At 68.7% G+C, this 57,671-nt stretch carries 45 protein-coding genes and 1 pseudogene (1 of these 46 running past the window's edge); 26 read left to right on the top strand and 20 right to left on the bottom strand.

Annotation, left to right across the window (positions count from 1 at the left end; genetic code table 11):
• A protein-coding gene (gene hemL, locus V6B97_RS11855; RefSeq protein WP_333506722.1) for a glutamate-1-semialdehyde 2,1-aminomutase crosses the window boundary here: on the bottom strand, positions 1–341 show its 5' portion. 937 nt of this gene lie to the left of the window's left edge; the window shows 341 of its 1,278 coding nt (coding positions 1–341); the start codon lies at positions 339–341; its stop codon lies off the left edge, out of view.
• Positions 342–540: 199 nt separating this feature from the next.
• Positions 541–1,053, bottom strand: a complete 513-nt coding sequence (ahbB, locus tag V6B97_RS11850; protein ID WP_333506721.1) for a siroheme decarboxylase subunit beta — start codon at positions 1,051–1,053, stop codon at positions 541–543.
• A 252-nt stretch (positions 1,054–1,305) separates the two neighbouring features.
• Here ahbB and V6B97_RS11845 point away from each other — a divergent pair, with 252 nt between their 5' ends.
• Positions 1,306–2,298 (top strand): NAD(P)H-dependent glycerol-3-phosphate dehydrogenase, encoded by a 993-nt coding sequence (locus tag V6B97_RS11845; RefSeq protein ID WP_333506733.1) that lies wholly within the window; start codon positions 1,306–1,308, stop codon positions 2,296–2,298.
• An 18-nt stretch (positions 2,299–2,316) separates the two neighbouring features.
• On the opposite strand, the gene V6B97_RS11840 is transcribed toward V6B97_RS11845, so the two are convergent.
• Positions 2,317–2,721: a secondary thiamine-phosphate synthase enzyme YjbQ gene (locus V6B97_RS11840; RefSeq protein ID WP_333506720.1), complete on the bottom strand. Its 405-nt coding sequence runs from the start codon at positions 2,719–2,721 to the stop codon at positions 2,317–2,319.
• A 357-nt stretch (positions 2,722–3,078) separates the two neighbouring features.
• Between V6B97_RS11840 and selB the strand changes: the two genes are divergently transcribed.
• Positions 3,079–5,037 (top strand): selenocysteine-specific translation elongation factor, encoded by a 1,959-nt coding sequence (gene selB, locus V6B97_RS11835; protein ID WP_333506719.1) that lies wholly within the window; start codon positions 3,079–3,081, stop codon positions 5,035–5,037.
• 93 nt (positions 5,038–5,130) lie between these two features.
• On the opposite strand, the gene V6B97_RS11830 is transcribed toward selB, so the two are convergent.
• The 4 genes from V6B97_RS11830 to V6B97_RS11815 form a co-directional block, all read right to left on the bottom strand.
• Positions 5,131–5,397, bottom strand: a complete 267-nt coding sequence (locus V6B97_RS11830; RefSeq protein WP_333506718.1) for a hypothetical protein — start codon at positions 5,395–5,397, stop codon at positions 5,131–5,133.
• Between the two features lie 333 nt (positions 5,398–5,730).
• Positions 5,731–6,657, bottom strand: a complete 927-nt coding sequence (locus V6B97_RS11825) for an ATP-binding protein (protein WP_333506717.1) — start codon at positions 6,655–6,657, stop codon at positions 5,731–5,733.
• The gene (locus V6B97_RS11820; RefSeq protein WP_333506716.1) at positions 6,645–7,787 is read right to left on the bottom strand and encodes an ATP-binding protein; all 1,143 of its coding nucleotides are present in this window, start codon (positions 7,785–7,787) and stop codon (positions 6,645–6,647) included. The genes V6B97_RS11825 and V6B97_RS11820 overlap by 13 nt, the downstream gene beginning before the upstream one ends.
• Before the next feature lie 82 nt (positions 7,788–7,869).
• On the bottom strand, positions 7,870–8,250 hold the full coding sequence (locus tag V6B97_RS11815) for a DUF5320 domain-containing protein (protein ID WP_333506715.1): 381 nt from the start codon (positions 8,248–8,250) through the stop codon (positions 7,870–7,872).
• A gap of 231 nt (positions 8,251–8,481) precedes the next feature.
• On the opposite strand from V6B97_RS11815, the gene V6B97_RS11810 reads away from it, so the two are divergent.
• On the top strand, positions 8,482–9,843 hold the full coding sequence (locus tag V6B97_RS11810; RefSeq protein ID WP_333506714.1) for a sigma-54 interaction domain-containing protein: 1,362 nt from the start codon (positions 8,482–8,484) through the stop codon (positions 9,841–9,843).
• Positions 9,844–10,125: 282 nt separating this feature from the next.
• Here the strand turns inward: V6B97_RS11810 and V6B97_RS11805 are convergent, their stop codons facing one another.
• Positions 10,126–10,419: a hypothetical protein gene (locus tag V6B97_RS11805; protein WP_333506713.1), complete on the bottom strand. Its 294-nt coding sequence runs from the start codon at positions 10,417–10,419 to the stop codon at positions 10,126–10,128.
• A gap of 116 nt (positions 10,420–10,535) precedes the next feature.
• Between V6B97_RS11805 and V6B97_RS11800 the strand changes: the two genes are divergently transcribed.
• On the top strand, positions 10,536–10,934 hold the full coding sequence (locus tag V6B97_RS11800) for a NifB/NifX family molybdenum-iron cluster-binding protein (protein WP_333506712.1): 399 nt from the start codon (positions 10,536–10,538) through the stop codon (positions 10,932–10,934).
• Between the two features lie 2 nt (positions 10,935–10,936).
• Positions 10,937–12,313, top strand: coding sequence for an iron-sulfur cluster carrier protein MrpORP (locus V6B97_RS11795; RefSeq protein ID WP_333506711.1), 1,377 nt, complete (start codon positions 10,937–10,939; stop codon positions 12,311–12,313).
• Positions 12,314–12,441: 128 nt separating this feature from the next.
• On the opposite strand, the gene pnp is transcribed toward V6B97_RS11795, so the two are convergent.
• The 9 genes from pnp to rimP all read right to left on the bottom strand — a co-directional run bounded on the left by pnp (position 12,442) and on the right by rimP (position 23,390).
• Positions 12,442–14,712, bottom strand: a complete 2,271-nt coding sequence (gene pnp, locus V6B97_RS11790; RefSeq protein ID WP_333506710.1) for a polyribonucleotide nucleotidyltransferase — start codon at positions 14,710–14,712, stop codon at positions 12,442–12,444.
• Positions 14,713–15,065: 353 nt separating this feature from the next.
• Entirely contained in the window at positions 15,066–15,329 is a 264-nt protein-coding gene (gene rpsO / locus V6B97_RS11785; protein WP_442935487.1) for a 30S ribosomal protein S15, read from the bottom strand.
• 28 nt (positions 15,330–15,357) lie between these two features.
• A complete protein-coding gene (gene truB / locus V6B97_RS11780) occupies positions 15,358–16,284 on the bottom strand; it encodes a tRNA pseudouridine(55) synthase TruB (protein ID WP_333506708.1) in 927 nt (308 codons plus the stop codon).
• Positions 16,285–16,289: 5 nt separating this feature from the next.
• On the bottom strand, positions 16,290–17,282 hold the full coding sequence (locus tag V6B97_RS11775; RefSeq protein WP_333506707.1) for a DHH family phosphoesterase: 993 nt from the start codon (positions 17,280–17,282) through the stop codon (positions 16,290–16,292).
• Positions 17,283–17,541: 259 nt separating this feature from the next.
• Entirely contained in the window at positions 17,542–17,832 is a 291-nt protein-coding gene (locus V6B97_RS11770; protein ID WP_333506706.1) for a DUF503 domain-containing protein, read from the bottom strand.
• A 108-nt stretch (positions 17,833–17,940) separates the two neighbouring features.
• Positions 17,941–21,090, bottom strand: coding sequence for a translation initiation factor IF-2 (gene infB, locus V6B97_RS11765; protein WP_333506705.1), 3,150 nt, complete (start codon positions 21,088–21,090; stop codon positions 17,941–17,943).
• Complete coding sequence (locus V6B97_RS11760; RefSeq protein ID WP_333506704.1) at positions 21,087–21,338, bottom strand: YlxR family protein; 252 nt, start codon at positions 21,336–21,338, stop codon at positions 21,087–21,089. The genes infB and V6B97_RS11760 overlap by 4 nt, the downstream gene beginning before the upstream one ends.
• Positions 21,339–21,345: 7 nt before the next feature.
• Complete coding sequence (nusA, locus tag V6B97_RS11755; protein WP_333506703.1) at positions 21,346–22,680, bottom strand: transcription termination factor NusA; 1,335 nt, start codon at positions 22,678–22,680, stop codon at positions 21,346–21,348.
• Between the two features lie 23 nt (positions 22,681–22,703).
• Positions 22,704–23,390, bottom strand: a complete 687-nt coding sequence (gene rimP / locus V6B97_RS11750; protein WP_333506702.1) for a ribosome maturation factor RimP — start codon at positions 23,388–23,390, stop codon at positions 22,704–22,706.
• A 441-nt stretch (positions 23,391–23,831) separates the two neighbouring features.
• Between rimP and flgF the strand changes: the two genes are divergently transcribed.
• From flgF to fliW, 11 genes are all read left to right on the top strand, one after another.
• Entirely contained in the window at positions 23,832–24,611 is a 780-nt protein-coding gene (flgF, locus tag V6B97_RS11745) for a flagellar basal-body rod protein FlgF (protein WP_333506701.1), read from the top strand.
• Between the two features lie 298 nt (positions 24,612–24,909).
• The gene (flgG, locus tag V6B97_RS11740) at positions 24,910–25,692 is read left to right on the top strand and encodes a flagellar basal-body rod protein FlgG (RefSeq protein WP_333506700.1); all 783 of its coding nucleotides are present in this window, start codon (positions 24,910–24,912) and stop codon (positions 25,690–25,692) included.
• A gap of 16 nt (positions 25,693–25,708) precedes the next feature.
• Positions 25,709–26,749 (top strand): flagellar basal body P-ring formation chaperone FlgA, encoded by a 1,041-nt coding sequence (flgA, locus tag V6B97_RS11735; RefSeq protein ID WP_333506699.1) that lies wholly within the window; start codon positions 25,709–25,711, stop codon positions 26,747–26,749.
• An 82-nt stretch (positions 26,750–26,831) separates the two neighbouring features.
• Entirely contained in the window at positions 26,832–27,548 is a 717-nt protein-coding gene (locus V6B97_RS11730) for a flagellar basal body L-ring protein FlgH (protein WP_333506698.1), read from the top strand.
• 633 nt (positions 27,549–28,181) lie between these two features.
• A complete protein-coding gene (locus V6B97_RS11725) occupies positions 28,182–29,306 on the top strand; it encodes a flagellar basal body P-ring protein FlgI (RefSeq protein WP_333506697.1) in 1,125 nt (374 codons plus the stop codon).
• Between the two features lie 149 nt (positions 29,307–29,455).
• The gene (locus V6B97_RS11720) at positions 29,456–31,102 is read left to right on the top strand and encodes a peptidoglycan DD-metalloendopeptidase family protein (protein ID WP_333506696.1); all 1,647 of its coding nucleotides are present in this window, start codon (positions 29,456–29,458) and stop codon (positions 31,100–31,102) included.
• 4 nt (positions 31,103–31,106) lie between these two features.
• Positions 31,107–31,571, top strand: coding sequence for a flagellar export chaperone FlgN (gene flgN, locus V6B97_RS11715; RefSeq protein ID WP_333506695.1), 465 nt, complete (start codon positions 31,107–31,109; stop codon positions 31,569–31,571).
• On the top strand, positions 31,572–33,680 hold the full coding sequence (gene flgK / locus V6B97_RS11710) for a flagellar hook-associated protein FlgK (protein WP_333506694.1): 2,109 nt from the start codon (positions 31,572–31,574) through the stop codon (positions 33,678–33,680).
• 18 nt (positions 33,681–33,698) lie between these two features.
• The gene (gene flgL, locus V6B97_RS11705; RefSeq protein ID WP_333506693.1) at positions 33,699–35,222 is read left to right on the top strand and encodes a flagellar hook-associated protein FlgL; all 1,524 of its coding nucleotides are present in this window, start codon (positions 33,699–33,701) and stop codon (positions 35,220–35,222) included.
• Positions 35,223–35,237: 15 nt separating this feature from the next.
• Positions 35,238–35,477, top strand: a complete 240-nt coding sequence (csrA, locus tag V6B97_RS11700) for a carbon storage regulator CsrA (RefSeq protein WP_007526389.1) — start codon at positions 35,238–35,240, stop codon at positions 35,475–35,477.
• Positions 35,453–35,998 (top strand): flagellar assembly protein FliW, encoded by a 546-nt coding sequence (gene fliW / locus V6B97_RS11695; protein WP_333506692.1) that lies wholly within the window; start codon positions 35,453–35,455, stop codon positions 35,996–35,998. The genes csrA and fliW overlap by 25 nt, the downstream gene beginning before the upstream one ends.
• A gap of 149 nt (positions 35,999–36,147) precedes the next feature.
• Here the strand turns inward: fliW and V6B97_RS11690 are convergent, their stop codons facing one another.
• Both V6B97_RS11690 and V6B97_RS11685 read right to left on the bottom strand, forming a co-directional pair.
• On the bottom strand, positions 36,148–37,893 hold the full coding sequence (locus V6B97_RS11690; RefSeq protein WP_333506691.1) for a sigma 54-interacting transcriptional regulator: 1,746 nt from the start codon (positions 37,891–37,893) through the stop codon (positions 36,148–36,150).
• 230 nt (positions 37,894–38,123) lie between these two features.
• Positions 38,124–40,700 carry a mechanosensitive ion channel domain-containing protein gene (locus tag V6B97_RS11685; protein WP_333506690.1) on the bottom strand — a complete coding sequence of 859 codons (2,577 nt, stop codon included), beginning with the start codon at positions 40,698–40,700 and terminating at the stop codon, positions 38,124–38,126.
• Between the two features lie 386 nt (positions 40,701–41,086).
• On the opposite strand from V6B97_RS11685, the gene V6B97_RS11680 reads away from it, so the two are divergent.
• The 5 genes from V6B97_RS11680 to V6B97_RS11660 all read left to right on the top strand — a co-directional run bounded on the left by V6B97_RS11680 (position 41,087) and on the right by V6B97_RS11660 (position 49,749).
• Positions 41,087–42,241, top strand: coding sequence for a peptidase (locus V6B97_RS11680; RefSeq protein WP_333506689.1), 1,155 nt, complete (start codon positions 41,087–41,089; stop codon positions 42,239–42,241).
• A gap of 3 nt (positions 42,242–42,244) precedes the next feature.
• Complete coding sequence (locus tag V6B97_RS11675) at positions 42,245–43,552, top strand: cytochrome ubiquinol oxidase subunit I (RefSeq protein WP_333506688.1); 1,308 nt, start codon at positions 42,245–42,247, stop codon at positions 43,550–43,552.
• Between the two features lie 58 nt (positions 43,553–43,610).
• Positions 43,611–45,563: a cytochrome c3 family protein gene (locus V6B97_RS11670; RefSeq protein WP_333506687.1), complete on the top strand. Its 1,953-nt coding sequence runs from the start codon at positions 43,611–43,613 to the stop codon at positions 45,561–45,563.
• 293 nt (positions 45,564–45,856) lie between these two features.
• On the top strand, positions 45,857–48,871 hold the full coding sequence (fdnG, locus tag V6B97_RS11665) for a formate dehydrogenase-N subunit alpha (RefSeq protein WP_333506686.1): 3,015 nt from the start codon (positions 45,857–45,859) through the stop codon (positions 48,869–48,871).
• Between the two features lie 152 nt (positions 48,872–49,023).
• On the top strand, positions 49,024–49,749 hold the full coding sequence (locus V6B97_RS11660) for a 4Fe-4S dicluster domain-containing protein (RefSeq protein ID WP_333506685.1): 726 nt from the start codon (positions 49,024–49,026) through the stop codon (positions 49,747–49,749).
• A 131-nt stretch (positions 49,750–49,880) separates the two neighbouring features.
• Here the strand turns inward: V6B97_RS11660 and V6B97_RS11655 are convergent, their stop codons facing one another.
• Positions 49,881–50,510 carry a TetR/AcrR family transcriptional regulator gene (locus V6B97_RS11655; RefSeq protein ID WP_333506684.1) on the bottom strand — a complete coding sequence of 210 codons (630 nt, stop codon included), beginning with the start codon at positions 50,508–50,510 and terminating at the stop codon, positions 49,881–49,883.
• Between the two features lie 130 nt (positions 50,511–50,640).
• On the opposite strand from V6B97_RS11655, the gene V6B97_RS11650 reads away from it, so the two are divergent.
• The 5 genes and pseudogenes from V6B97_RS11650 to V6B97_RS11630 form a co-directional block, all read left to right on the top strand.
• Entirely contained in the window at positions 50,641–51,300 is a 660-nt protein-coding gene (locus tag V6B97_RS11650; RefSeq protein WP_333506683.1) for a CerR family C-terminal domain-containing protein, read from the top strand.
• A gap of 47 nt (positions 51,301–51,347) precedes the next feature.
• Entirely contained in the window at positions 51,348–52,622 is a 1,275-nt protein-coding gene (locus tag V6B97_RS11645) for an efflux RND transporter periplasmic adaptor subunit (RefSeq protein ID WP_333506682.1), read from the top strand.
• A gap of 18 nt (positions 52,623–52,640) precedes the next feature.
• Positions 52,641–55,862 carry an efflux RND transporter permease subunit gene (locus V6B97_RS11640; RefSeq protein WP_333506681.1) on the top strand — a complete coding sequence of 1,074 codons (3,222 nt, stop codon included), beginning with the start codon at positions 52,641–52,643 and terminating at the stop codon, positions 55,860–55,862.
• The gene (locus V6B97_RS11635) at positions 55,862–57,364 is read left to right on the top strand and encodes an efflux transporter outer membrane subunit (protein ID WP_333506680.1); all 1,503 of its coding nucleotides are present in this window, start codon (positions 55,862–55,864) and stop codon (positions 57,362–57,364) included. Before V6B97_RS11640 ends, V6B97_RS11635 begins: the two co-directional genes overlap by 1 nt.
• 220 nt (positions 57,365–57,584) lie before the next feature.
• Positions 57,585–57,671, top strand: a pseudogene (locus V6B97_RS11630) (IS1595 family transposase); the annotation flags it as partial.

Raw genomic sequence — 57,671 nt, 5'->3', positions numbered from 1 at the left:
TTGACCATGCGCACCATTTCCACGCCGGGCAGGGCGTCGATGACGGCTTCGGCCAGGATCACCTCGTCCAGGCAGGGGGCGCCGTAGCTGGTGCCCCGGTCCACGGCGGCGTGGATGGCGGCGGCCACCACGGGGTGGGCGTGGCCGAGCAGCATGGGGCCCCAGGACTGCACGTAGTCGATGAAGGTGACGCCGTCCACGGTGGTCAGGCTGCTGCCCTTGGCGTGGGCCACGAACAGGGGGTCGCTGTCCACGCCCAGGCAGGCGCGCACGGGACTGTTGACCCCGCCGGGGATGAGTTGCTGGGCGCGTTCGAAAAGTTCCTTGGAGCGGTGGGCCATGCTGCGTTCTCCGTGGCGTGCGTGAGGTTCCGGAGGAAACCCGCGCGGGGCGGGCATGTTTCGGCGTTGGCGGGTCCGGGTGAATCCGGGCGAATCCGGACGAATCCGGGTGACTATGGGCCACGCGGTGGCGGCCTGCGGTCGTCGCGCGGGCGCAGCCCCTGCCCGCCGGAGGCGGGAAAAAATGGCGGCGTTTCGCCTAGTCCGGGAAATAGACCATGGAGGTCTTCTTCAGTTCGCGCAGCGATTCGAGCACGGCGTAGTCGTCGAGCACGGTTTCGCGGCGCAGCTGTTCGATGACGTCCATGTGTTCCGTTTCATGGCGGCCGTGGATCATGGTGTACAGTTCGTAGGGCCAGTCCGGGGCGGACGAGGGCCGGTAGTACACGTGCGAGATCAGCGGGTGCTCGGCGGCCTGCTTGCCCGCCTCTTCGGCCTGCTGTTCCGTGACGCGCCAGGCCACCATGGCGTTGTGGGTCCATCCGGCGCGCTGATGCTTGATGCTGGCGCCGAAGCGGCGGATGGCGCCGTCTTCCTTCATGCGGCGCAACAGGGCGAGCACGGCGGCTTCGTCGGTGCCCACGGCGGCGGCGATGTCGGCGTACGGGGTGGCGCTGTCGGGCAGGTTCTTCTGCACGATGGCCAGGATGCGGCGCTCGGTTTCGGTGAACCGGGGAGATGTTGGGGGCGCGGTGTCGTCGGGACGGCTCATGGGGAGTCCTCGTTCGGTTGCGGTTCGACACACGCTGATACCCCGTCCCTCCGGACGACGCAACCCGCAGGCGGGGCCGGATGGGAGCCGGACGGGTGAGCCAGACGGGGTGGGGCCGGACGGAAGGCGGAGGCGTCCGGGGACAAGGGAACGCCGCCTTGAAGCGAACCGCGCTTTGCCATATCCTTTCGCACCATTGACACACCACGCGCCGCATCCGGCCACGGAGTACACGACATGACCAGTGACGCCATGCGCATCGCCATCATCGGGGGGGGCAGCTGGGGCACGGCCCTGGCCCACCTGCTGGCGGGCAAGGGTTACGACGCGCGCCTGCTGCTGCGCGACGCCGAGGTGGCGCGGGCCGTCAACACCCGGCACGAGAACCCGCGCTATCTGGCCGGGCTGGCCCTGCATCCCGGCGTGCGGGCGCACGTGGCGGCGGGAGACGCGCTGGAGGGCGCGGACGTGGTGCTGTCCGTGGTGCCTTGCCAGCAGGTGCGCGGGGTGCTGCGCGGGCTGCGGCCCTTGCTGCCGCGCGAGGTGGTGTTGGTCAGCGCCAGCAAGGGCGTGGAGACCGGTTCCATGCGCACCATAGCCGAGATGGTGGCGGAGGAACTGGAAGGGCTGGACCCGCGCTATGCGGTGCTGTCCGGGCCGTCCTTCGCGGCGGAGGTGGTGCGCAACCTGCCCACGGCCGTGGTGCTGGGCTGCATGGACGCGGAACTTGGCGCGCGGCTGCGCGAGGTGTTTTCCACCCCCGGCTTCCGCACCTATTCCAGCACCGACGTGCTCGGGGTGGAGCTTGGCGGCGCGGTGAAGAACGTCATCGCCATCGCCGCCGGGCTGTCCGACGGGCTCGGCTTCGGCAGCAACGCGCGGGCCGGGCTGATCACGCGCGGGTTGGCGGAAATGTCGCGGCTGGGCGTGGCGCTGGGCGCGCGGGCGTCCACCTTCATGGGGCTTTCCGGCCTTGGCGACCTGGTGCTGACCTGCACCGGCGACCTTTCGCGCAACCGGCAGGTGGGCCTGCGCCTGGCCGAGGGGCGCGCGCTGGCGGACATCGTGGCCGAGATGCGCATGGTGGCCGAAGGGGTGAAGACCACCGAGGCCGTGCACGACCTGGCGGCCGCCATGGGCGTGGACATGCCCATCACCGAGGCCATGTACAGCGTGCTGCACGACGGGGCGAACCCGCACGACGCGGTGCGCGAGCTGATGACGCGGGAACTCAAGGAAGAGTGAGCCGTCCGGCTGCGTTGGCTACTCCGGCTGCCCCGGCAGCCACTGCACCCACAGCCTGCGGTCGCGCGGGCCGTCGAATTCGCAGAAGTACACCCCCTGCCACGTGCCCAGGCGCACCCGCCCGCCGTCCACGATGAGCAGCAGCGACGGCCCGAACAGGCTGGTCTTGATGTGTGCGTCGCTGTTGCCTTCGGCGTGGCGGTAGTCGCCGCGTCTTGGAACGAGGGTTCCCATGTTCACGGCGATGTCGCGGGCAACGTCGGGGTCGGCGGCCTCGTTCACGGTCACCGCGCCGGTGGTGTGCGGGCAGAACAGCACCAGCGCGCCGTGGGTCCAGCCCTTGCGGGCCACCAGTTCCTGAAGTTCTTCGGTCACGTCCAGCAATTGTTCGCGCGCGGTGGTGCGCAGGGACAGCGTTTCCATGGGTGCTCCTTGGGGGGTGCGCCGTGCAGGTTCAGGACGGGTGCGTTTTCATCATTTTTTCAGTTCGGGCGGCGTGTTGCGATGGGTATTGCCGCCCGGCCATCTTGAGCCCGTGCTGTTTTTTGCCTACAACCGCATGACGATGCGAGGCAAGCGCCGTTCATGCCGGGTTGTCTGCCCGTCTTTGTCGGCTCGCGCCCTTGCCGCTCCCATGCGGTCCTCGTGCTTGCTTCGTAAGGACCATTGAAGGGGGTGCAGGGGGCGAAGCCCCTTGCCCGCCGGAGGCGAAAAAGAACGCTCCCCGCCGGAGGCGTGCAACATGCTTTCCGCCGGGGCATACCATTCAGGAGTACACGCATGCCTGTCGTCATGGGCACCGCAGGACATATCGACCACGGCAAGACCTCGCTGGTCCGCGCGCTGACCGGCATCGACTGCGACCGGCTGGAAGAGGAAAAGCGCCGGGGCATCACCATCGAGCTCGGCTTCGCGTTCGTCGATCTGCCGGGCGGCGGCCGGATGGGCATCGTGGACGTGCCGGGGCACGAGCGCTTCGTCAAGAACATGGTGGCCGGGGCATCGGGCATCGACTTCGTCATGCTGGTCATCGCGGCGGACGAGGGGGTGATGCCCCAGACCCGCGAACACCTGGAAATCTGCTCGCTGCTGGGCATCCGGCACGGGCTGGTGGCCCTGACCAAGGTGGACATGGTGGACCCGGAATGGCTGGAACTGGCGCGCGAGGACGTGGCCGGGTTCCTGGCCGGAACCTTCCTTGAGGGCGCGCCCATCTTTCCGGTGTCGTCGGCCACGGGCCAGGGGCTGGACGCGCTGCGTGAACACCTGGTGACGCTGGAGCGCGAACTGCGCCCGGTGCGCCGCAGCGACCTGTTCCGCCTGCCCGTGGACCGCGTGTTCACCATGAAGGGGCACGGCACGGTGGTCACCGGCACCATGGTGTCCGGCAGCGTGAAGGTGGGCGACGAGGTGTTGCTGTACCCCGGCGGCACGCTGACCAGGGTGCGCGGCCTGCAAAGCCACGGCGGCCCGGTGGACGTGGCCCCGGCCGGGCGGCGCACCGCCGTCAACGTGCAGGGGCTGGACGTGGAGGAGGTGCAGCGCGGCGACGTGCTGGCCCATCCCGGCACGCTGTTTCCGTCCATGCGCTGGATGACCCGGCTGACCTGCCTGTCGTCCGCGCCCACCCCGCTGAAAAACCGCACCGAGGTGCACTTTCACCACGGCGCGCGCGAGGTGCTGGCGCGGCTGTACTTCCCCGATCGGGACAAGCTGGCCCCCGGCGAAACCGCCCTGTGCGAGGTGCGCTTCACCGAGCCCATGGTGGGCGTGGCGGGCGACCGCTGCGTGGTGCGCTCGTTCTCGCCGCTGCGCACGGTGGCGGGCGGCCCGGTGCTGCACCCGCTGGGGCTGGACCTGCGCCGCCGCGATCCGGAATTCGCTGCCAGGCTGGCCCTGCTGGATGGCCTGCCCGACGTGCCCGGCGCCCAGGACACCCGTGACGCGGGCGACGGCGGAACGCCCGAGGCGGCCACCCTGGCCCTGCTGCGGCTGGCGGGCTCGGCCGGGGCGCGGTTCGCCCAGCTTTCCGTGCTGACCAACCTTGAGTCGAAGCGGCTGGACAAGGCCCTGCAAGCGCTGGGGGCCAAGGGGCAGGTGTTCTGCTTCGACCGCGACGAGCGCGCCTACGTGGACGCGGAGACGGTGCGCCGCCTGGGGGCGGGGTGCCTGGCCCGCGCGGCGGAATTCCACGCCCGCGAACCGCTGAAGCCCGGCATGGCGCGGGGCGCGCTGTCCGCCGGGTGGGGCCGGGGGCTGCATCCCAAGCTGGTGCATTTCATCGTGGAACGGCTGCTGAAGTCGGGCGAACTGGTGGCCGAGGGCGACGTGCTGCGCCTGCCGGGGCACAAGGTGTCGCTGGCCTCGGACCAGGAAGGGCTGCGCGCCAGGATCCGCGCCGCCTACGCCGAAGGGGGCAGCAGCCCCCCCAACGTGAAGGACGTGCTGGACCCGCTGGGGCTGGAATTCAAGGAGGCGGCGGCGGTGTTCAAGCTGTTGCAGGACGCCGGGGAACTGGTGAAGGTGAAGGACGGACTGTACTTTCCGGGGCCGGTGATGGCGGCCCTGAAGGCCCGCGTGGCCGCGTGGTTCGACACCCACGACGACCTGGACCCGGCGGGCTTCAAGGAACTGTCGGGCGGCCTTTCGCGCAAGTACGTGATTCCGCTGCTGGAATACTTCGACAAGGAACGCGTGACCATCCGCGTGGGGGACAAGCGGCAACTGAGAGGCCGCTAGCCCGCGAAGCGTCCACATCGTTTTCAGAGGGCATGAAAGAACGTCACCATCGGGCGGACCCGGTGGTGACGTTTCGTTTGCGGCGGCGAAAGCTCAGAACAGCAGCGCGCGCAGGCTGCCCAGAAGGCCGGTGAAGGTGCCCTGCGAAGGCCCGGCCATGCCGGGCGGGGGCGGCAGCACCACGTTCCCGGCGTCGGGGTCGGGCTGGGCGGCAAGGCGCTGGCGCAGGGCCACATAGGCCTGGTTCAGGCGTTCCTCGTCCTGGCGGCGCTTGCGCTCGGCCTCGTGCATGGCGCGTTCGTGACGCTCCATGGCGGCCTGGTGGTGTTTCAGCAGATGTTCGACATCGTCGTGCATCATGAACCTCGTTATGGCCGGTCCCCGCCGCGGGGCTTCCCTTGGCGGCGGCCCGCGGGGCCATCCGTCCTGCATGCAGGATACGGATATCTTTAAAAAACAGGAACGATAACTATAGCGCCGCCACGCATTTTCTGTCAATCGCGTGAGATGCGCGGGCAGGGAAAAACCTGTGGTCCGGCACGCGTGCCGCAGGTTTTCATGTCATGTCGCGGGGATTCGAAAAACAGGGAGCGGCCGGAAAACGTGAAGGCCGCCAGCCGCCCTGTGCCATTCCGCACGGTGGAAGGGGGCTGGGCGCGGTGCGCCGGGCGCCGTGGCCCGGCGGTCCGCCCGTCACGCCCCGGCTTCCACGTCCGCAAGGGCGCGCAGCCTGCGCCACGCCTCGCGGAACAGGGCGCCTTCGGCGTGGGGGGCGAATTCCGGCACGGAAAGCCCGGCGAACTGGGCGGCCATGAATACCGGCGAATGGGGCAGGCTGCCGAGCAGGGGCAGCGCGTGGTCGCCGCAGAACGCCTCGATGTGGCGGGCCATGCCGGTGTGGATGTCCGCCTTGTTCAGCAGCACGGCCGCGCGGACGCCGAAATGCCGGGTCAGGGCGTGCACCCGCTCCAGGTCGTGCAGGGCCGAGACGGTGGGTTCCGTCACCAGCAGGGCCGTGTCGGCACCGGCCAGCGAGGCGATGACCGGGCAGCCCACCCCCGGCGAGCCATCGATGAGCACGGTGTCCGCGCCGAGCACCTCGGCGATTTCACGGGCGCGGGTGCGTACCGTGCTCACCAGTTTGCCGGAATTTTCCTCGCCCATGCCGAGGGCCGCGTGCACCATGGGGCCGCAGCGGGTGTCGGAGACGTACCATTCGCCGCAGCGGCGTTCGTCCAGCGCCACGGCCCCCTCGGGACAGACGTGGGCGCAGGCGCCGCAGCCCTCGCACATCTCGCGCGTCACGCATGGGGGCGCGTCCAGGGCGCCGTAGCGGCATGCCGCGGTGCATGCTCCGCAACGGGTGCAGAGGCCGGCGTCGATGCGGGCCAGCACGCCGCTGTGAAAGTCGTGCCGTTCGCGCACCACGGGCGCCAGCAGCAGGTGCAGGTCCGAGGCGTCCACGTCGCAGTCGGCCAGCACCAGGGCGGGCGGCGGCGCTCCGTCTTCCCGCGCGGCCCCCGCCGGGGCGGCGTTCTCGCGGGCCACGGCCGCCAGCGCCGCCGTGACGCTGGTCTTGCCCGTGCCTCCCTTGCCGCTGATGACCACTATCTGCCGCATGTCCGCTCCTTCCCGCCAGTGGCGCTTCCGGCTTCTCCGGTTTCTTCGGCCGACCCCGCCGGTCGGGCCGGTCCGGCCAGTCCGGCCGATCCGGCCAGCCCCATGCCTTCCCACGGACGGCACGGCCGGCGGGTGTCCCTGGCCATGACCACCAGCGCGTCCGCCAGCCGGGTGTAGGCCGCGCGCACCTCCGGGGCGGCGTCGTGCACCAGGCTGCCGGTGGCCCCGCATTCCGCCGCCGCCCGGCTGAAGGGGATGACGCCGAACAGGGGCACGCCTTCGCGCGCGGCCCAGTCGCGCACGGGGTCGCCCCCCGCCGGAGTTGCGCCGGGCGGGCTCATCCCGGTCCCCATTCCGGCCCGATTCAGCACCACGGCATGCGGCAGGCGCAGGTGCCGCGCAAGGCCCACGGCCAGGCGCAGGTCGTGCAGGCCGAAGGGCGAGGGCTCGGCCACCAGCAACAGCAGATCGGCGTCGTGCACGGCGTTGATGGCGGCGCAGGCGACGCCCGGCGGGCAGTCGCGGATGACGAAGACGCACGGCCCCGGCGCCACCCCTTTCCGCGCAACAGGCGCGACCGGAGGGGGGACATCCTTCACCGCCTTGATCAGCGGCGTGGCCATGGCCTCGCCGATGCGCAGCACGCCGTCGCGAAAGCGCAGGGTGGGCGCTGCACCAGGGCGTGCGGGATCCTTTTCCGCCGGGTCGATGCCGTTGCCCATGGCCGGGCGGATGCGGGCGATGCCGCCGCGCACCTCGCCCACCAGGCGCGTGGCGGAGGTCATGGCGCCCGTGGGGCAGACCAGGGCGCACAGCCCGCAGCCGTGGCACAGGTCCGGAAAGTCCAGCACCGCATCGCCCATGAACGCCAGCGCCTTGAAGCGGCAGGCATCCACGCAGCGGCGGCACGTCGCCCCGAGGCACAGGGTTTCGTTCACCTTGGGCACGGGCAGGGTGCAGTGCTCGCGCGTCTTCCATTCCACGGGCAGGAACAGGTGCGCGTTGGGCTCCTCCACGTCGCAGTCGGCAAGCGCCACAAGGTGCCCCCGCGCGGAAAGCAGCGCGGCAAGGTTCACGGCCACGGTGGTCTTGCCCGTGCCCCCCTTGCCGCTGGCAATGGCCAGTTTCATGCGGCCTCCGTCGCCGTACCGCGCGCATGCAGGCCGCCGGGGACGGCGTTTCCCGGGCGGCCTGCCGGATTGCCGGTGGCCGTCATCGGCCGTCGCCGGTGGCTGGCGGAACGGCCGGGCCGCGTCCGCGTCCCCGTCCGTGCCCCTGTCCGCGCCCGGACCCGAACCCCTGCCCGCGACCCTGCCCGGTACCCCGTCCGGCGCCCTTGCCGAACCTTTGCCCGTTGCCCCGGCCGTTGTCCGGCCGCAAGGCGTCGATGACGTCCCGTGCCGTGTCGAGGACGTTGCCGAGGTTGGCGGCCAACTCGTCAAGGGCGGAAGCCTCCGCGCTCGCGTCCTCGGCCACGGGCGGATACGGGCGGCCGGCGGACCCGCGCCGTGCCCGTGCCGCGCCGCAGCGGCCCATGCCGCGTCCGGTGCCGGGGCCCTGCCCCAGGGGACCTGTTCCGTTCATGCCAGGCATATGCGCCTCCTGATTACAGGTGAAACCGTGACCACGCGGCCACGGTTGTCGATGAGCAGGAACCGTTCCAGCACATGACGGTCAATGATACTGGTCTATTATGATGGGCATGAAGCGCCTGGAGAAAAAGCGGGCGCAAAACGCGCCCACGTGGTACGTGAATGCTTGCGTACACGACAACCGACAATGCCGCGCCACGCGGCGCACTGCATCCGGAAAAAGGAGCCCCCCATGGCCCTGCCGCGCGACATATCCTGCGAAGCCATCATGGAAAGCGTGGCCGACGGCGTGTTCACCGTGGACCTCGACTGGCGCATCACCTCGTTCAACCGGGCGGCGGCGGCCATCACCGGGGTGCCCCCGCACGAGGCCCTGGGCAGGCGCTGCCGCGACGTGTTCCATTCCAGCATTTGCGACGGGGCCTGCGTGCTGCGGGCGTGCATCGAGCAGGACATGCCGTTGGGCAACCGCTCGGTGTTCATCCTGCGCCCGGACGGCCGCAAGGTGCCCGTGAGCATCAGCGGCGCGCCCCTGCGCGACCGGCGCGGCAGGCTGATGGGCGGGGTGGAGACCTTCCGCGACCTTTCCGTCCTGCACCTGATGCGCAAGCAACTGGACGGCCAGCACACGGTGGAGGACATCGTCACCCGCAGCGCGGCCATGATCCGCCTGCTGGGCATCCTGCCGCAGGTGGCGGCCAGCGACGCGCCCGTGCTGGTGCTGGGCGAATCGGGCACCGGCAAGGAACTGTTCGCCCGCGCCATCCACAACCTCGGCCCCCGGCGGGGCAGGCCCTTCGTGGGGGTGAACTGCGGGGCCCTGCCGGAACACCTGCTGGAATCGGAACTGTTCGGCTACAAGGCCGGGGCGTTCACCGACGCGCGGCGCGACAAGCCGGGGCGCTTCGCCCTGGTGGACGACGGCACCATCTTCCTCGACGAGATAGGCGACATGCCGCTGCCGTTGCAGGTGAAGATTTTGCGGGTGTTGCAGGAGAAGGTGTACGAGCCGTTGGGCGGGGTGCGGCCCCAGGCCGCGCCCGCGCGGGTCATCGCCGCCACCAACCGCGACCTGGAACGCATGGCGGGCACGGGGGCCTTCCGCAGCGACCTGTACTACCGGCTCAACGTGGTCATGCTGCGCCTGCCCGCCCTGCGCGAGCGGCCGGAGGACATCCCCCTGCTGCTCGAACACTTCGTGTCGCAGCGCAACCTGCTGAGCGGCAAGGATATCGAGGGCGTGTCCGAGGACGTGCTGCACCTGTTGCTGCGCTATCCCTTTCCCGGCAACGTGCGCGAACTGGAGAACATCGTCGAGTATGCGTTCATCCTGTGCCCGCGCGGGTTCATCCAGTTGGAACACCTGCCGGAATACCTGCTGGGCGCGCAGGCGCCGTCGGCCGGGTCCGCGCCAGCGGCGGGCGGGACCGTAGCGGCGGTTCCCGCCGGGCCGCGCACCATGGCCGCCGCCAAGCTGGCCGCTGCGCGCGAGGCCCTGCGGCGGCATGGCGGACGGGTCATGGCGGCCTGCCGCGAACTGGACATTTCCAAGGATACCCTGCGGCGCATCCTGAAGGGCGGCGGGGCGGGCTGAGCCGCCCGGCGTGGACGGGAGGCGGGCCTGACGGCGCGGCAAGACGGGTCACGGGCTGCGGCGGTGTCGCCGCCAGAGGAAAGATGGGCGTATTTTGCGCCCATTTTTTGTTTTGGGCGCGTTTCGCGTCCGTATCGGAGGGCTCTCCGGGACGCCACAGGCGTCACGCACATGCAACATGCCGTGATGACGGCGTGTTTCCGGATGGCATCATGCATGCTTGATGGGGGCGCGGCCGCCGCGCCGTGGGGACACCATGAATGCCCATGTCTGCCTTGCCTGCTACGAGGATCGCCTTGCCACGCTGCTGGAAACGGCCGCCGAACTGCGCTGCGTGCGCATGTCCGGCGGCGTTCCGGCGGAACGGACCGTCCTCCCCGTGCCGGATGGCGGTTCCGCGCCGCTCATCGACGTTCTGTCGCGCCATGGGGTTTCCCTGTTGGTGTGCGGGGGTATCCGCCCCTGCTGGCGGAACGCCGTGGAGATGGCCGGAATCGTCGTCCTGCCGTGGCTTTCGGGCAGCGAGGCGGACGTGCTTTCCGCCCTTGCCGGGGGCAGGCCGGACGCGCTTGCCATGCCCGGATGCCGGCCGTTTCGGGGAAGGGGAAACGAGGCGCGGCGCGGCGGCCCGTGTAACGCAACGGACGCAGCCTGCTTTCGGCGGCGGCGTCGCAACACAGGAGAATGATCCCATGCAGGTTCTCATCACCGTGCAGGATGACATGCCGGGTGCCCCGCCCAGCGCGGGCGGGGGCGACGCCCTTCTCGACGCCCGCCTGGACCCGCGCTTCGGGCGGGCGCAAGGCTATCTGCTGTGCGATACGGCCACGGGGGCGGTGCGCAGGCTGGATACGGCCTCCAACATGTCGCTGGCGCAGGGCGCGGGCATCCAGGCCGCGCAGGCCGCCGCCGACGCCGGGGCCGAGGCCGTGATCACCGGCCACGTGGGGCCCAAGGCGTACACGGCGCTGCGGCGGGGCGGCATCGCCGTCTATCTTTCGTCGCACGCCACCGTGCGCCAGGCCCTGCGCGCCCTGGCGGACGGCGGCCTGGCCCCGGCGACGGAGCCGGACAGGGAGGGGCACTGGTAGCCATGGGTACGGACATGCACGAAGAGGAACCCCGCTGCGGCTGCGGCGGGGCGGGTTGCGGCGGCGAGAAGCACGTGGAGGCCACCGGCGGCTGCACCGGATCGGGCTGCGGCGGTCAGGGTGAACATGCCGGGCAGGACGCGAACGGGCCGGGCGACGGCACGGAAACCCCGGTGCGCATGGCCGGGCGGGTGGGCGCCAAACTGGTGGTGCTGAGCGGCAAGGGCGGCGTGGGCAAGAGCACCGTGGCCGTGAACCTGGCCGTGGGGCTTGCGCGCACCGGGCGCACCGTGGGGCTGCTGGACGTGGACGTGCACGGCCCCAGCGTGCCGCGCATGCTGGGGCTTGGCAGGGCCCGGCCCGTGGCGGGAGAAGGCTGGATGGCCCCGGTGAGCGCGGGGCCGAACCTGCGGGTGATGTCGCTGGGCTTTTTCCTGCCCGACCCGGAAGTGCCGGTGGTCTGGCGCGGCCCGGTGAAGATGGGCCTGGTGCGGCAGTTCCTGGTCGACGTGCGCTGGGGCGACCTGGACGTGCTGGTGGTGGACTGCCCGCCCGGCACCGGCGACGAGCCGCTTTCGGTGCTGCAACTGCTGGGGCCGGAGGCGCACGCGGTCATCGTCACCACGCCGCAGGGCGTGGCCGTGGACGACGTGCGGCGATCCGTGGGCTTCTGCCGCCAGATCGGCAACCCCATCCTGGGCATCGTCGAGAACATGGGCGGCTACGTGTGTCCCCGCTGCGGCGAACCGACTCCGCTGTTTCCCGCCGGGGGCGGAGAACAACTGGCGCACGAGGCGGGAGTGCCGTTCCTGGGCAGCATTCCCCTGCACCCCGACCTGACCAGCGCCGGTGATGCCGGGCGCAGCCTGCTGGACGCGGATCCGGTCGCCGGGCAGGAACCGGAACACCCGGTGGTTCGGGCCTTCCTGCCGGTGGTTCGGGCGGCCGGGGCGGTGTGCCCGCCCGTGCCGGGAACCCCGGCGGTGGCGGCAATCCCGGCCAGCGACAACGGCGGCCCTGCGCCGCAAGGAGCATCGGACATGAAGATCGCCATTCCGCTGGCCGCAGGCAAACTGTGCCAGCATTTCGGGCATTGCGAGCAGTTCGCCGTGCTGACCGTGGACCCCGGCAGCGGCACGGTGAAGGACCGGGAACTGCTGACGCCCCCGCCCCACGAACCGGGCGTGCTGCCCGCGTGGATCGCGGAAACGGGCGCCCGGCTGGTCATTGCCGGGGGCATGGGGGCACGCGCGCGCCAACTGCTGGAAGAACAGGGCGTGCAAGTGCTTGTGGGCGCGGCGGTCGCCGACCCGGCCGACCTCGTGGCGGCATGGTTCGGGAATCGTCTGGAACTTGGGGCCAACACCTGCGACCATTAGGGGCCGCGCCGCCCCGTCCGGGGCGCGGCGGCGCGGCAACGAAAAACGGGCGCGGGGATGTCCCCGCGCCCGTCGTCAATGCGTTTGTGGCGTTGTGGCGTTATGATGCGCCGTGTTGCGGCGTGCGCCTAGCGGCGGTCGCCGCCACGGCCACGGTCGCCGCCACGGCCGCGATCACCGCCACGGCCGCCCCGGTCTCCACGACCACCACGGTCGCCCCGATCCCCACGGTCACCGCGATCACGCGGCGGGCCGGACGGACGGGCGGTGTCCTCGGGCTTCCATTCGATGCCCTGCTCTTCCAGCAGCACGGCCTTGCGGCTGGCGCGGATGCGGTCGCCGTTGATCTCGATGACCTTGACGGTCATGTCCTCGCCAAGGCGCGCCACGTCGCCGGCCTGTTCCACGCGGTTGGTGTCCAACTGCGAGATGTGCACCAGGGCTTCGAGGTTGGGCAGGATTTCGACGATGGCGCCGATTTCCAGCACCTTGCGCACCTTGCCCACGTAGTTCTTGCCCAGTTCCGCGCGCTGGTCGTAGTACTGCACCATTTCGCGGGCCATTTCCATGGCCTCGAAGGTGGGCGCGAAGATGGAGACCTTGCCGCTGTCCTCGATGTCGATGGACGCGCCGGTGGCGGCGGTGATGGCCTTGATGTTCTTGCCGCCGGGGCCGATGATGATGCGGATGACGTCGGGGTTGACGAACACCTCGGCATGCTGCGGCGCGTACTTGGACAGTTCGGTGCGGGGAGCTTCCAGCACCTTGGCCATCTCGCCCAGGATGTGCAGGCGCGCCTCGCGGGCCTGGGCCATGGCGCGGGCCATGACTTCGGTGGGCAGGCCGGTGATCTTGATGTCCATCTGGACCGCGGTGATGCCTTCGGCCGTGCCCGCGATCTTGAAGTCCATGTCGCCCAGGGCGTCTTCATCGCCAAGGATGTCGGTGAGCACCAGGTACTCGCCCTCTTCCTTGATCAGGCCCATGGCCACCCCGGCCACCGGGGCGGTGACGGGCACGCCCGCGTCCATCAGCGAAAGGCTGCCGCCGCACACCGCGGCCATGGACGACGAGCCGTTGGATTCCATGGTTTCCGCCACCACGCGCAGGGTGAAGGGGAAGGAATCGTCAACGGGCAGCACCGGCTTCAGCGCCTTTTCGGCAAGGGCGCCGTGGCCGATTTCGCGGCGGGACACGCGCGACATCTTCACTTCGCCCACCGAGTAGGGGGGGAAGTTGTAGTGCAGCATGAATTTCTTGGTCACGTCGCCCACCAGCGAATCCATGCGCTGGCTGTCGGTGGAACTGCCAAGGGTGGCCACCACCAGCGACTTGGTCTCGCCGCGCGCGAACAGGGCGGAACCGTGGGCGCGGGGCAGCAGGCCCGCCTCAATGAGGATGGGGCGCACGGTCCTGGTGTCGCGGCCGTCGATGCGGGTGCCTTCCTTCAGGATGCGGCGGCGCACCAGCACCTTTTCCAGCGAACCGAGCATGTCGCCCACTTCGCGGCCAAGGTTGGGGTTCTCGGCCAGGGCCGGGTCGGCCAGCAGGGCTTCGAGCACCTTCTCCTTCACGGCCTTGCGGGCGTCCTTGCGGGCCATCTTTTCGGGGATGCGCAGGGCCTTGTCCAGTTCGGCGGTGGCCAGTTCCTCGACGCGGGCCTTCAACTCGGTGTTTTCCACCGGCGGGGTCACGGTCATCTTGGCCTTGCCCACCAGTTCGGCCAGCTTGAGCTGGGCGTCGATGAGCGGCTGGATTTCCTTGTGGGCCCATTCCAGGGCGGCCACGATGACGTCCTCGGGCACGAACTTGGCCTCGCCTTCCACCATCACCACGGAGTCGCGCGAGGCGGCGATGACGATGGCGAGGTCGCTGGCCTCCATTTCCTTCAGGGTGGGGTTCAGCACGAACTCGCCGTTCACGCGGCCGATGCGCGCGCCCGCCACCGGGCCTTCGAAGGGAATGGGCGAGATGCACAGCGCGGCCGATGCGCCGGTAAGGGCCAGCACGTCGCTGTCGTTTTCCTGGTCGGCGGAAATGACGTTGGCGAGAATCTGCACTTCGTCACGGAAGCCCTTGGTGAACAGAGGGCGCACCGGACGGTCGATGAGGCGGGAAACCAGGGTTTCGCGCTCGCTGGGGCGGCCGATTTCGCGGCGGAAGAAGCTGCCGGGAATGCGGCCCGCGGCGTACATCTTTTCGGAGTAGTCCACGGTCAGCGGGAAGAAGCCCATGTCGCGCTCCATGGGCTGGGTGCACGCGGTGACGAGCACCACGGTGCCGCCGCACTGCACCCAGACCGCGCCGTGCGCCTGGTTGGCGAGGCGGCCGGTCTCGAGGATGATCTCTTTTCCGCCAACCGTGGCGGAGACGCGCGTGGCGTCGAAAACGCTTTCCATTGTTGCGTTCCTTCTCGATGCAGCGAAGGGGATTCCGGGGAGAAGGCCATGACGTGGCGGGGTGTGGCCAGGCGGGACCGGACGGGACTAGCCGGAACCGGACGGAGCCGGCCGGGACAGACCGGAACCGGGCATGACCGGATATGGCCGGACAGGACCGGACGGGGCCAACGAGGCAGGACGGGGCGGGATGCGGCGTCGTGCCGTCATGGTGTGGCCGGGCCGATGTTGCGGCTCCGGCATGGCGCTCTTCCCGGACCCCCCTTCACGCTGCGTGTTGGGGGCGACTCGGCGCCCATATGCATCGCACGGGGCCCGGCGTCACGTGACGCCGGGCCCCGGCCGATGGCGGATTACTTTCTCAGGCCGAGCTTCTCGATCAGCGCACGGTAGCGCTGAACGTCCTTGTTCTTGAGGTATTTCAGGAGCTTCCTGCGCTGGCCGACCAATTTGAGCAGGCCGGTGCGCGAGTGGAAGTCCTTCTTGTGCACCTTGAAGTGTCCGGTGAGTTGCTCGATGCGGGCGGTGAGCAGCGCGACCTGCACTTCGGGCGACCCGGTGTCGCCTTCGTGCTTCGCGTGCACGTCAATGATGCCCTTCTTCTGATCGACGTCCATGACCACAGCTGTTTCCTCCATGCGGTTGTTACTGGCTCCACAGTCCCCGAAGCACGGTCCAGACCGGCTGCGCGTTCACGATGCGCGTCTCGGCCAGGGCCACGGGCGTGTCGTCCGGAGCGAGCATGATGGCCTTCAGCCCTTCGGCGAACGGCAGTTGCGCCATGGCCTCGGGCACGTAAGGCAGGGCCGTCCCGTTGCGTACCGCCGCTTCCTGCGCCGCGTCGATGCGCAGCTTGGGCCAGTGGGGCAGGGCACGCGTGACGGGTATGACCCGCTCCGGCAACCGCTCGGGCTCGGCGAGCACGGCATCGAGCTCGTGCGCCTCGTCAAGGCCGAACGGGTGACTGTACTCCCGGGTGAGTTCCGTAAGCATGGCGCCGCACCCTAAACGTATCCCCAAGCTGTGGGCCAGGGACCGTATGTAGGTGCCGGAACTGCACGTCACCCGGAAGGTCGCGGACGGCAGGTCGACCGATACGACCTGCGCCCGCGAAATTTCGACGGTCTTCGTCTTCACCGGCGTCTCGCGCCCGGCCCGGGACAGCTTGTACAGGGGCTGCCCCTGGTGCTTGGCGGCGGAGTAGGGCGGCACCTCCTGTTCGGTGCTGCCCAGCCAGCGTTCCACCTCGCGCCGGATGTCGTCCGGGGTCACGTGGCCGTACGGGGCGGTGGCCGTCACGCTGCCTTCCGCGTCCCACGTGTCGGTGGTGGTGCCAAGGCGAAGGGTGCCGCAATACACCTTTTCGCCGTCGGCCATCAGGTGGCCGGAAATCTTGGTCGCATGCCCCAGCAGCACAAGGAGCACCCCCCTCGCCATGGGGTCGAGGGTGCCCGCGTGTCCGATCTTTTTCTGGCCCAGCCGCTTCACCCTGGCGATGCACTGCGCCGAGGTGGGGCCCTGGGGCTTGTTCAGCACCAGAAGGCCGTGCTGCTGCGCTGGCAGGACAGCCATATACCCTATGCCTCTTTGCCGCAGGGCGCAAGCTGCGCGGGAATGGCCGCCAGCACGGCGCGCGCGGCCTCGTGCGGTTCCATGGCCAGTTCCGCCCCGGCCGCGTTGCGGTGGCCGCCGCCGCCAAAGGCCGCCGCCACCACGCGCACGTCATCCGTGCCGCTGGAGCGCAGGCTGATCTTGCTGCGGCCCGAGCCGTCGCCGCGCACCATCAGCGAAACGCGCACCCCCGCAAGGCGCCGCAATTGAGAGGCATACCCCTCCAGGTCGTCCTTGTCCGCCCCGTGCAGCGCGAACATGTCGTCGGTGATCACCGATACCGCCACCGCGCCGCCGCAGTGCAGCTCTATGCCCTGCATCAGCGCGCCCCACAGCCGCATGCGGCCGATGGACCAGTTGTTTTCCAGCCGGTCGTGGAACAGGCCGGGTTGCAGCCCCAGCCGCACGATCTCCGCCGCCAGTTCCAGCAGGTCGCCGCTGGTGCTGCCGTAGCAGAAGTTGCCGGTGTCCGTGCACATGCCCAGGTACACCGCCTCGCCCAGCGGGCCGGAAAGCGGCACGCCCAGTTCGCGCGCCAGCATGCCCGCCATCTGGCAGGTGGCCGCCAGGTGCGGCTCCACCCAGTTGCCCACCGTGCCGAACATCGGATTGCCCTGGTGATGGTCGATGTTCACGCTGCGCAACTCCGGCAGCCTCGCCTGCAAGTCGCCGCCCACGCGGTGCGCGTCGCCGCAGTCCAGGATTACCGCCAGGCGCGGCGTGAACCCTTCCAGTTCCGCCCAGGTGCGCGCCACCGGGCCGCCCATGTCCACCCAGCCATACTGGTGCGGCACTCCGCTGGTGTTGTACAGCCGGAACCGCTTGCCCATGGCCCGCAGCACGTGCGCCAAAGCCGCCATGGACCCCACGGCGTCGCCGTCCGGGTTGGCGTGGCTGGCCACAAGGATGTCGTCCTCCGCACGGAGGATGGCGGCAATGCTGGCTGCGGTGTCGGTCATGGCGGGGTTCCTGCGGGGCGGAGTGGGACGGGAAGATGGGAGCGCGGGGGAAGGGACCCTTTGGAAAGGGTCCCCTTCCCCCGGACCCCCATCCCCCCAAACTTTTTATTTGGGGTAGGCGCACCGAGGCTTTTGAATTGCGGGATTTTCGTTTGCTGGCAAGGAAAACGAGGCTGGCAGGAGGGAGCGTACTCTTTGGTACGTGACCGACTGGCAGTCGAAGTTTGACGCAGCCAGCAGGCGAAAGGCCCGCAATTCACTATTCCGCGGCAAAGAATTCAATATCGCTGTAGGTCATTTCCTCGGGGCACACGGCCTCGATCATGGCCAGGCACTTGTCGAGGCGGCTTTGCAGGTGCCGCTCGCTGTTGCTGACCGAAACCACGGCCAGCGACAGCCGGGTCAGGGAATCCTGGTTGCGCACCTCGGCCACGGCCACGTTGAAGGTGTTGCGCACCTTCGTCTTCAGGCTGCTGGCGATGCGCCGCTTCCCCTTCAGGGAATCGTTGCCGTGCAACTCGAATTCCACCGTGAGCACGCCGATGATCATGGGAATATGGCGCCATGGGGCGCAGCGGTTGCAAGTCTGCCGACAACAAACCGGGGGTGCAGGGGGCGCAAGCCCCCTGCCCGCCGGAGGCGTATACAACAGAACCCGTTACAGCGTGGCGGCTTCCTCGACCATCTCGAAGGCTTCGATGACGTCGCCGATCTTGATGTCGTTGAAGTTTTCGAGGCCCACGCCGCATTCGTAGCCCTTCAGGACTTCCTTCATGTCGTCCTTGAAGCGCTTGAGGGACGTGATCTTGCCGGTGTAGACCACCACGCCGTCGCGCAGCAGGCGCACGCCGGCGTTGCGGGTGATCTTGCCGTCGCTGACGTGGCAGCCCGCGATGGTGCCCACCTTGGGCACGCTGAAGGTCTGCCGCACTTCCACCTGGCCCAGGTACACTTCGCGCTGCACCGGGGCGAGCATGCCTTCCATGGCGCTCTTCACTTCATCCACGAGCTTGTAGATGATGTCGTAGAAGCGGATGTCCACGTTCTCCTGCTCGGCGATGTCCTTGACCTTGGCGGTCGGGCGGACGTTGAAGCCGATGATGATGGCGTCGGAGGCCGATGCCAGCAGGATGTCGGATTCGGAGATGGCCCCGGCCCCGCCGTGGATGATGTTGATGCGCACCTTGTCGGTGCTGAGCTTGCGCAGCGCCTCGGAGATGGCTTCCAGCGAGCCCTGCACGTCGGCCTTGACGACGAGGTTGAGCACCAGGGCTTCCTGGTCGTCGGCGCGGCGGGACAGGAACGTTTCCAGGGTGACCTTGGATTCGCGGGCCAGTTCCTTTTCGCGCTGCTTCACGGCGCGGGTTTCCGCGATGCGGCGGGCGAGCTTTTCGTCCGTCACGCACACGAATTCCTCGCCCGCTTCGGGCACGCCCTCGAAGCCCTGCACTTCCACCGGCATGGCGGGGCCGGCTTCCTTCACCTTCTTGCCCTGGTCGTTGAACATGGCGCGCACGCGGCCGCTGAACACGCCGCACACGAAGGTGTCGCCCTGGCGCAGAGTGCCTTCCTGGATCAGCACGGTGGCCACGGGGCCACGGCCCTTGTCCAGCTTGGCTTCCACGATGTGGCCGCGCGCGGGCTTGTCGGGGTTGGCCTTCAGTTCCAGGATTTCGGCCTGGAGGGCCAGCAGTTCCAGCAGTTCGTCAAGGCCCTGGCGGGTCTTGGCGGACACGTGGCTGAACACGGTGTCGCCGCCCCAGGCTTCGGAAACCAGGCCCAGTTCGGCCAGTTCGCGCTGCACGCGGTCGGGGTTGGCGCCTTCCTTGTCCATCTTGTTCACGGCGACCATGATGGGCACGCCGGCGGCCTTGGAGTGGTTCACCGCTTCGCGGGTCTGCTCCATGACGCCGTCGTCGGCGGCCACCACCAGCACCACGATGTCGGTCACCTGCGCGCCTCGGGCGCGCATGGCGGTGAACGCCTCGTGGCCGGGCGTGTCGAGGAACACGATTTCACCCTTCTTGGTGGTCACGTGGTACGCGCCGATGTGCTGGGTGATGCCGCCCGCTTCGCCCAACGTGACGTTGGTCTTGCGGATGGCGTCCAGCAGCGAGGTCTTGCCGTGGTCCACGTGGCCCATGATGGTGACCACGGGCGGCCGGTGCTGCATGGTTTCGGGCGCGTCCTCTTCCTTGGGGATCAGGTAGTCGTCTTCCGAGAAGCCCACCTTTTCCACTTCGTAGCCGAACTCGGAGGCCACCAGGGTGGCGGTCTCGATGTCCAGCGACTGGTTGATGGTCGCCATGACGCCGAGGCCGAACAGCACCTTGATGATCTCGGTGGACTTCAGGCCCATCTGGTGGGCCATGTCGGCCACGCGGATGGCTTCCTCGACCTTGATCTTGCGCTTGGCGGCCTTCAGCGGCTGGGTGGCGGCGGCGGGCTTCATGTCGCGGCCCTTGCGCCCCTTGCCGCGGCGGGCGCCGCCGCGCGGGAAATCGTCGTCCTCGCGGCCGCGCGGGGCGCGGTCGGCGCCAGCCTGGAAGTCCACCGTGCGGCGGCCCTTCAGGCGCTTCTTCTTGCTCTGGCCTTCGTCGCCGCCCGCCGGGGGCTGGCCCATGCCGGGCCCGCCGGGACCTGCCGGACGCGGACCGTAGCCGGGCCCGCCGGGACCACCGGGACGGGGGCCGCCAGGGCCGCCCGGACGGTAGCCGGGACGGTCGCCACCGGGGCCGCCGGGACCGCCGGGACCGCTAGGACGGGGGCCGTAACCGGGGCGATCACCGCCGGGGCCGCCGGGACCACCGGGACGGGGCGCGTAGCCCGGACGGTCGCCACCGGGACCGCCGGGGCGGGGGGCGTAGCCGGGACGGTCGCCGCCGGGGCCGCCGGAGCGGGGCTGGTAGCCCTGCCGGTCGCCGTACGCGGGGCGGTCGCCACGGTCGCCATAGGCGGGCCGGTCGCCCTGCCCGTCGCGCGGGTAGGGGCGCGGAGCCGGGGCGGAAGGATCGGGACGGGAAATGACGCGGACCTGCGGTCCGGGCGCGTCGGGCGTGCGCTTCTTTTTCTTGCGGCGGCGGCCGTCGGCGTCTTCCTCGTCGTCGTCCACACCTTCGCCGCGCGGGGCGGCGTCGGCCGCCACGGGGGGCAGGATGGACGGCTGGGGGGTGGCGTCGGGCACGGCCGAGGCGTCGGGCCGGGCCGGGCGGATGACGCGCGCGGCGGGCACGGCGGGCCTGGACTCCGCGGCCTTTTCGGCCACGGGCGCGGCCGGTGCGGCCTCTGCCGGGGCTTCGGCGGCGGGAGCGGCCGATGCCGGGGCGGGCTCGTCGGGGCGGCGGATGATGCGCGCGGCGGGCGCGACAGGCGTAGCCGGGCGTGCCTCGGGCGCCGCGGGGGCTTCGGCGCGGGCGGCACGGGTGGGCCGTTCGTCAGCCACAGGCGGCACGGTCGCCCCGGTCGCTTCGGCCCTGGCGGCCTCGGGGGCGCCGGCTTCGGCGGCGTCGGCAGCGCCGGGGGCGGCTTCGCGCTCTTCGGCACGACGACGCGCGGGGGCTTCGCCCTCTTCGCCGTCGCGGCGGCGGCGGCGCACGATGACGCCGGGCTGCACCACCTTGCGGTCAACGCCCGCTTCGGCGGCCTGGCCCTGATGGCGTTCGCGCACGCGGGCGACCTCGTCGGCGTTGAGCATGGTCATCACGCTCTTGGCCGGGATGTCGAGGTCACGCAGCGTGTGGAGCAGATCTTTGGTGGACACGCCCAGCTCCGTGGACAGGTCCTTCACCCTGGTCTTGTCGTCGGTCATTCCTGAACCCCCTTGCGCTTCCTCCGCCAGCCGCCGAATTTCCGGAATCGCTCCCGGCATTCGGGGCTTTCGCATACGTAGACCCCCCGTCCAGGCAGTACCTGCCTTTCGTCCGGAACGGGGTCGGCCCCCGCCCCGGCGGCGTCCGTCGGGGGGACGTACCGCAGAAGCTCGCGCTTTGCAAAGCGGCGCCTGCATATGACGCAGGTGCGTAATGGTATGTGCTTCCCGCGGATGGCGTCATCCATCCGCGTACTATTCCTTCGCTTCGGCTTCGGTTCCCTGGTCAGCGCTCTGCGGGTCGGCTTCCGGGATGGCTTCCGCCTCCGGCCCGGCGGCCGCGTCGGCCTCGCCCTGCGCCTGGGGCGCAAGGAAGTTGATGGCCGCGCGCAGGTCGGCGATCTTGCCCGGCGCAAGGCCCAGCGCCGAGGAAAGTTCCTCGTCGTCGGCTTCGCGCAGGCGCTCGATGGACTGGAACCCTGCCGCGATGAACTGTTCGATGGAGATTTCGGCGACGCTGGCGATCTGTTCGAGCCCGCGTCCGATGGCGTTGGCCTCGTTGTAGCGGGTTTCGGTGTAGATATCTATCTTCCAGCCCAGCAGCTTGGCGGCCAGCTTCACGTTCTGGCCCTTGCGGCCGATGGCGTTGGTCAGCTGGTCGTCGGGCACGATGACTTCGAGCAGGTTTTCTTCCTCGTCCACCACGATGCGCGAGATCACCGCCGGGGACAGGGCGTTGCGGGCGTAGGTGGCGATGTCCGGGCTCCAGACCACGATGTCGATGCGCTCGCCGCGCATCTCCTGCACGATGTTCTGGATGCGCGAACCGCGAATGCCCACGCACGCGCCCACCGGGTCCACGTCGCGGTCGCGCGACATGACGGCCGCCTTGGCGCGGCTGCCGGGGTCGCGGGCCACGCCCATGATCTGCACGGTGCCGTCGTCCACCTCGGGCACCTCGCGGCGGAACAGGGCCGCCATGTAGTCGCGGTGCGCGCGCGAGACGATGACCTGCGGGCCGCGTCCTTCCTTGCGCACGTCGATGAGGATGGCCTGCACCCGGTCGCCGCGCTTGTAGTGTTCGCGCGGGATCTGCTCTTCCTTGGGCAGCAGCGCCTCGGTGCGGCCGAGGTTGATGATCCACCCGGCCTTGTCGCGGCGCTGGATGATGCCGCTGACGATCTCGCCCCGGCGGTCCTTGTATTCCTCGTAGATGATCTCCTGCTCCGCGTCGCGCATGCGCTGGATGATCACCTGCTTGGCCGACTGGGCGGCGATGCGGCCGAGGTCCTCGATCTTCACGCGGAAGCCCATTTCGTCGTCCAGCTGCACGCTGGGGTCGTGGGTGCGCGCGTCCTCGAGCGAAATTTCGCTGTTGGGATTCTCGACCTTCTTCACGACGATCTTGAACTGGTAGACGTCGATCTCGCCGGTCTCGTCGTTGTAGCTGACTTCGGCGTCCATCTCGTCGCCGAACTTGCGGGCCACGGAGGTGCGGACGGCTTCCTCCAGGGTGTCGATCAGCATGTCGCGGTCAAGGCCCTTGTCCTTGCTGATCTGGTCGATGGCCTTCTTGAGTTCCAGGCTCATGGGTACTCCTCCGGATCGGTGGCCTAGTCCGTGGTGTCGTCGTGCGGTGCGCCGCCGCGTGCGGGCTTTTTGGGCTGCGCCTTCTTGCGCTGGCCGGTCTTGCCGCCGGGCTGGGGCCGGGTCGTGTCGGGAAAGATGTGGACGAGGTGCGCCTTCTTCACGTCGTCCCACGCCACGGTGAGGGGGGTGGGGGCTTCGTCGGGGCGGGGCGCGGCGTCGGGCAGGAAGGTGAGGGTGTCGCCTTCCACCCGCACGATGTCCCCCCGGAACTTGCGGCGGCCCGGCCATTCGGGGTGGGGCAGCGCAAGGGTCAGTTCGATGGTGCGGCCCGCGTAGGGGGCCATCTGGTCGGCCTCGAAGAAGGGGCGTTCCAGACCGGGAGAGGACACTTCGAGCACGTAGGCGTCGCGGATCACGTCCTCCACGTCCAGGGCAAGGCCCAGCTGGCGCGAGAGGCGGGCGCACTGGTCTATTGTAACGCCTTCGGGACCGGCGCCTTCCGGCGGCAGGGCGTCGGCGGCGGCGTCTTCGGCGGGCGCGGCTTCGGGCTCGGATCCGGTTCCGGGCGCGCCGGGTTTGGCGTCCACGTACACGCGCACCACCGTGCGTCCCCCGGCAAGGATCTCGATGCCCCACAGGGCGATGCCCAGGGCATCGGCCAGGGGCGAGGCGATGGCGGCGACGGCGTCGCGGAGGGGATGCGTGCTCATGATGCGGGGTGTCGTTCCGTTGTCGTGGGCGGCGGGGCCGCAGCAAAAAAAAAGGGGGCCGAAAGGCCACCCGGAATGGCCGCGCACGGCCCTCAGGATGTCGAAGCGGCGTTGCCGTGGAGCGGTAAGGCGTGGCGCTCCGTGAAGCGATTCCAGAGGAATATCGGCAGCCGCTTCTGTCAAGACGAGAGTGTATAGTATGGGGGCCGCGTCCTGTCAACAGGGAATGACGCGGATTCCGGCGGGGCGCGGGGCGTGGGCGGGCCACCGCGCAGCCGGTGTGGGGGCGGGGACCGTCGTGGTTCCGTCGGTTCGCCCCGCGCGCGGGCGGCGCAAGGGGCGTGCGCACGCCGCCACGCACCGGCATGATTCACGTTTTGGGGCATGGTCCATGCCTTGCATTGCCACCGGCGCGGGTACCATGCCCGCAAGGAGGCACGCATGCAGGAAGGCATGTTGTCGAGTCTGTTCGGCGCGCTCACCAACGAGCACCGCATGAACAACATCTCGAACAATCTGGCGAACGTGAATACCACGGGCTACAAGCGCGACGTCATATCCTTCAAGGATACCATGCAGCTGTTCGCCCATGACCAGATCATGGAACCCATCGCCAACGTGCGCTCGAAAAAGCTCTTTCCGGAGCCCATGCACGTGGCCCGGCCGCGCATCGCCGTGGCCCACACCGACTTCGACCAGGGCAGCATGCGCTACACCGGCAACCCGCTGGACGTGGCCATTTCCGGCAACGCCTTTTTCAAGGTGCGCACCCCCGAGGGCGAATTCTACACCCGCAACGGCAACTTCCTGCAAACCGCGGACGGCCAGCTGGTGACGGCCATGGGCCACGCGGTGCAGGGCGACGGCGGCGACCTGGGCCTGCCGCCCGGCGAGCAGGTGCAGATTTCCGACGACGGGCAGATCTTCGCGGACGGCGTGCAGGTGGGGCAGCTGAACCTGGTCACCGTGAACGACCTGACCGCCCTGGAAAAGCTGGGCGGCAACATGTACCGGCTGCGGCCGGGCTCCGACGCGGGCGAGGTGCCCGCGCAGGGGGCCTACGTGGCGCAGGGCTACCTGGAGGCGTCCAACGTCGAGGTGGTCTCCGAAATGGTGAACATGATCGAGGCCCAGCGGCAGTTCGAAGCCTACCAGAAGGTGATGCAGACCTCGGATTCGATAGACCGGGAGGCTACCCAGAAGGTGGGCAAGAAAGTCTAGCGGGTGTCGGCATGAGTGTCTTTTTGCCCTCTGCCTGCGTCAGAATGGCTTTTTACTCCGGTCAAATACCATCAAAGTATGTTCCCTTCATAAAAAGCCATTCTTCCTTGGCAGAGAACAAAAATCCTACTCATGCCGACACCCGCCGGAGAAGCGCGCCGCTTTGCCCACTGACGGTTGACGCCGCGCGGGCACGGTTGCCCGGTGCATCCGGCATCCCGTTTGCAAACACCTGCCTGGCGGGCAACCACCGCCGGACAACTGACGGAATCAACCTCCTCGCAAGGAGACAGCAACCATGATGCGTTCACTCTGGACGGCCGCCACCGGCATGGTGGCCCAACAGCTCAACATCGACGTGATCTCCAACAACCTCGCCAACGTGAACACCACGAGCTTCAAGAAAAGCCGCGCGGAGTTCGAGGACCTCATGTACCAGAACATGCGCATCGCCGGTGCCGCCACCGAGGGCGACAACCGCATTCCCACCGGCATCCAGGTGGGCATGGGCGTGCGGCCCACCACGGTGCACAAGTTCTTCACCCAGGGCGACTACCAGAATACCGGCAACTCGCTGGACCTGGCCATCGAAGGCGACGGCTTCTTCCTGGTGCAGGTGAACGGCGAGGACGCCTACACCCGCGCGGGCGCGTTCAAGCTGAACCAGGACGGGGTGGTGGTGACCGCCAATGGCTACACCCTGCAACCCGAATTCACCGTGCCCGCCGAAACCAAGAACATCACGGTGACGGAAAACGGGCACATCTCCGCGCTGGACAGCAACGGCGCGGCGCTGGCCGAGGCCGACATCCCCCTCTACACCTTCATCAACCCGGCGGGCCTCGAAGCGCGCGGGCGCAACCTGTACATCCCGTCCGAAGCCTCGGGCGAGGCGGTGGAAGGCGTGCCCGGCGAAGACAACGTGGGCACCATCGCCCAGGGCTTTCTGGAAATGTCCAACGTCGAGGTGGTGGACGAGATGGTGAACATGATCGTGGGCCAGCGCGCCTACGAAATGAACTCCAAGGCCATCCAGACCTCGGACACCATGTTGCAGACCGCCGTGCAGCTGAAGCGCTAGGCCGGGGAGACACCACATGATCCGCCACCACCGTTCCGGGCCAGCCCGCCGTTCCGCCGTCATGGCGTCCGCATTCGCCGGTCCCATGGCCTGGCTGGCCGCGCTGGCCCTTGCCATCGGCCTGCTGGCCTTCGGCCTTGCCCCGGCCCGTGCAGGCACCGCCGACGCGGGCTGGCGCATCCGGCTGCTGGACGCGGCCGTGGTGTCCGGTTCCACGGTGACCCTGGGCGAGATCGCCGAACCGGTGGGTCCCATTCCCCCGCAGACCTGGCGTGAACTGGCCGCCACGCCCCTGTGGCCCTCGCCCGCCGAGCCGGGCCGCCCCATGAGCGTCAACCGCCCGCGCCTGCAGCAGGCCCTGCGCGAAGCCCTGCGCGACACCGAAGCCCTGTGCCTGTACCCCGGCACGCTGGTGCTCCAGCGCGGCGGCGCGGTGCTGCGCGAGGCCGACCTGCGCGCCCTGGCCGTCAGGACTCTGACGCCCGCCCTGGCCGCCATGCCCGGCGAGGCGTCCATGCAGGACTACCGCCTGCCGCCCTACGTCTTTCTGGCCCACCCGCAGCAGCAGGTGGTGGTGGAGAACACCCTGGCCGCCCCCGGCCGCAACACCCTGCGCTTTGCCGTGCGCGAGGTGGACGGCGGCACGGTGCGCAAGTTCACCGGTTCCGCCTTCGTGGACGTGTGGGCCGACGTGCCCTGCGCCGCGCAGCCCGTGAACAAGGACGACGTGCTGACCCCCGACAAGGTCACCCACGTGCGCAAGAACCTGGCCTACCTGCGCGAGCCCGCCTGGGACGGCCGTGGCGGCCCGTGGCGCCTGACCCGCCCCGTGGGCGCCGACCAGGTGATCTACCAGAGCGATCTTTCCGGCGTGCCCACCGTGCGGCGCGGCAGCGTGGTGACCGTGCTGTACGAATCCGGCTCGGTGCGCATGCAGGTGCAGGGCGAGGCCATGGCCGACGGCGGCCTTGGCGAGACCATTCCCGTGCGCAACATGCAAAGCAAGCGGCAGATCTATGCCGCCGTGAAGGATGGGGGGACGGTCAGCGTGCGGTAGGCCCGCAAGGTCCGGACCGACCGCATGACGGCGGCGCGCCCGCCGTGCCGCATCCCGCATCCGCAATCCAAGGAGAACCGCCATGAAACGCAGACTGCTCGCCGCCGGGTGCGCCATGCTGCTGCTTTCCGGGTGCAACGCCGCCCGCCAGCAGCCCTCGCCGGTGCCGCCGGTCACGCAGCCGCAAGCCTATGCCGAGCCCGAGGATACGGCGGCCAACCCCGGCTCGCTGTACAGCGAGTCGGAGTCGGAATTCCTGTTCTCCGACAACCGCGCCCGCCGGGTGGGCGACATCGTGCTGGTCAAGGTCGTGGAAACCGACAAGGCCAAGAACAAGGCCGACACCACGGCCGACAAGACCTCCACCAACGAACTGGGCGTCAGCGCCTTCTTTGGGCAGTCCAGCGCGTCCATCAACCCCATGAACCCCACGGGGCCGTTCAGCGGGCTGGTGGGCACCAACCCCGTGCTGGGCACCAGCTCCACCTCCAAGCATTCGGCTACCGGCGAAACCAAGCGCGAAAGCACCGTCACCACCACCATCGCCGCCCGCGTGCTGCGCGTGCTGCCCGGCGGCCTGATGGAAGTGGAAGGCGCCCGCGAAACCCGCGTCAACGACGAGACGCAGTACATCGTGGTCAGCGGCCTGGTGCGCGCCCGCGACGTGGCCTCGGACAACTCCGTGACCTCGTCGCAGATGGCCAACGCCCGCATCGAGTACTACGGAAAGGGCACCCTGGCGGACAAGCAGAAGCCGGGGTGGTTTACGCGTCTCATGGACAACGTCTGGCCGTTCTAGTGCGAACGCGGCGATTCCGCCCGCATGCATCGTCAAACGTCGCCGCCGCCGGGGTCGAGTACCGAAGAGTACACTCCCCCGGCGGCGGCTCCGTTTTCCTTGCCTGCGAACGGACTTGCCGCGTTCGCGCCGCGCGGTGCGGGCGAAGAGAGGGGGGCAGTGTTCCCTCGTCGTCCCCGCTTTCCTTGCCTGCGGACCAGCCGGGCGCATTTCCTTATGATTCGTCGAACGCGGCGATTCCGCCCGCATGCATCGTCAAACGTCGCCGTCGCCGGGGTCGAGTACCAAAGAGTACACTCCCCCGGCGGCGGCTTCGTTTTCCTTGCCTGCGAACGGACTTGCCGCGTTCGCATCGCGCGGTGGGGCTGAAGGAGGGGGGAAGAAGCAATACTCCCTTGTTGTCGGCCCCGCTTTCCTTGCCTGCGGGCGGAATCGCCGCGTTCGCTCTGGCACGGTGTTGGCAATACCCACGGGCAGCGCCGGAATACCGTCGGATACCCGTCGGTGCCCGCGCCTTGCGGAATGCCTATCTTGCAGATTGTCAGCAATCCGCGCGCCCCACTCCTTCGCAAACTATCCGGGGGGGGCCGCGTAACGGGCTGCCCAGCGCAGCCGGATTTCCGGAGATACGCCATGTCGCCCAGCCTTCGCTCCCTCACCGCCCGTCTTCTCGTGATCCCGCTGCTTGCGGCCCTGTGGCTGCTGGCCCTGCCGGGCGGCGCGGAAGCCGTGCGTATCAAGGACATCGCCAGCTTCGGCGGCGTGCGCGACAACCAGCTGGTGGGCTACGGCCTGGTGGTGGGCCTGGGCGGCACGGGCGACAAGAAGGACTCCACCTTCACCATGAGTTCCATGGTCAACATGCTGGAACGCATGGGCGTGGCCGTGGACCAGACCAAGATGAAGCCCAAGAACGTGGCCGCCGTCATGGTCACCACGCGCATGCCCGTTTCCGCCAAGCCCGGCACCCGGCTGGACGTCACCGTGTCGTCCATGGGCGACGCCACCAGCCTTCAGGGCGGGGTGCTGCTGCTCACGCCGCTGAAGGGCGTGGACGGCAAGGTGTACAGCCTGGCGCAGGGTCCGCTGGCCCTCGGCGGCTTTTCCGTGGAAGGGCAGGCCGCCCGCGCCCAGAAGAACGTGACCACCGTGGGCACCATTCCCGGCGGGGCCATCGTGGAGCGGGGCATCCCCTTTCAGTTCAACAGCCAGGACACGCTGACCCTGCATATGACCAGCGCCGACTTTTCCACCACCATGCAGGTGGTGGAGCGGCTGAACCGGGTCATGGGCGGCAGCTACGCCAAGGCCCAGGACGCCTCCACCGTGGCCCTGGATGTGCCGCCCGCCTATCGGGGCAACCTGGTGCCGCTGATGGCCTCCATCGAAAACATCGAGGTCACCCCCGACTCCCCGGCCCGGGTGGTGGTGGACGAGAAGACCGGCACCGTGGTGCTGGGCCGCGACGTGCGCATATCGCGCGTGGCCGTGGCCCACGGCAGCCTCCAGGTCACCGTGCAGGAAGGCATGGACGTTTCGCAGCCCGGCCCGTTCAGTTCGGGCCAGACCGTGGCCACCCCGCGCACCGACATCAACGTGCGCGAGGAGAACCGCCGCCTGATGCTCATGGAGGGCGCCACCTTGCAGGAACTGGTGGACGGCCTGAACGCCGTCGGCGCCACCCCGCGCGACCTGATCTCCATCCTGCGGGCCATGAAGGCGGCGGGGGCTTTGCACGCGGATTTAGAGGTTATCTAATTTCAGGGTGATAGCGCCCGCGGGCAGCCTGTCGATGCAGCACGCGAGGCGAAATCCCGAATCGGGGGTGCAGGGGGCGAAGCCCCCTGACCGCCGGAGGCGTTCAAAAAAGCGCCCGCACCCCGACCCCGGCCGGAAGGACAGCAACCATGACCGCTCCCGTCGATCCCAAACTCGCCACCGCCGCCTCGGCCCAGCACGAGCTTACCCAGCGCAAGCTTGAGATGGACGCCCTGCGCAAGCGCCTGCGCAACGATCCGTCCAAGGAACAGAAGCTGCGCGAGGCGTGCGAGGGGTTCGAGTCCATCTTCGTGCAGAAGATGTGGGAGCAGATGCGCGCCACCCTGCCCAAGGAAGGCTACCTGCACAGCAAGGAGGAGGAATTCTGGCAGTCCATGTTCGACCAGGAGCTTGCCAAGAAGATGACCTCCGCAGGCGGCATCGGCCTTGCCGACATGATCTACGAGCAGCTTTCCACCCGCCTCACCGACGCCAGCCGCACCACCGCGCCCAGTTCGGTGCGCGAGCCGGTGGAGCTGAAACCGGTGTCGCTCATGCCGCGCATGATCACGCCCGTGGCAGAGTCCAAGGCCGGTGCGTCCCCGTCCATGTACGAGCCCGCCAGCCCCGAGGCCCCGGTGGCGCCGGAGGGGGCGGAAGCATCGGCCCCCCAGGGGGCTCCGGCGGACGGGCACGACTTGGTGCAACGGCACCTTGCCGAACTGGAACGCCAGGTGGCCTCCGCGCCCCCGGCCGGAGAGACCGGCCCGGCCACCGCGACCAACCCCGCCGTGAGTGATTCCGCCGCGACCAACCCCGCCGCGACCGGGGCGGCAGGCGGCACGGCCATGGCGGCCGTGGCTGCCGCCACGGCCGGGGCACCGGGCGTCGTCGCGGCCCAGACCGCCACCCCACCGGCTGAAGCCGGGCAGGCCGTGGACGCGGCCTTCACGGTCCAGCGCCGTACCGCGCGCGGCAAGGACGGCCCCGCGCGCGGCCTGCCCGCCGCCTCCGTGGGGGGCGAGAACACGCGCAAGGTGCGCAGCCCCATGCGCGACGCCCAACTGGGTCCGCCCATCGTGCACCGCACCGGGGCCATGAAGCGGGTGGCCTCGCCCGCGTCCACACGTGCGCTTACCGTACCTTCGGGTGCGCCTTCCGCTGCCGAGTTGCAGGCTGGCACGGCCGGGCAGGCGGCGCAGGGTGCCGTATCCGGCGATGCCGCCGTCGGCGCAACCCCGGCGTCCGGCGCAAACTCTTCGACCTCCACCATTCCGGCCTCCACGTCCCAGGCCGCACCGGCCCCCGCGTCGTCTCCCAAGGCGTCGCCCACGGGCGGCCCGGCGGTGGCCCTGGGCGCGCCCGGACCCATGGCCTGGCCGCATGAGGGGCGCATCGCGTCCGGCTTCGGCTGGCGCAACGACCCCATCACCGGCGAGCGGGCCTGGCATCCCGGCGTGGACATCGCCGTCACCGAGGGCGACCCGGTGCGCGCCGCCTGGGACGGCAAGGTGGTCTTTGCCGGAGAGCGGGCCGACTACGGCCGGCTGGTGGTGCTGGAGCACCCCGGCGGCTGGCGCAGTTTTTACGGCCACAACGGCAGCCTGGACGTGCGCGAGGGCGACGTGGTCCGGGCGGGCACGGAAATTGCCAAGGCAGGGGGGACGGGCCGCGTTGCCGGGCCGCATCTCCACTTCGAGGTGCGGCAGGGCGAACTGGCGGTAAACCCGGAATACGCGGCGCGCAGCCTCGCTTCCGGGGGGCCTGCGGCACAACGGACCCGCCCCGGAGGATAACCAGATGTACGACCAGATACGCGGCAATCTTGTCCGGCAGACCAAGGGCCTTGAAGTGCTGGCGCTGCTTCTTGAGGAAGAGTTTGCCCACCTGCGCGGCCGCGACCCCGACGCCGTGAGCGCGGTGGAATTCTCCATCCACGAACTGATGCGCCAGCTGGCCTGCGAACGCGTGGACCTGAAGGCGGCCATGCAGCGCACCCGGCTTTCGGAATACGCCGACATGCTGCCCGAGGAGCAGGCCGAGGAAGTGCGCGCCATCATCGCGCGCATCGACGCCCAGGAACAGCACTGCGCCCGCCAGGCCTCGCTGAACGCGGACCTGGCCCTGGCCCTGCTGGACCAGAGCCAGGAACTGCTGGACTTCCTGCATCGCCGTCTGGCCCCGCCCAGGCAGGAGACCTACGGGCGCAAGGGCGGCATGACCACCGCTCGCTCCGAGGCGGCGCTCATCCGCGGGAGGCTGTAAATGTCCGGCGTCACCTCGCTGCTCAACATGGGGCAGCTTTCGCTGCTGGCGAACCAGACCGCCATCCAGACCACGGGCAACAACATCGCCAACGTGAATACCGTGGGGTATTCGCGCCAGGCGGTGCGCTTCGAGGAGTACCCCGCCCTCGACGGCTTTCCCGGTCAGATCGGCAATGGCGCCTACGCGGCGGAGGTGTACCGCTATTTCAACGGCTTCGTGGAAAAGTCGTACCTGGACAAGGCCTCGCAGCAGTCCCGCTGGGATACGCAGTACGCAATGCTGCAAAGCGTGGAAAGCCTGTTCAACGAATCGTCCACCCCGGGCATCAACGCGGCCATGTCGCAGTTCTTCGCCGACTGGCAGGCCCTTTCGCAGCGGCCCGACGACAAGGCCAGCCGCGACGCCCTGCTTTCGCATTCCGACAACCTCGTCAAGCTGTTGCAGAATGCCGAGTCCAACCTGCGCATCATGCAGCAGCAGATGGACCAGTACCTGAAGCAGGAAGTGGGCGAGGCCAACAACCTGATCAAGCAGATCGCGGAACTGAACCGGCAGATCGAGATGCACGACGAGCCGGGCAAGAACAACGCCAACACCCTCATCGACAACCGCAACCTGCTGGTGCGCCAACTGGCGCAGAAGCTCGACGTGGACGTCATCGACAACGGCAGCGGCAAGTTCACGGTGGTCACCAAGGCCGGGCACACCCTGGTGGACGGGGTGAACGCCTTCTCGCTGGCCTACCAGGGGCCGCAGTCGCAGGCGTCGCTGACGCCCGGCTCGAACTTCGACGGCGAGATCCATTTCGACGGTTCGGACGAGTACGAATACACCCTCGACGTGGTGCAGTCCGGCGCGGTGACCAGCGGCGCGGGCGCGGCCATGTTCCGCGTCTCGCTGGACGGCGGCAAGACCTGGCTCAAGGACGAGAACGGCAACGACCGGTTATTTGCTGCTCGTCCTGAGGACCAGAAGGTCAAGGTGCAGGGGCTGGACATCTACTTCAGCGGGGCCACCCAGGACCTCACGGCGGGCGACCGCTTCACCGTCACGCCCAAAAGCGGCGTGTACTGGATAACGCCCACCACCTCGCCCCTGAACATCTCGCCCCAGACCATGGCCGACGGCACCGACAATCCCCGGCGCATCACCGGCGGGACCATCGGCGGGTACATGATCTTCCGCGACACGCAGGTGGGCCGCTACGTGGACCGCGTCAACGCCCTGTCGGAATCGCTGATCTGGGAAGTGAACCGCCTGCACAGCCAGGGGGCCGGGCTCGACCACATGTCGGTCATGAGCGGCACCTACGGCGTGTCCGACCCGTCCATCGCCCTGGGGTCCGACAGTTCGGGCCTGGCCTGGCTGGACCGGCTGGAATCGGGCAACTTCAGCATGTACGTCTACGATGCCGCCAGCGGCGCCTACCTTTCCAACGCCTCCGGCCCGCTGGACTTCGATTCGGTCACGCCGGGCATCCAGAACTTCGACCCCGCCGTGCATTCGCTGAACGACGTGCGCGACGCGCTGAACAACACCTTCGGCGCCTACATCACCGCCGACATCGTGGACAACAAGCTGGTGGTGCGCAGCAACGACGGCTACAAGTTCGGCGTGGGGGGGGATTCGTCCGGCCTGCTGGCGGGCCTTGGGCTGAACACCTACTTCCAGGGCTCGGACGCGTCCACCATCGCCGTGCGGCCCGACGTGCGCAGCGACACCAATTTCATCAATGCCGGCAAGATCAACGGCGGCAGCGAGGCCAACGCGGGCGACAACGACACCGCCACGGCCATCGCTGCGCTGGCCACCAAGGAAGTGACCATCGCCACCACCTTCGAGCGGGCCAGCTCGCAGACCCTGTCGGAATACTACAGCGCCATCGTGGCCACCGTGGGCGCGGACACCGCGTCCACCAAGTTCAACGCGGCCTATACCGCCACGCTGGCCAAGGACCTTGACGAGCGCCAGAGCCAGGTGGCCGGGGTGAACCTGGACGAGGAGATGGCGAACCTGGTCAAGTTCCAGCACGCCTACAAGGCGGCGGCCAAACTGGTGACCACGGCGGACCAGATGATGCAGACGCTGCTGGGCCTCAAGCAGTAGCGACGGAAGGAGTCTCCCATGGCAGGACGCGTCTCGCAGCGGACCATGTTCGACAACTACATCTCGAACATGAACTACGCGCTGTCCAATCTCATGGAATCGAACATGCAAGCGTCCAGCCAGAAGCAGGTCAACCGCCCCTCGGACGACCCCGTGGGCATGGCCCGCATCCTGAACTACCGCGCCTCGCTGGCCACCAACGAGCAGTACCAGAAGAACGTCAGCCAGGCCGAAAGCTGGCTGAGCCTCGCGGACAAGACGCTGACCCAGGTGAGCACCGTGCTCACCCGCATCAAGGCGCTGGCCGAGCAGGCGGCCACCGGCACGGTGAGCCCCGAGAACCGCAAGGAAATCAGCTACGAACTGCGCGAGCTGTACGGGCAGCTCATCAACCTGGCCAACACCGAGAACGAGGGGCGGCACATCTTCGCCGGGCACAAGATCGAGGACGCCGCCTACGTGGCGGGGCTGGCCGTCACCGCCAACGACCCGGCCCTGTCGAACACCACGTTCACCGTGGAGGGCGGGGCCAGCAACACCATCGTGTTCCAGTTCCTGGAAAGCGGCACCATCGGCACCGACGCGCTGGACTACCGCTATTCCGAGGACGGCGGCACCACCTGGAAGACCGGCACCCTGGCCTCCAACGCCGCGCCGGTGATGCTGGGCGGGGCGCGCCTGACCATGACGCCGGGGGCCACGGTGACCGCCGTGGACACCGCCAACGAGCACGAGACGGACAACGGCACCTGGCTGTATATCCGGCCCACGGCCATCTACAAGGGCGACGACTCCACCTCGACGGGCCTCACGGCCGACCGGTACGGCGCCGCCGACATCGCGGCCACGGCCGACGGGTCGTTCCAGCGCGACGTTATGGTGCGCATCGACCAGTCGGGCACGCTCAACGGGGCCATCAGCTATTCGTACAGCCTGGACGGCGGCTCAAGCTGGGTGCCCGCCACCGCCTCGGGCACGGGCGGCCCCGTGTCGCTGCTGGTGCCCGGCGGCTTCCTGACCCTGGCCTCCAACGGGGGCAACGCGCTGACGGCGGGCGACCAGTTCGTCATCCGGCCGCGCCGCGCCGCGCTGGAGTACGAGATTTCGCCCGGCGAATACATGTCGGTGAACAACGTGGGCAAGGACATCTTCGGCGGGCTGTACCAGGCGCCGGGGCAGTCCAACGCCACGGCGGTGTACGGCGGCGACGGGCGCAACATGTTCGAGGTGGTGGGCAGGCTCATCGCCTACACCGAAACCAACAGCCAGACCGGCATCCAGCAGGCGCTGGACGAACTGGGCACCGCCTCCAAGGTCATCCTGACGGCGGCGGCGCGGGTGGGCGGCAAGGAAAACCGGCTCGACGTGGTGCAGGGCATCCTGGAGTCGCAGGAAGACGACCAGACCATGCGCATGAGCAGCATAGAGGACGTGGACGTGGCCAAGCTGATGACGCAGCTCGCGCAGCAGCAGCTGACCTACAACAGCGTGCTCAAGTCGTCGTCCATGATCATGCAGATGAATCTCACGAACTTCCTGTAAGGGCCGGCGGCACCCATGCTCATACTTACGCGCAGGCCGGGCGAAAGCCTGTACCTCGGCGACAACATCCGCATCACCATCCTTGGCATGCAGGGAAAGCAGGTCAAGATCGGGCTCGACGTACCCGGCGACATGGTCGTGTACCGAGAGGAAGTCTACCGGCGCGTCATGGAGGAAAACCGCATGGCGCTCGAAACCAGCAACGCTGACCTGCTCGCGGCGACACAGATATGGCACGACAGAACGAAAGAGTGATCCAGACCCGGCTCGGCCGCCAGAAGGTGGCGCTGGACAAGGTGCTGTACTTTCCCCGGGGTCTCATGGGCTTCGAGGACAGGCACGAGTTCACGCTGCTGCAACTGCGCGAGGGCGCGCCCTTCCTGATCCTGCAAAGCATGGACGACCCGCGTCTGGGCTTGCTGGTGGGCGACCCGTACAGCTTCCTCGACGACTATCCCATCCGCGTCGGCGACGCGGAGCAGAAGCTGTTGCGGCTGCGCACCATCCGCCAGGTGGCCGTGCTGGTCACCGTGTCCATTCCGCCGGGACGGCCCGAAAAGACGGCCCTGAACCTCACCGGCCCCATCCTGATCAACCACGAGGCCCGGCTGGGCCTTCAGGTGCCCCAGACCGACGGGCGCTTTCCCACGCAGTACTACCTGCACGAGCAGGGCGGCTGCCCGGCGGAGCGCGCGCCGGATTGCGAGGACGGCGAGGACAAGGATGCGGACAAGGACGCGGACGGGACCGGGAACGGCGAGGACGGCGAGGCGTAGGCCCGGCTGGCCCGGACCGCCGGATGAACGGCAGTGCACACGAAAGGGCGGCCCCCATGGGGGCCGCCCTTTCGCATGGCGACAACGGATACGGCGGACACGGCAGGCTCCCGAAATTCCCGCGTGGCCGGTGGAGGAGGCGGTTTGCGTCAGTCGCCCCGGCGGGCGCGTTCCCCGGCCACCAGGCCGGAAAGCCCCATCTTGCGGATGCGGTAGCCCATCTGGCGCGGGGTGATGCCCAGCGCGGCGGCGGCGCGGTGCTGCACCCAGCCGTTGCGGCGCAGGGCGGCGATGATCTCGTTGCGCTCGATGTCGCGCAGGGTGGTGGGGTGGGAATCCCCGTGCAGGGCGTTCCCGTCGCCGTGCCCGGCGTGGGCGTCGTGGAGGGACGGCCCGGCTCCGGGCCCGGCTCCGGCCATGACGTCCGCATGGCCGTGCAGCCCCATGCCGCCCCCCATGCCCGCCATACCTCCCGTTCCCCCCATGCCCCCTGTTCCCCCCACTCCCCCCACCCCCATTGTCGCGGCCGGATACGGCCAGTCGGGCTGGGCGTTCTCTGTGGCGGAATGCTCCAGCAGCGGTTCCAGGAAGCGCCGGTCGATCTGGCCCGACTCGGACAGGATGGCCAGGCGTTCGATGAGGTTTTCCATCTCGCGCACGTTGCCGGGCCATTCGTGGCGGCGCAGCAGGCCCAGCGCGTCCGGGGCCAGGGTAATCACCCGGCGGTAGTCGCGCGCGGCCTTGGCCAGGAAGTGGTTGAGCAGGCGTTCCACGTCGTCGGGCCGTTCGCGCAGGGGCGGCACCCGGATGGGGAACACGCACAGCCGGTAGTACAGGTCCTGGCGAAAGCGCCCCTGCTCGGAAAGCTGGGCCAGGTCGCGGTTGGTGGCGGCCACGATGCGCACGTCCACGCGGTGGGTCAGGTTGCTGCCCAGCCGTTCGAATTCGCGGTCCTGGATCACCCGCAGCAGCTTGGCCTGGACGCCGGGCGGCAGTTCGCCGATCTCGTCGAGGAAGATGGTGCCCCGGTGGGCCTCCTCGAAGCGCCCGGCCCGGCCGGTGGCCGCGCCGGTGAAGGCGCCCTTCTCGTGGCCGAACAGTTCCGCCTCCAGCAGCGTTTCCGGGATGGAGGCGCAGTTCACCTTCACGAAAGGGTGCACCATGCGGTCGGAAAGGTTGTGCAGCAGCCGCGCGATGAGCGTCTTGCCCACGCCCGATTCGCCCAGCAGCAGCACCGTGGCCCTGGTGGGGGCCACGCGCTCTATCTGGCGCTGCACGTCGAGCATGGCCGCGCTGCGGCCCACGATGTAGTCGCCCCGCTCGTCCAGCACGCGGGTGCGCAGCTTGACGTTTTCGCGGCGCAGGGTGTCCACCCGCTCGTCGACCTGTTCGTTCAGGCTCAGGAACTGGGCCACCAGGGTGGCCACGATGCCCAGGAATTCCACGTCCTCGGAGGTGGAGACCTCGTCGCTGAACAGGCGGTCCACGTTCAGCACGCCGATGGGCGCGCCCTGCTTCAGGATGGGCACCCCGAGAAAGGATATCTTGCCCTTCTCCACCTTGCGCGCCCCGGTGCGGTCGAGAAACAACGGGTCGGTGCGCACGTCGCGCACGATGTACGGGCGGGCGGTCTGGAAGATGGCGCCCGTCACCCCCTCGTCCAGCCGGTACACGCCGCGCCCGCGTTCCTCGGGGGTGAGCCCGTGCGAGGCGGCGATGACCAACTGCCCGGTCTCGCGGTCGGGCAGGGTGATGGTGGCGCGCTTCATGGAAAGGGTTTCCGAAAGCACGCGCAGCACGTCCTCCAGCGACTGTTCGAGGTTCAGGGCCCGGTCGAAGACCTGGCTGATGGCGTAGAGGGCCTTGAGTTTCAGGCTTTGCAACGTGCACGGCATGCCCGCTGCGTTGCAAGGATGGTTCCGTGGCGGCGGGGCGGGGTGATGTGGAAAATCAGGGAACGATTCTAGACTGTTGCGGTGTGGGCGGTGTGGGCGGTGTGGGCGGCGGGACGGCTTGGTGTGGAAGTGTTTTGACAATTAACGAAAAAAACGAGCGCCAGAAATGCCATTTTTGAGAAAATGGCATTCCTGGCGCTCCGTTACATCAACTGTGGGGGATGGGGGCGTCAGACCTCGGAGCGGGAGGTGTCGTCGTCCCCGCCGGGGCCGGTGGTTCCTGCCTTGCCGCGGGGGGCGGCCTGGCTTTCCGGCGCGGACGGGGTGGGGCCGGGCAGCCCTTCGATGGCGCGCACGTGCACGTCCATCTGCGGGAAGGATATCTCGATGCCGTTCTCGCGGAACAGGCGGTCGATGGCCCGGCGCAGGTCGGACGCGGTGGAGGCGCCGTAGTTCAGGTCGTCCACCCACACCCGCAGCACGAAGTCCAGGCTGCTGGGGCCGAATTCCTGGAACAGCACGTTGGGCGCGGGCTCGCGCAGCACGTGCGGGTGGTCGGCGGCGGCCAGCTTCAGCAGTTCGGTCACCTTGTCGATGTCCGAGCCGTAGGCCACGCCCACGGCCACGTCACGGCGCATGCGCAGGCTGTTGCGGGTCCAGTTGGTGAGCCGGTTGGACACGAACTCCGCGTTGGGCACGAAGATCACGGCGTTGTCGAAGGTTTCCACCGTGGTCGAGCGGATGCTGATCTTGCGCACCGTGCCCCACGTCTCGCCGATCTGGATGATGTCCCCTTCCAGCAGCGAGCGGCCGAAGATGAGGATGAGCCCGCTGAAGAAGTTGTTGAAGATGGTCTGCAACCCGAAGCCCAGGCCCACGCTGAGGCCCCCGGCGATGACCGTGAGGCTGGTCAGGCTGACGCCCAGCGCGTTCAGCACCACCAGGCCGAACAGCGCCCACAGGGCGTAGGTCAGCCCGGTCTGCAACGGTGGTATCACGCCGCGCTCCACGCGGGGCAGGCGGGCGGGCAGGTTGTCCAGGAACGAGGTGCCCACGGCGATGGCCGAACGGGTGAGGTAGAACAGCAGCACCAGCCCCAGCACCCGCAGCGAGTTGAACGACACCGAGCCCACGTTGACGTTCAGTTCCAGCGCCTGGCGCATCATGTACGGCCCGCCGGGGAAGGCGGACATCCACGGCAGCAGGGTGGCGGCGGCCACCACCCACATGGCGGGCGCGCCAAGGCCCAGCACCAGGCCGCGCAGCAGGGCGCGCATGCCCTTTTCCGGCAGGCGTTCCGCCAGCAGGGTCACGAAGGCCACCAGCACCGCGCCCAGTTGCAGGGCCACGGCCAGGGCCAGCCCCACCAGGAAGAACGGGATGGCCAGCCGCGCCCAGCCGAACACCGCCGCCAGCAGCGAGATGACGCACAGCGCGGGCTCGCAGGCCAGCAGCACCCGTTCCAGCAGGGGCAGCACCCGGGGCTTGCCGCGCCGGGCGCGCAGGGCCAGCACCGCCACCATGCACAGCGCCCACACCGGGGCCAGCAGCACGGCGGGCGGGTTCAGGAACAGCAGCAGCACCCCGATGGCCGCCGGGGCGAACAGCAGCGACAGGGGCGAGCGCTGCGGCACCCCGGCCAGGCCGGTGGCGCGCAGGCTCCAGACCAGGGTCAGTTCGCCCCACAGCAGCAGAAGGTGCGCGGGCACCACCACGGCCCGGTACACCTCGCCGCCGCGCGTCCACGAGGCGAAGTGCAGGGCGATGCCGATGGCGATCCACGGCCAGCTGCGGGCGGCCACGTTGCGGCAGCTCTGGGCCCAGCCGCCGGGCAGCTGGCAACCGCGCCGCAGGGCCAGCCTGCCCAGCAGGAACAGGGGCACGGCCAGGAAGGCGAAGCGCAGCAGCAGCGCGCCCCAGTCGCGGGCGTTCTGCGGGAACTCCGTGGCCAGGCGCACCTCCACCGTGTCGGACCATGCGGCCAGGTTGGCGGGCAGCGACTGCCACACCAGAAGGTCCATCAGCGAACTGGAGGCCACCAGATAGTAGGTGCGCCACAGCGCGGGCAGTTGCGCGTCGATCTGCTCCAGGGCCTGGGCCAGCTTGGCGCTCACCGCATGGCCGGGGTCCAGCGCGCGGGAAAGGCGGGTGCTCAGGGCCGTAAGGTTCCTGCGGCCCTCGGTGAGCTTGGCGAGGTATTCGGAGAGATCCTTGGAAAGGTCGCTGGACCGTTCGGCGGCCAGATGCCCGGAAAGTTCCTTGTCCAGCGCGTTGAAGTCGTCCAGGCGCTGGCGCACGGCGGCGTCCATGGACTCCATGGGGGCCAGGCGGCCCAGCAGGGTGCGCTGGACCGAGGCCATCTGGCGGCGGATGGCGGCCATTTCGCTGGGGTGGTTGCGGCTCAGCTGGTACAGCGCGAACAGGCGCTGGTAGTCGCGCTGCATGGCGGCCACCTGGGCGTCCAGGGTCTTGACCATGTCCGGCAGCGACTTGCGCAGCCGGTCGGTTTCCTGGACCAGCGTGGTCAGTTCCTGGCCGCGCGTCTGCCAGATGACGTCCATGGACTGCTGGCCGTCCGGTGCGTCCTTGGGCGCGTCGTCCGGCAGGGACGATGCCGCGTCGGTGACCGGGGGCGCGGCCTGGGCCGCCAGCGCGGGCCGGGGGGCGAGCAGGCCGGAGCGCTGGGGGGCGAAGCAGGCAAGCAGGGCCAGGCCCAGCAGGGCAAGCAGCACGGCCGGGCGGTGCGGGGCGGGGGCGGGGCGGCGCGGCGACGCGCCGAGCGGGCGATGTATGGGGGCATGAAGCATGAAGGTCTGCATCCTGTGTTTTTTGGGGGGCGTGGCGTCTTCCGCGTCCGTCCGCCGGGTGGGGGCGGTCCCGCGGCGGCTCCGAGGCGGCTCCGAGGCGGTCGGCGCGGGCCGGACTTCACCATATACGCCGACGCCGCGCGTTCTTCAACGTCGGCGGATGCGCGGCCGCTGGACGCGCGGCCTGATTTTTCATCGGAACCGCTTGCCCGGTTAGGGAAATTGGGGAACAATGCAAGTATTCACGTCACCCATGGCCCATGTCCGGCACGCGTTGCGCGCAACGCGTGCCCGGCCGGAGCGGAAGGCCCGTTCCGGCGCACGGCCGCCCGGCGCGGCCGGAAAACGCGCGGGGCCACGGTTGGCGAACCCAGGAGGAAACCGGCATGACCCCGGCTTTGCCGCTCGCCGCGCTGGTGCCCGTGCCCGACCCCGTACCGGGGCCGTGGGGGTGGTTCCAGGCGCTCTTGCTGCTCACCTTCGTGGTGCACCTGCTGTTCATGAACGTGGTGCTGGGCACGGCGGTGATCACCCTGTTCCGGTCGCTGCGCACGCCGTTCGCGCCCAATGACCAGATCAACACGGACATCCGCGAGACGGCGGCCTGGGTGCCCCGCGCCATGGCGTTGGCCGTGAACTTCGGCGTGCCGCCGCTGCTGTTCCTGCAGGTGCTGTACGGGCAGTTCATCTACCCCAGTTCCATCCTGATGGCCGTGTGGTGGCTGGGCATCGTGGGCTTCGTGATGATGGCCTACTACGGCTTCTACCTGTACGGCCTGGGGCACGCCGTGCTCGGCCCGCGCCGCACGCTGGTGGCGGGCATCAGCGTGGCGCTGCTGCTGGTCAACGCCTTCGTGCTCACCAACAACGCCACCCTGATGCTGGACCCGGCCCGCTGGACCGGCTACGCGGCCTCGCCCGGCGGCACCCTGCTGAACTGGGGCGAACCTTCGCTGCTGCCGCGCTACCTGCACATGGTGACGGGCGCGGTGGCCGTGGGCGGGCTGTTCGTGGCCGGGCGCGCGCAACTGCTGCTGAAGGCGGGCGGCCCCGTGGCCTCCGGTCCGCAGGGGCCGCAGGACTGGAACCTGCGCATCACCGAGGGCCTCAAGTGGTTCACCCACGCCACCTACGCCCAGTTCGTGCTGGGCGCGTGGTTCCTGTTCAGCCTGCCGGGACCCATGGCGCGCCTGTTCATGGGCGGGCACGGGCTGGCCACCGGCGCCTTCGCGCTGGGCCTTGCGGGCACGGCGCTGGCCCTCGTCGCCGCCCGGCAACGCCGGGTGTGGCTGGCCACGGGCGCCACGGTGGGGGTCATCTTTCTGATGGCGGCCATGCGCGCCGTGCTGCGCGACGCGTGGCTGGCCCCGCACCTGAACGCGTCCATGGCGAAGGCGGCCGCCGTGCCGGCCATTCCCCCCCAGCTTCCGATGGCGGGGCAGGACGGCGCGGCCGCGCTGTTCGTGGTGTCGCTGGTGGCGGGGGCCGCCGCCGTGTGGTGGCTGGTGGTCATCGCCCGCCGCAGCGGGAAGGAGGCGTAGGCCATGCAGTACCCGGTCTGGCAACTGCCGGTGAACGGCGGCCTGCTCATCGCGCTGATTTCGGTCATCCACGTGTTCGTGGCCCAGTTCGCCGTGGGGGGCGGGTTCTTCCTGGTCATGGCCGAGCGCAAGGGCCACGCCGAAGGCAGCAACGAGATATTGCAGTGGGTGAAGCGGCACAGCCGGTTCTTCGTGCTGCTGACCATGGTCTTCGGCGGGGTGACCGGGGTGGGTATCTGGCTGATCATCTCGCTGGTCAGCCCGGCGGCCACCTCGCAACTGGTGCATCTATTCCTGTACGGCTGGGCCACGGAGTGGGTGTTCTTCCTGGGCGAGATCGCGGCCCTGCTGGTGTACTACTACACCTTCCAGCGCTGCATCTCGGGCCGCATGAGCAAAAGGGACCACATGACGGCGGGGTGGCTGTACGCGCTGTTCGCCTTCCTGTCGCTGTTCATGATCAACGGCATCATCGGCTTCATGCTCACCCCCGGCGAATGGCTGCGCACCGGCGACTTCTGGGACGGGTTCTTCAACCCCACCTTCTGGCCCGCGCTGGTGTTCCGCTTTTCGCTGTGCCTGCTGCTGTCCGGCCTGTTCGCCATGATCACGGCCCTGCGCATTCCCAACCCGGAAACGCGGGAGACCATGGTCCGCTGGTCGGCCAAGTGGGTCTGTGTGCCCTTCATCGGGCTGCTGCTGGGCGCGGCATGGTATTTCACCTCACTTCCCCTTGACCAGCAGGCCATGATCCTGCGCCGGACGGAGGACATCCGTCCCTTCGTCCTGGCCTGGCCGGTGGTCACGCCGCTGCTGTTCCTGGGCGGGCTGGCCTTTTTCGTGAAGGCCGGCGGCAGGGCGCGGGCCGTGCTGGCGGGCGTGGTGCTGCTGCTGGGCCTTGCGCAGGTGGGGGCCTTCGAGTGGGTGCGCGAAACGGGCCGCCGTCCGTGGGTCATCCACGGCTACATGTATTCCAACGGCATCCGCGCGGCGGACGTGGAACGCATGCGGCGCGACGGCGCGCTGTCGCTCACCGCCTGGGCGGGGGCGCGCGAGGTGACCGAGGCCAACCGCCTGGAGGTGGGCCGGTTCCTGTGGGCGCAGCAGTGTTCCAGCTGCCACGGCATGGGCAACCCCATGCTGGACATGGTGCCGCGCGCGGCCAGGCGCGGCGTGGCCGGGCTGGAGGCGCAACTGGCCGGGCAGGGCAAACTGCTGCCCTACATGCCGCCCTTCTGCGGCACCCCGGCCGAGCGCAACGCGCTGGCAACCTACATCGCGCACGAAGTGGAACGCCGTTTGGCGCGCTAGGCCGCCCGGAATATGCATTTGTGATCTTTCGGCAGCAACGACGCAGGGAGATGCGACGATGAGCAAGAACGATACCCGCATGACCGAGAACCTGTTCCGCGTGTGGCTGATCGTGGTGGCCGTGTTCGTGGCGGGCTTTCTGGGCGCGCAACTGTTCGCGCCGTCCATGCGGCCCGCCCCCGAACCGGCGGGACCAGTGGGTTCGACGGGTCCGGCCCGGACTGCTCCGGCCCGGACTGCCCCCGCCCAGGATTCCACGGTCCCGCAGGCCGAGGCCAGGACCGGCACCGGCTACGGGCGACTGGTCACCGACGTGCCCCCGTTCGACCCGGACAAGGACGGGCACGTGCTGGTGGCGTGGAGCAGGCAGGGCATGCAGCATGTCACCGACGCGGAACCCGCGTGGACCCTGCTGCCCCCCGGCTCCACCCTGCGGGCGCAACTGGTGCATCGCGGTCCCGGCCCCCAGGCGGTGACCGAGGGCGTGACCCTGACCTGGCGGCTGGACGGCGAGGCCAAGCCCTCGGCCGCGCAGCCCGCCGCCGTGGCCGATTCCTCGCTCACCCCCGCCGGGCAGGCCGCCACCACCCCGTCCGCGACACCGGCGGCCAAGGGGGCGGAAGGGGCGCAGGGCAAGGCCCCGCAGTTTTCCGGCGAACTGAAGCTGGTGGAAGGCACCACCCTGTACGAGGCCACGGGCATTCCCGTGCTGCCGTATGTGGGTAAGGACAGGTTCAACCCGTATCCCACGGTGACCGTGGAGGCGCGCGACGCCTCGGGCGCGCTGCTGGCCGTCACCCGCTGCGTGCTGCCGGTGTCCACCGAGATGGGCTGCCGCAACTGTCACGGCGGCCCGTGGAAGGTGGGCGGCGTGGCGGGCATATCCCCGGCCACGGCCGCCGACGTGCTGGAGGTGCACGACCGCATCAACGGCACGGACCTCGCGCAGCGCGCCAAATCCGGCACCACCGTGGTCTGCCGGGATTGCCATGAGCCGGGCGGCGACACGGCAGCGGGCAAGGCGGGCGCAAAGCCCTCCGGCACGCCCGTGCCCCCCGCCATGTCCGCCGCCATCCACGGCTGGCACGCCGCCTACATGGGCGGGCGCGGCGCGGATGCCTGCAATTCTTGCCATCCCTCCGCGCCCGACGGGGCCACCCGTTTCTGGCGCGACTACCACGTGACCAAGGGCCTGGACTGCACCCGCTGCCACGGGGCCATGGAAGACCATGCCCTGTCCCTGCTGCGCAAGGAGCAGGAGGCGGGCAACCCCGCCGCCGACCGGCTGATGGCGGCCATCACCCCCGTTGCTGTGCAGGACGTCAAGGACATGGCCCCGCGCACCCCGTGGGTGAACCTGCCCGACTGCGCGGGCTGCCACGACTTCGCGGAAAAGCCCAGATCCGCCACCGCCAGCGCCTTCAACAAGTGGACCGCCGACGCCGCCGGGCTGTACGCCGAACGCACCGACGACACCACCATGCTGCGCTGCCCGGCCTGCCACGGCGCGCCGCACGCGGTGTACCCGGCCCGCAACCCCCTTGGGCGCGACCGCGACAACATCCCCCCCATGCAGTACCAGCAGCACGCCCGGTCCATGGGCGCTTCCGGCAACTGCTTCGTCTGCCATGGCGAGACGCCGGAATTCTCGGTGCATCACCCGCTGGTGGAGCGCAAGGCGGTCACCGTCACCGTGCCGCAGGGGGCGAAGCTGGCCAAGCCGCGCGTGCCCTTCCCGCACGAGGCGCACACCCCCACCGTGGACTGCGGCACCTGCCATCACAAGGGCTACGTGGACGGCGGCCCCATGAAGTGCACCAGCGCCGGTTGCCACGACGTGGTGGTGGACGCGGAAACCGGCACCCCGCAGGAACGCGCCGACCCGCGCTACTTCCGCAACGCCTTCCACGGCGAAGGCCCCAGCTGCAACGCCTGCCACGCCCGGCTGCTGGCGGCGGGCAAGGCGGCGGGGCCTGTGGAGTGCCGGGACTGCCACAAGCTCAAGTCGTGAATGAACGCGGGCTGCGACGGCCTGCCTGCTGACCACATCATACCCACCGGGGCGCGCGGACATGCACCGCGCGCCCCGTCCGTTTCGGGCTGCCGTCCGCGTGCCCATTCTGCCAAATCAGACATATATCACTGATAACGTGGGAAAAAATTCCTTCCCATATCCCCGTGGTGTGGTATGCAGGGAATGCCGGGCATCAGCTTCGGCAGGGGGCCGCGCCGTTTTCCGTTCCGGCGGCCCATGCCCGACGCGCAGTTCCGCGCGCAACCTGCATCCTCACAAGGAGGCACGCCATGAGGATGAACAGGCGAGGCTTCATCAAGCTCGCAGCCACGGGCGCCGTGGCCACCGCGTTCGGGGGGCTGGGCATCAGCCTTGCCCCGGTCGCGGCCCATGCCGAAGGGCTGGCCATCGACAAGGCCACCCTGACCACTTCTGTATGTTGCTACTGCGCAGTGGGCTGCGGCCTGCTGGTCTGGACCGACCCCGTCACCGGGCGCACCATCAACATCGAAGGCAACCCGGACCATCCCGTCAACGAGGGCACCCTGTGCCCCAAGGGCGCGTCCATCTGGCAGACCGCCGAGCAGAGCCAGCGGGTGACCAAGGTGCTGTACCGCGCCCCCGGCAGCGACAAGTGGGAGGAAAAGTCATGGGACTGGGCGCTGCCGCGCATCGCCCGCAAGATCAAGGACACCCGCGACGCCTCGTTCGAGACGGTCAACGACAAGGGCCAGCCGGTCAACCGCACCCGGGCCATCGCGTCCGTGGGGTCCGCCGCCATCGACAACGAGGAAGGCTGGCTGTTGCAGGCCATGCACCGCTCGCTGGGCCTCGTCTATCTGGAGAGCCACGCCCGCATCTGACACAGTTCCACTGTGGGGGCTCTGGCAGAGTCCTACGGACGCGGCGCGATGACCAATCACTGGATCGACCTCAAGAACAGCGACGTGTTGCTGATCATGGGCAGCAACGCGGCGGAGAACCACCCCATCTCGTTCAAGTGGGTGACCCGCGCCCAGCAGCGCGGGGCAACGCTGATCCACGTGGACCCGCGCTTCACGCGCACCTCGGCCAAGGCCGATCTGTACGCGCCCATCCGCTCGGGCACGGACATCGTGTTCTTCGGCGGGCTGATCCGGCACATTCTGGAGAACGAGCTGTATTTCAGGCAGTACGTGGTGGACTACACCAACGCCTCGTACCTGGTGGGGCCGGACTACGACTTCAAGGACGGCCTGTTCTCCGGCTTCAACCCCGCCGCGGCAAGCTATGACCGGAAGACGTGGGCCTTCGTCACCGACGACAAGGGCGTCAGCCTGAAGGACCCCACCCTGAAGGACCCGCGCTGCGTGCTTCAGGTGATGCGCCGCCACTACGCCCGCTACGACCTGAAGACCGTGGTGGACGTCACCGGCATGCCGGAAGACAAGGTGCTGGCGGTATGGAACGCCTTCGCGTCCACGGGCAGGCCGGACCGGGCGGGCACCATCCTCTACGCCATGGGCCAGTGCCAGCACACCGTGGGCGTGCAGAACATCCGCGCCCTGTCCATGATCCAGATGCTGCTGGGCAACATCGGCATCGCGGGCGGCGGGGTCAACGCGTTGCGCGGCGAATCCAACGTGCAGGGCACCACGGATATCGCCCTCCTGTGCGACAACCTGCCCGGCTACCTGCCCATTCCCCGCGCCGTCTGGGCCGACTACGACGCCTACGTGAAGGCGGGCACCCCGGTCACCAGCGACCCGCAAAGCGCCAACTGGTGGTCCAACCTCGACAAGTACGCGGCGTCGCTGCTGAAGGCCATGTACCCGGAGGCGGACCACCGCACCGCCTACACCTGGCTGCCCAAGATCGACGACACCAGGGTGGTGGAATACTCCTGGCTGTCGCTGTTCGAACGCATGTACAACGGCGGCTTCAAGGGCGCGTTCGTGTGGGGGCAGAACCCCTGCGCGGGCGGGGCCAACGCGGGCAAGAACCGCAAGGCCATGGCCAACCTGGACTGGACGGTGGTGGTCAACCTGTTCGAGAACGAGACCTCGCTGTTCTGGAAGGGCCCCGGCGTCAACCCCAAGGACGTGAAGACCGAGGTGTTCTTTCTGCCCGCGTGCATGAGCGTGGAAAAGGACGGCTCCATCGCCAACTCCGGCCGCTGGCTGCAATGGCGCGAGAAGAGCGCGCAGTTCATGGGCGATTCGCTGAGCGACGGCGACATCGTCATCCGGCTGTTCGAGGAAGTGCGCAAGCTCTACAAGGCGGAGGGCGGCAAGTTCCCCGAGCCCATCCTGAACCTGGACACCGCCTACCTCAAGGACGGCTTCTACGACGCGGGCGCGCTGGCCAAACGCCTCAACGGCACGTTCCTGAAGGACGTGACCATCGCGGACAAGCAGTGGAAGGCGGGCCAGCAGGTGCCCGGTTTCGCCGCGTTGCAGCCCGACGGCTCCACCGCGTGCGGCTGCTGGATATTCTCCGGCTGCTACACCGAGCAGGGCAACATGATGGCCCGGCACGACCGCACCCAGACCCCGGAACAGGCGGCCATCGGCCTGTTCCCCAACTGGTCGTACGCCTGGCCCGCCAACCGGCGCATCCTGTACAACCGCGCCGGGGTGGACCAGACGGGCAAGCCCTTCGACCCCAGGCGCGCGGTTATCGCGTGGGACGGGACGAAATGGACGGGCGACGTGCCCGACGGCGGGTGGAAGCCCGGCGAAAAGCTGCCGTTCATCATGGTGCGCGAAGGGCGCGGCCAGTTGTTCGGCCCCGGCCGCGTGGACGGCCCCCTGCCGGAACACTACGAGCCCTTCGAAAGCCCGCTGGCGGCCAACCCCCTGTCGCCGCAACGGGTGAATCCCACGGCCCTGCACTTCGCGCACGAGGAAAAGGCCGTGCGCGACCCGCGCTTCCCCTACGTATGCACCACCTACCGGGTGACCGAGCAGTGGCAGTCCGGCGCCATGACCCGCAAGACCGCGTGGCTGAAGGAAATGCAGCCCGACGGCTTCTGCGAGATGAGCCGCGAGCTGGCGGCGCAGCTGGGCGTGGCCAACGGCGACCAGGTGGTGCTGGAATCGGTGCGCGGCAAGGTGCAGGTGGTGGCCATCGTCACCCCGCGCCTGAAGCCGTTCACCGTCATGGGCGAAACCGTGCACCAGGTGGGCATTCCCTGGCAGTTCGGGTGGGGCCAGAAGAAGAACGCCACGTTCGATTCGGCCAACCTGCTGTCGCCTTCGGTGGGCGACCCGAACACCGGCATCCCGGAGACTAAGGTCTTCATGGTCAACGTCCGCAAAGCCTGACCGGAACGTTCTTTTGCCCGCTGGCTTCGTCAAACGTCGCCTGCCGCTACGGTCGAATACGATAAGAGTATGCTCCCTCGCGGCAGCCTCGTTTTCCTTGCCAGCAGCCAAAATCTCCGTTCCGGCCGGGAACGGGATAGGATAGGTGACCCATGAGCGAGAACAAGGGCAAGACCTTCTTCATCGACCAGACCCGCTGCACCGCCTGCCGGGGCTGTCAGGCCGCCTGCAAGCAGTGGAAGAAGCTGGCCGCCGACGAGACGGTGAACACCGGCAGCTACCAGAACCCGCCGGACCTCAACGGGCACACCTTCAAGCTGGTGCGCTTCAACGAGGTGGAGGTGGACGGAAAGCTGAAGTGGGTGTTCTTTCCCGAGCAGTGCCGCCACTGTCTGGAGCCGCCGTGCAAGATGATGGCCGACGCCTTCATCCCCGGCGCCATCATCCAGGACGAGGCCACCGGCGCGGTGCTCTACACCGAAAAGACGAAGGACCTGGATTACCAGACGATTCGTGAAGCCTGCCCCTACGACATCCCCCGCAAGGAGGAGTCCACCGGGCTGCTCTCCAAGTGCAACATGTGCATCGACAGGGTGCGCGCGGGCATGCTGCCCGCCTGCGTCAAGACCTGCCCCACGTACACCATGCACTTCGGCGACCGGGACGACATGCTGGCCTTGGCCCGCGCGCGGCTGGCGGAAGTGCAGAAGACATCCCCGGCGGCCCTGCTGGCCGATTCCGACCTGGTTCGGGTGCTGTACCTGTGCGAGGTGCACCCCAGCCACTACCACCACCGCATGGTGGCCGACGCCTCGGACCGCATCGGGCCGTTCAGCCGCCGGGCGCTGCTGGCCATGCGCCCGCTGCGCACGGGGTAGCCGCCGCATGGCGGGTACCGCCAGACCGGAAAACACATCGGGCCGTCCGCATCGCGCGGACGGCCCGTTTCATGTGCGGCGGCTGGAGGTTGCCCCCCTGCGCATGCCGCAGGAAAGCCTGCCGCATTGCATCAGTCGGCGCGGCACGGCGCCTTGTCGTTCCTGTATGCCTTCAGGAAGACATTGACGGCGTTCTTTATGGCGATATCTGCTTCGGCATCCGTTATCTCATGCCTGATGCAAAGCATGAGCGGCATGTGGAAGGGAGATTCGCAAAGCGCGAAAAAATGGTCTGCTGCGGTTGATGTGCATGGAATGTCAAGCAACCCATCGGAATGTGCGGTTGCAAGATACGCTTCGAACTGTCCCTTGAACTTCAGGATGCAGGTTTCGTAAAAAATACGGCCGATTTCCGGGAGGCGGGGGGCTTCATGATAGAACAGGCGAAGCAGTGCGATGGAGGTTTCATCCACGATAAGTCCGAGAAACCGTTTCCCGAGTATGGTCAGCACGCTTTCCGGATATTTCGCATGGTCCGGCAGCTTGAAGACCCACGCATCCGCCTGCATCCTGTCTTGCAGGTAGGCTTCGAAGAGGGCCTCCTTGCTGTTGAAGTAGGCGTACAGCGTGCCCTTCGAGCCCCCCACGGCGGCCGCGATCTGCGACATCGAGGTGCCCTGGTAGCCGTGTTCGAGAAACAGCCCTCCGGCGATTTCGAGAATCCTGGACCTTCGGTCCCGTGGCGGACGGCCCTGTGTCATGACGTGTCCCCTTCCTTGGCGATGAGTACCGGCAGCATACCCGACATGGGCGGGTGTTGACAACGCAGCGTTTGAACCGTACCGTACGGTCATAAACAGGAAGGCGCAAGGCGTTGGCCGGAGGACGCGTATGTGCACCCCGCAGGACGAAAAGACGAGGACGCGGCTGCTGCACGCGGCGAAGGTGGTCTTTGCGTCGGACGGCCTGGAGAAGGCCACCGTCCGGAAGATCATCACGCTGGCGAAAACCAACATCGCCGCGGTGAACTACCATTTCGGCAGCAAGGAAAACCTCTATGTCGCGGTGCTGCGGGACTATCTGGAGCAACGCCTGCGCCGCAACCCGAGGGACGGCGGCGTGCACGCCCTGTCCACGCCACGGGAACGCCTGCGCGTGTACGTGCGCAGCGTGCTGGCGCAGTTCACCTGCGATGAGGACCCCGTTTCGGCCCGTTTGGGCAAGCTGCTGGCGCAGGAGTTCATCCAGTCGTCGTCACGATATTTCCATGCCATCATCGATGACTATTGCGGCCCGTCGTACACGATGCTGGTCGACATCCTGAAGCCGCTGCTGCCCGGCGCGGACAGGGTGGTCGTATCGCGCTGCGCCGCGAGCATCCTGGGCCAGTGCATCCTGTACGGACAGGCCAGGGAAGTCATCAGCGCCATGTCGCCCGCCATGGTGCTGAACCCCGGCAACGTGGACGCCGTGGCGGAGTTCATCGTGGAATTCACGCTTGGCGGCATAGAGCGGTTGAATGTGGACCGCGCCATGCCCGCCCTTTCCTGAAAGACGGAACAACCTCAAGGATATTCACGGAAGGTTCAGGAAATCATATGGATACCAAACGTCTTATTCCGCTTGTCATCATCTGCGCCGCGCTTGTCGCGGCGCTTTCCGGTTGCGGCCAGGACCAGCAGGCGGCCGGTCCTGCCCCAGACCCGGAGGCCACGGTGGTGACCGTCCGGCCCCGTCCGGTGACGCTTTCCACCATCCTGCCGGGGCGCACCTCCGCGTTTCTCGTTTCCGGCGTGCGCCCGCAGGTGGGCGGCATCATCCAGAAGCGCCTGTTCCGGGAAGGGGCGGACGTGAAGGAAGGCGAGGTGCTCTACCAGATCGACCCCGCCACCTGGCAGGCCGCCCACGACAGCGCCAAGGCCGCTCTGGCCAAGGCCGAGGCCGCCGTGGAACCCGCCCGGCTCAAGGCCGAACGCTACGCGGACCTGGTGAAGACCAACGGCGTGAGCAGGCAGGACAACGACGACGCGCAGGCCGCCTACAAGCAGTCCGTGGCCGAGGTGGCGGCGGCCAAAGCCGCGCTGGAAACGGCGCGCATCAACCTGGGCTACACCCGCATCACCGCCCCCATCTCGGGGCGCATCGGCCGCTCGGCCGTGACGCCCGGCGCGCTGGTCACCGCCAACCAGGCCGATGCGCTGGCCACGGTGCAGCAGACCGACCCGGTGTACGTGGACGTCACCCAGTCCACCGGCGAGTTGCTGCGGCTCCGGCGCGCCCTGGCCGACGGCAGGCTGCGCAGGGCCGGGGCCGACGGCGCAAGGGTGACGCTGCTGTTCGAGGACGGCAGCGCCTATCCGCTGGAAGGCACGTTGCAGTTCTCGGACATCTCCGTGGACCAGAACACCAGCGTGGTGACCCTGCGCGCCCTGTTCTCCAATCCGAAGCGCGACCTGCTGCCCGGCCTGTACGTGCGCGCCGTGCTGGAAGAGGGCGTGAACGAGAACGCCATCCTGGTGCCGCAGGCCGCCGTGACCCGCGACTCCAAGGGCAACCCCACGGTGCTGCTGGTCGGGGCCGACGGCACGGTGGAGCGCCGTTCCATCGGCGTGGACCGCGTGGTGGGCGGCGACTGGCTGGTGAGCGAAGGGCTGGCCGTGGGCGACCGGGTGATCGTGGAGGGATTGCAGAAGGTGACGCCCGGCGGCAAGGCGCGGGCCGTGGAGATGGACGCCGCCAATCCCGCGCCCGGCTTATCCGGCACACCTGGCGCGACCGGCACACCTGGCACGACCGGCATATCCGGCACGACCGGCTCATCCGGCACGACCGGCGGCGCACAGCCCGCTGCAACCCCGGTCGCGCACCAGTAGGCGCGGGGAGCACGCATCATGGCAAGATTCTTCATCGACCGCCCGGTCTTCGCCTGGGTCATCGCCATCATCATCATGCTGGCGGGGGCCCTGTCGATCATGAGCCTGCCCATTTCGCAATACCCCAAGATCGCCCCCACGGCGGTCACCATCAGCGCGTCGTACCCCGGCGCTTCCGCCAAGACCATGGAGGACACCGTCACCCAGGTCATCGAGCAGAAGATGAAGGGCATCGACAACCTGCGGTACATGGCGTCCACCAGCGACGCCACGGGGCAGGCCTCCATCACCCTGACCTTCGACGCGGACACCGACCCGGACATCGCCCAGGTGCAGGTGCAGAACAAGCTCTCGCTGGCCACGCCCATGCTGCCGGAAGCCGTGCAGCGCCAGGGCATCACCGTGAACAAGAGCACGTCGAACTTCCTGCTGATCATCGCGCTGGCCTCGGACGACCCGTCCATGACCGGCCGCGACCTCAGCGACTATGCCGCAACCTACCTGCTCGACCCCATCAGCCGCGTGGACGGCGTGGGCGAGACCGAACTCTTCGGCGCCCAGTACGCCATGCGGGTGTGGCTCGATCCGCACAAGCTGCTGAACTACAAGATGACCCCGGCGGACGTCAGCGCGGCCATCACCGCCCAGAACGCCCAGATTTCCGCCGGACAGATCGGCGGCACCCCCGCCGTGCCGGGGCAGGGCATGAGCTTCACCATCCTCTCGCAGTCGCTGCTGCAAACCAGGGAGGAGTTCGAGCAGATCGTGCTGCGGGTGAACCAGGACGGCTCCACGGTGCGCTTGGCCGACGTGGCGCGGGTGGAACTTGGCAGCGAAAGCTACGACGCGGTCTCGCGCTTCAACGGCAAGCCCTCCACCGGCATCGCCATCAAACTGGCCACCGGGGCCAACGCCCTGGACACGGTGAAGCGCCTGCGCGCCACCATGGAGGAATTGTCCAAGACCCTGCCTGAAGGCATCCACACCGTCTTTCCCTATGACACCACGCCGTTCGTGCGGGTGAGCATCGAAGAGGTGGTCAAGACGCTGGCCGAGGCCATCCTGCTGGTGTTCCTGGTCATGTACCTGTTCCTGCAGAACATGCGGGCCACCATCATTCCCACCATCGCCGTGCCCGTGGTGCTGCTGGGCACCTTCGGGGCGCTGGCGGCCTTCGGCTTCTCCATCAACATGCTGACCATGTTCGCCATGGTGCTGGCCATCGGCCTGCTGGTGGACGACGCCATCGTGGTGGTCGAAAACGTGGAGCGCATCATGACCGAGGAAGGCCTGCCCCCCAGGGAGGCCACCCGAAAGTCCATGGGCGAGATCACCGGGGCGCTGGTGGGCATCGCGCTGGTGCTGTCGGCGGTGTTCATTCCCATGGCCTTCATCTCCGGGTCCACGGGGGTCATCTACCGCCAGTTCGCGCTGACCATCGTCTCGGCCATGGCCCTTTCGGTGGTCGTGGCCATCGTGCTCACCCCGGCCCTGTGCGCCACCATCCTGCGGCCCCTGCACAAGCAGGAACACAAGGCCCAGCGCGGGTTCTTCGGTGCGTTCAACCGCATGTTCGACCGGGCCAACCGGGGGTATCGCGGCCACGTTTCTGGCCTGATCCGCCGCGTGGGCAGGACGATGTTCGTCTATCTCGTACTGCTCGCGGGCATGGGCTACCTGTTCCTGCGCCTGCCCACCGGCTTTCTGCCGGAAGAGGACCAGGGAATGGTTTTCACCCAGGTGCAATTGCCCACGGGCGCGCCGCAGGAACGTACCCTGGAGGTGTTGCGGAAGCTCGAGACACATTACCTGGAGAGCGAAAAGGCCACGGTGAGTTCGCTGTTCACTGTGGCGGGGTTCAGCTTCGCGGGCAGCGGGCAGAACTCGGGCATGGCCTTCGTGCAACTGAAGCCGTGGAACGAGCGCGTGGGCGACGGCATGAGCGCGGCGGCAGTGGCCGGGCGCGCCATGGGGGCCTTTGCCGGGATCAAGAATGCCCTGATCTACTCCTTCACCCCGCCGGCGGTGATGGAACTTGGCAACGCCTCGGGCTTCGACCTGTTCCTGCAGGACCGCTCGGGCATCGGACACGAGGCGCTCATGCAGGCCCGTAACCAGTTGCTGGGCATGGCCGCGCAGAACTCCGTGGTCGTGGGCCTGCGCCCCAACGGGCTGGAGGACACGCCGCAGTTCCAGATCGACGTGGACCGGGCCAGGGCGGGCGCGCACGGCCTGTCCATGGCCGACGTGAACGATGCGCTCGGCACCGCGCTGGGCGGCACCTACGTCAACGACTTCATCGACAGGGGCCGCGTGAAGAAGGTCTACGTGCAGGGGGATGCGCCGTTCCGCATGATGCCGGAGGACATCAACGACTGGCACGTGCGCAACGCGCAGGGCGAAATGGTGCCGTTCTCGGCCTTTTCCTCCAGCCGCTGGACCTACGGTTCGCCCCGCCTGGAACGCTACAACGGCCTGCCCGCCGTGGAACTGCTGGGCACCGCGGCCCCCGGCAAGAGCACCGGCGAGGCCATGGCCGCCATGGAGGAAATGGCGTCCAGGCTGCCCACCGGCGTGGGCATCGAATGGACGGGCCTGTCCTATCAGGAACGCATGAGCGGCGAGCACACCTCCGTGCTGTACGCCATTTCCATCCTGGTGGTGTTCCTGTGCCTGGCCGCGCTGTACGAATCGTGGCTGGTGCCCACGGCGGTCATCCTGGTGGTGCCGCTGGGCGTCGTCGGGGCGCTGCTGGCCACGCTGGGCCGGGGCATGAACAACGACGTGTTCTTCCAGGTGGGGCTGCTGACCACCATCGGCCTTGCGGCCAAGAACGCCATCCTCATCGTGGAGTTCGCCATGGCCCAGGTGAAGGCGGGCACGCCGCTGCTGGAGGCCACCGTGGAGGCCGCGCGGCTGCGGCTGCGGCCCATCCTGATGACCTCGCTGGCCTTCCTGCTGGGGGTGCTGCCCATGGCCATCAGCACCGGTGCGGGCTCCGGCAGCCAGCGGGCCATCGGCACCGGCGTGGTCGGCGGCATGTTCTCGGCCACGGTGCTGGCGGTGTACTTCGTGCCGGTGTTCTTCGTGCTGGTGTACCGGTTCGCCACGCGCGGGCGAAAGGCCGGGAAGCCGGGGAACCCCGGTTCCGGAACGCCCGGCCCGGATTCCGGAACGCCCGGCACCGCCCTGCCCTCCAACGACAATCCAGCCGGAACCCCCGGCGAGGTGACGCGATGATGTCCACCACACCCATGCGCAGGGCCGCCCGGCTGGCGGCTGTGGCGGCGCTGGCCGCCCTGGCCCTGGCGCCATTGAACGGCTGCTCGCTGATACCCGAATACCACAGGCCCGCGCCGGACCTGCCCGCCGCCTGGAATGCGGGCGCGGCGGGACAGGCCTCCCTGTCCGCAGCCCAGCCGCAGGACTGGCGGCAGGTGGTGGCCGACGCCCCCATGGCCCGGCTGATCGACCTGGCGCTTTCCAACAACCGCGACCTGCGCGTGGCCGTGCTGCAGATAGAGAAGGCGCGCGCCCAGCACGCCATCGCCCGGGCCGACCTGTTCCCGCACATCGACGCCAGCGGCGGCGCGGACATGGGCCGTACCTCGGCGCCGCTGTCCACCACGGGCGATGCGTACACCTCGCATGCCTATTCGGTGGGCGTGGGCTTCAGTTCGTTCGAACTGGACCTGTTCGGGCGCATCCGCAGCCTGAAGGAGCAGGCCCTGGAGCAGTACCTGTCCACCGACGCCGCGGCCCGCAGCGTGCAGCTGACCCTTGTGGCCGAGGTGGGGCAGGCCTACCTGACCCTGGCCGCCGACCGCGAACAGCTGGACCTGGCGCGGGAGATACTGGAGACGGAACGCGCCTCGTTCGCGGTGGTGCAAAGCCGGTACGACAACGGCATCGCCGGGGAACTGGACGTGGCCCAGGCCCAGACCACGGTGGACACCGCCCGCGTCAACGTGGCGGCCGCCGAGGCCCGGGTGACGGCGGACGAGAACACCCTGGCCCTGCTGCTGGGCATGCCCCTGACACCGGACCTGGCCCCGGCCCGCAAACTGGCCGACGTGGCCCCGCTGGCCGACGTGCCCGCCGGGCTGCCGTCCGAGGTGTTGGCCCGCAGGCCGGACGTGGTGGAGGCCGAGCATTCGCTGAAGGCGGCCAACGCCAACATCGGCGCGGCGCGGGCGGAATACTTTCCGCGCATCGGGCTTACCGCCAGCTACGGCAACGCCAGTACGGAAATGAACGACCTGTTCCGCGCGGGCTCGCGCACCTGGAGCTTCGTGCCGCAGGCCACCCTGCCCATCTTCCACGCCGGGGCCATCCGCGCCGGTGTGGAATCGGCCGAGGCGGAGCGGGACATCCAGGTGGCCCAGTACGAGAAGACCGTGCAGACGGCGTTCAAGGAGGTGTCCGACGCGCTGGCGCAGGGCACGTCGCTGGCCACACAGGCCGAGGCCCAGGCCTCGCTGGTGCGGGCCACGGGCAAGGCCTACGACCTGTCCACCCAGCGCTACGAGCGGGGCGTGGACGGCTACCTGTCCAAGCTCGACGCGCAGCGGTCCCACGCCACCGCCCGGCAGACCCTGATTTCCGTGCTGCTTTCGCGCCAGAGCAACCGCCTGACCCTGTTCAAGGCGCTGGGCGGCGGCTGGAACGGCGAACCCATGCCCGGCACGGGGCATGCGCAGGCGAACGAAACCGGCTCCCCCGCACCTGCCGCGGCCAACTGAGGGGGTTGCCCGGCAGCCCCCAGCCTGGTCACCCCCTTCCGTCTCCTCCTCCGGATGGTGCCCGGCGGTGCGTCACACGAAAGCCCCCGCGTAGTCGCGGGGGCTTTCACGTTTGCGTAGGGATTCCGGATGGATAATCTGGAGAAACACTACATCTGGGGGCTGTTTCTAAATTAGGATGGCTCTAGACCATCAGGCCAAGCCCTGATAGGCTAGAATTATGTTTAAAAACAGCAAATTAAGCCGCTACAAAATCGGAAAAATTGCTGAATGCTTTTGCATCGATATTGATGCCACCAAAACTGCC

Source organism: Nitratidesulfovibrio sp. 1201_IL3209 (assembly GCF_036763125.1).
GTDB lineage: Bacteria > Desulfobacterota > Desulfovibrionia > Desulfovibrionales > Desulfovibrionaceae > Cupidesulfovibrio.
The sequence above is the reverse complement of the archived record's forward strand: the minus strand, read 5'-3'. Positions and strand labels throughout refer to the sequence as shown.

Coding starts and splice junctions, on each gene's coding strand:
- ahbB (WP_333506721.1), bottom strand. CDS start 1,053: ATGAGCCGTCCCGACGACACCGCGCCCCCAACATCTCCCCGGTTCACC.
- V6B97_RS11845 (WP_333506733.1), top strand. CDS start 1,306: ATGCGCATCGCCATCATCGGGGGGGGCAGCTGGGGCACGGCCCTGGCC.
- V6B97_RS11840 (WP_333506720.1), bottom strand. CDS start 2,721: ATGGAAACGCTGTCCCTGCGCACCACCGCGCGCGAACAATTGCTGGAC.
- selB (WP_333506719.1), top strand. CDS start 3,079: ATGCCTGTCGTCATGGGCACCGCAGGACATATCGACCACGGCAAGACC.
- V6B97_RS11830 (WP_333506718.1), bottom strand. CDS start 5,397: ATGATGCACGACGATGTCGAACATCTGCTGAAACACCACCAGGCCGCC.
- V6B97_RS11825 (WP_333506717.1), bottom strand. CDS start 6,657: ATGCGGCAGATAGTGGTCATCAGCGGCAAGGGAGGCACGGGCAAGACC.
- V6B97_RS11820 (WP_333506716.1), bottom strand. CDS start 7,787: ATGAAACTGGCCATTGCCAGCGGCAAGGGGGGCACGGGCAAGACCACC.
- V6B97_RS11815 (WP_333506715.1), bottom strand. CDS start 8,250: ATGCCTGGCATGAACGGAACAGGTCCCCTGGGGCAGGGCCCCGGCACC.
- V6B97_RS11810 (WP_333506714.1), top strand. CDS start 8,482: ATGGCCCTGCCGCGCGACATATCCTGCGAAGCCATCATGGAAAGCGTG.
- V6B97_RS11805 (WP_333506713.1), bottom strand. CDS start 10,419: ATGGCAAGCGCGTCCGGCCTGCCCCCGGCAAGGGCGGAAAGCACGTCC.
- V6B97_RS11800 (WP_333506712.1), top strand. CDS start 10,536: ATGCAGGTTCTCATCACCGTGCAGGATGACATGCCGGGTGCCCCGCCC.
- V6B97_RS11795 (WP_333506711.1), top strand. CDS start 10,937: ATGGGTACGGACATGCACGAAGAGGAACCCCGCTGCGGCTGCGGCGGG.
- pnp (WP_333506710.1), bottom strand. CDS start 14,712: ATGGAAAGCGTTTTCGACGCCACGCGCGTCTCCGCCACGGTTGGCGGA.
- rpsO (WP_442935487.1), bottom strand. CDS start 15,329: ATGGACGTCGATCAGAAGAAGGGCATCATTGACGTGCACGCGAAGCAC.
- truB (WP_333506708.1), bottom strand. CDS start 16,284: ATGGCTGTCCTGCCAGCGCAGCAGCACGGCCTTCTGGTGCTGAACAAG.
- V6B97_RS11775 (WP_333506707.1), bottom strand. CDS start 17,282: ATGACCGACACCGCAGCCAGCATTGCCGCCATCCTCCGTGCGGAGGAC.
- V6B97_RS11770 (WP_333506706.1), bottom strand. CDS start 17,832: ATGATCATCGGCGTGCTCACGGTGGAATTCGAGTTGCACGGCAACGAT.
- infB (WP_333506705.1), bottom strand. CDS start 21,090: ATGACCGACGACAAGACCAGGGTGAAGGACCTGTCCACGGAGCTGGGC.
- V6B97_RS11760 (WP_333506704.1), bottom strand. CDS start 21,338: ATGGATGACGCCATCCGCGGGAAGCACATACCATTACGCACCTGCGTC.
- nusA (WP_333506703.1), bottom strand. CDS start 22,680: ATGAGCCTGGAACTCAAGAAGGCCATCGACCAGATCAGCAAGGACAAG.
- rimP (WP_333506702.1), bottom strand. CDS start 23,390: ATGAGCACGCATCCCCTCCGCGACGCCGTCGCCGCCATCGCCTCGCCC.
- flgF (WP_333506701.1), top strand. CDS start 23,832: ATGCAGGAAGGCATGTTGTCGAGTCTGTTCGGCGCGCTCACCAACGAG.
- flgG (WP_333506700.1), top strand. CDS start 24,910: ATGATGCGTTCACTCTGGACGGCCGCCACCGGCATGGTGGCCCAACAG.
- flgA (WP_333506699.1), top strand. CDS start 25,709: ATGATCCGCCACCACCGTTCCGGGCCAGCCCGCCGTTCCGCCGTCATG.
- V6B97_RS11730 (WP_333506698.1), top strand. CDS start 26,832: ATGAAACGCAGACTGCTCGCCGCCGGGTGCGCCATGCTGCTGCTTTCC.
- V6B97_RS11725 (WP_333506697.1), top strand. CDS start 28,182: ATGTCGCCCAGCCTTCGCTCCCTCACCGCCCGTCTTCTCGTGATCCCG.
- V6B97_RS11720 (WP_333506696.1), top strand. CDS start 29,456: ATGACCGCTCCCGTCGATCCCAAACTCGCCACCGCCGCCTCGGCCCAG.
- flgN (WP_333506695.1), top strand. CDS start 31,107: ATGTACGACCAGATACGCGGCAATCTTGTCCGGCAGACCAAGGGCCTT.
- flgK (WP_333506694.1), top strand. CDS start 31,572: ATGTCCGGCGTCACCTCGCTGCTCAACATGGGGCAGCTTTCGCTGCTG.
- flgL (WP_333506693.1), top strand. CDS start 33,699: ATGGCAGGACGCGTCTCGCAGCGGACCATGTTCGACAACTACATCTCG.
- csrA (WP_007526389.1), top strand. CDS start 35,238: ATGCTCATACTTACGCGCAGGCCGGGCGAAAGCCTGTACCTCGGCGAC.
- fliW (WP_333506692.1), top strand. CDS start 35,453: ATGGCACGACAGAACGAAAGAGTGATCCAGACCCGGCTCGGCCGCCAG.
- V6B97_RS11690 (WP_333506691.1), bottom strand. CDS start 37,893: ATGCCGTGCACGTTGCAAAGCCTGAAACTCAAGGCCCTCTACGCCATC.
- V6B97_RS11685 (WP_333506690.1), bottom strand. CDS start 40,700: ATGCTTCATGCCCCCATACATCGCCCGCTCGGCGCGTCGCCGCGCCGC.
- V6B97_RS11680 (WP_333506689.1), top strand. CDS start 41,087: ATGACCCCGGCTTTGCCGCTCGCCGCGCTGGTGCCCGTGCCCGACCCC.
- V6B97_RS11675 (WP_333506688.1), top strand. CDS start 42,245: ATGCAGTACCCGGTCTGGCAACTGCCGGTGAACGGCGGCCTGCTCATC.
- V6B97_RS11670 (WP_333506687.1), top strand. CDS start 43,611: ATGAGCAAGAACGATACCCGCATGACCGAGAACCTGTTCCGCGTGTGG.
- V6B97_RS11660 (WP_333506685.1), top strand. CDS start 49,024: ATGAGCGAGAACAAGGGCAAGACCTTCTTCATCGACCAGACCCGCTGC.
- V6B97_RS11655 (WP_333506684.1), bottom strand. CDS start 50,510: ATGACACAGGGCCGTCCGCCACGGGACCGAAGGTCCAGGATTCTCGAA.
- V6B97_RS11650 (WP_333506683.1), top strand. CDS start 50,641: ATGTGCACCCCGCAGGACGAAAAGACGAGGACGCGGCTGCTGCACGCG.
- V6B97_RS11645 (WP_333506682.1), top strand. CDS start 51,348: ATGGATACCAAACGTCTTATTCCGCTTGTCATCATCTGCGCCGCGCTT.
- V6B97_RS11640 (WP_333506681.1), top strand. CDS start 52,641: ATGGCAAGATTCTTCATCGACCGCCCGGTCTTCGCCTGGGTCATCGCC.
- V6B97_RS11635 (WP_333506680.1), top strand. CDS start 55,862: ATGTCCACCACACCCATGCGCAGGGCCGCCCGGCTGGCGGCTGTGGCG.